Raw genomic sequence first — 57,671 nt, 5'->3', positions numbered from 1 at the left:
TGTGTTGTTTTTCATGATCATTCTCCTTTCAAGTCACTAGACGGATCAGTTATCCCAAAAGTTGCATATTAATGGAACATTCATAAGATATTAACCTAATTCCTGTATATTAAACTACTAAGTTAGGGCATATAATGGAATGAAAAGAATATAGTTTTTTTCCAAAATTCGTTTGGGAAACAGGTAACTTTTTGAAAGGCAGAGCGTCTTATATGGAAATAACTTCTATTGGGAGATGAATGTGTGTGAAAAAGGAGCCTAATCAGAACATATGGGGTTATACTCGCTGCTTTACCTTAACGGGAATAACTGTGCTAGTGCTAACAGGATGTATGATGCCAGATCCCCAAACGGATGTGTCGGGCAGACAGGCTCAGGTTTCAACAACACAGACAACTGACACGAAAGCTCCAATTCAAGTCTCCGATACAATTTTTAACGATTTACAGTTGCCTGGTTCATCAACCTTGCTTTCAGCGCAGCAAATTTCCGCCAAGATCCCCTACAAAAAGGGAGAACGAGTAACGCTCAGAGAGGGATTACCTCTTTTCAATGGGCGGAAGGATAATCGCGTTGCAGTAGATCAGATGAAGATTACATATCTCACTATACCGAAGGAAAAGTATATTTTGACTGGGGTTCAGGGGGAGTGGATGCAAGTCAAGAACCAGCAGCAAGATAGCTACTGGCTTCCTGCCTGGTATGCGCTTAAGCAGAGTAACAACATAACGCAAACTGATCCTCATACATTCACTGTTCAAAAGGATAGCAAATTGTACCTCACTCCTGACAGTACGATAACTTGGCCTTCCGATCAGGCGCTATTGAAGAAGACGCTCATCGTGGCTGAGTGGAAGGAGTGGGTCGGCGTGTCCATTGCTCCCCGTATTTGGAGCAAGGAATGGACAGGTTATCACCATGTGATGCTCTGGATCAAGAAAAAGGATATTACAGGTCAAACTCCTGTCTCCGATGGATGGTTTGTAAGTGAGCCATCGTTATCTATCTCTATGCTCCGCCATCTGGTAGATACCAAACTGGATCAAACGACGACCACCAAGCAGGTTGCCAAGTGGTTAGGGGAGCCGGATTGGAAGGAGCAGTCCAGAAACCTGAATGAACCAGGTGATTCGATGCGAGTTAGACAGACCTGGAGATATGAGCGGCATGATGCACATTTATTGTTAACCTTTAATAACAACGGCAAGCTGACCGAGATTCATTGGAGTATGCCAGCGAGTCAGGATAATGAGGCAGATCTCCGAAGTGATGAGCGTATGGGCACGTTTACTTATTTCACTCAAGTTGCTGTGGGAAAGTCGCTCCCGCCAACGCTGCCCTGGAAACCGGAATGGGTGAATCAGGGAGATCTGAACTATACTTTTTTACAAGCGGGTACAGATGATGTGCTCCTCATGAAGGGAGATGATGGCGGGTTTAGCGGCATGCATTATGATGATTCCTTCTACGCGCTGGATCGACATACAGGGAAATTGCTCTGGAGAGTGCATAACGGATATGGTCCTGCTCAAGCGGTTTTAAATACCAAGCGGGATGCCGTTACACTATATACAAGTTATGACACCGATCGCAAGCAATATCTGGATCGTTTGCGCCATATCAACCTGAAAGACGGAAAGCTTCTATGGGAATATAAACCTGAGGTACAAGATAAGCGGAATAACAGTACAAACAAGAAGAATACAGCTGACGATATGGTATGGTTGAACGGCATCAAAGCTGCCCGAAATGTAGTTATTGTAGATATCCCTGCGGCTGAAGGCTCCAGTAATGGATGGATTCATGTGCTTAATAGTTCAACCGGTAAACGGTTATGGACTAAGAAATTAACGACAGGATATCAATTGCTTAATCGGAATGCCGACGAACCTTATGTTCTATATCAGGAGAAAAATCAGCTTGTTGCCGCAGATCCTCTAACGGGACGAACGGTTTGGCAGGTGAAGGCGGGACCATCCGCGATAGATCATATCGAGAATGATTCCTATTTTGACGGTATCCATCGTTATGATCCGTTTGGCTCAGTGCCTCTTGAGCGCTGGATGCTGATGGAAGATCAATGGGTGTTACTTGATCTGACTTCTGGAAAGAAGCGATCTCAATTTCCTGCCCGTACAGGCCAGCAGTTAGAGGTGCTGAATGACGGTATGGTGCTGATTCGTGAAAATCAAAAAGGAAATATGTACGGTGATTACGGAGATTATACAACCTCCTTATTTGACCCAGATACAGGCAAGGTTCGCTGGACGGTTGATGCGAAGATTGAACGTGGACTTCTAGAGGCGGATCAACTGTATGTCATTAGAAATGGATATCCTGCCGCCGTGGATTACCATACCGGGGAGACACGGTGGGATGCACAGGAATCTGTTGGAACAAACCAGTATTCAACCAATCAGGGCAGTTACCTCATCATTGGAGATCGTTTGTTGCTTCCGCGAAATGAAAACTTGCTTGTGATGGATAAAAAGGATGGAACTCTGCTAGGGCGTGTGCATGATGTAGTCATGGGGACTCCGGAGCATCGGGATCGGGATGCAAAGAATGGCATGATCAACCGAATCGACGATAAAGTGTATGTCGGATCAGCTAACGGACGTTTCCGTGTCTTTCCAGTTGATCAGCTGGAAGGAGATATCTCTTTTTAAAAGCTTGTCTGGGTCGCCATGTTGTTTTATTATAAATGAACAGGATTGCTCGCGCTCCGGTTATCGGCTGTGCGGGCTTTCTTCATGTGTTCTTGAAAGATTCTTGAGAGATACTTGAGGGAACCATACATGATCATTCACGGGAGGAATCTCCATGATTTCATTATATGGTGTGAGCAAACGGTTCAACGAGCGCGGTTCCCGTGCGGATCAGGGATTTGAGGCCTTGCGATCCGTCTCGCTTGAAATAGGTAAAGGTGAGATTCATGGCATTATTGGTTCCAGCGGGGCAGGAAAGTCGACCTTGCTACGGATGCTCAACGGTTTGGAACAGCCTGATGCTGGAGAGGTTACCGTCAATGGTCAGCAACTAACCGGAATGAACGAGCGAGACTTGCGTCAGGCACGTCGGTCCATCGGTATGATCTTCCAGCATTTCAATCTCGTCAGCAATCGCACGGTGCTGAGCAATGTGAGCATGCCCTTGGAACTGGCCGGCAAATCACGTCCACAGCGGCGAGAGCGAGGGTTGGAAGTACTTCGATTCGTAGGACTGGAGGACAAAGCGAACCAGTATCCGGCTCAGCTGAGCGGCGGACAGAAGCAGCGCGTTGCTATTGCCAGAGCGCTTGCCAGCCATCCAGCTGTATTGCTCTGCGATGAACCAACGTCTTCACTTGATCCGCAGACAACAGGGGGAATATTGGATGTGCTTCGTCATGTGAACGAAACGATGGGGGTGACGATTGTCGTTGTTACCCATGAGATGGAGGTCGCTCGTCGATTATGTCACCGTATTACGGTGATGAAAGAGGGTCAGATTGTGCGTACCCTATCGGAATCAGAAGTTCGCAGTATCCCGGTTCCACAGCCGGATATCCTTACTTCACTGCTTGCAGACGACACTTTGGGTGGAACAGGAACGGAAAAGGTAACGGGCACCACTCTCCAGCGTCTGGCGGAACAGGAGGACGGGCAATGATGTTACCTGAGTCAGTGCTTAAATATCAGCATGAAATCTGGCAGGCCATTGGAGAAACATTTGTGATGGTGGGGATATCCATCGCGGCAGCAGTGCTGGTCGGTTTGCCTCTCGGTACGTTATTGTATCTGTTTCGTAAAGGGCAACGATACCAGAATCGAGCCTTGTTCACGGTTCTGGGCAGTCTTGTGAATATTATTCGTTCCTTTCCATTCCTGCTGCTGGTCGTCTTCATGATCCCGTTCACTCGGTTGGTTGTAGGCACATCCATCGGTACGTTAGCTGCAACGGTACCTTTATCGGTCATTGCTATTGCTTATTATGCCCGCCTTGTCGAACAGGCGCTACTCGATGTGCCTAAAGGTGTCATCGAAGCGGCCTCTTCTATGGGAGCCTCAACCGTGCAACTTGTCCTTAAATTCCTGTACGTGGAGGCAAGGTCTGGTCTTGTGCTGGGACTTACCACAGCAACGATCAGTTTTGTTTCCTATTCTACGGTAATGGGGATTGTGGGTGGTGGAGGCGTTGGTGATTTTGCTATTCGTTACGGTTACCAACGCTTCGAAACGGAAATTATGATATTTACAATTGTTATCATGATTGTGCTGGTACAGATGATTCAATTCACGGGTAGCCGACTGTCTCGCTGGTTGGATCGCAGATCCTGAGGAACCCGCTAAAAATGACTACAGAATGTATAGAGAAGGGGTAAACATCCAAATGAAAGCAAAATTAATGCTTACGTTGCTTGCGGTTATGCTCGTTGTATCCGCCTGCGGTAAAAAAGAAGAAACGCCTGCTACTGAGGGGGCGAAGCCAGAATCACAAGCCGGACAGGAAGTTACACTAAAAGTAGCGACATTGATTCCGCCAATGACGGATGTACTGGATATCGTTAAACCGCTTCTTAAAGAAGATGGCGTAAACTTGGAGGTTGTGGTGCTGTCAGATAACGTACAGCCGAATACGGCTCTAGCAAACAAGGAAGTGGATGCGAACTTCTTCCAACACGTGCCGTACATGAAACAGTACAATGAGGCGAATAGTGCAACTCTGGTTCCTGTTCAGCCCATTTACAACGCGATCTATGGTGGATACTCCAAAACCTACAAGTCCATCGATGAACTGCCAGAAGGAGCAACGATTGCGATTGCCAATGATCCTTCAAACATCGGGCGCTCCCTCGTCATGCTGGAACAAAACGGCCTGATTAAACTCAAAGAGGGTGTAGGTTTTAATGCGACACAAGCGGACATCACAGAGAATAAAAAGAACTTCAAGTTCAAAGAAGTAGATTTGCTGATGCTTGCCCGTATGATGGATGATGCAGATCTGGTAGCTATGACTCCTGCCTATGCGAGCCCGCTCGGTCTGACGCCCAAAAAGGATGCTTTGCTGACCGAGAAGGACGATTCCCATTTTGCGATCACGTTGGTAGCCCGTGAGGATAACAAAGACTCCGAAGCCATCCAGAAGCTGGCTAAACGTATGGCTGGCCCTGAAGTGAAAGCCTTTTTCGAAAAAAATTACGCAGATATTGCCATTCCAGCATTCTAAGGTATAGGTGAGTATAGAGATTCGAACATTGAGATCCGAGCAAATATGCTTGGGTCTTTTTGTTTGTGATCTTACTTCTGTTAACAACTATTTAGAAACTTAATAGAACCGGAGTTAAATTCGTTTAATTTAGTTAATAACTTTTTTGTATGTTAGTGAAAATATCAATTTAATATGGAAGAGGTAGAGTGAATTGTCGTTGGAAAACAAAAAAACAGGTTGGTTAGGAAAGATTGTAACCGATTTTAAGGTCAAACTGATCATGTCCTTCATTATCTTTTTGGCGGCCCCTTCCATCACTATAGGTGTATTGTCTTATAACAATGCCAAAGAGGAAGTAACGAAGCAAATTCTACATAGTGCAGAGGAAAATGTGAATTTAGCTAATAGTACGATTGATTTAATAGTCAATGTGAAACGCAAGCAGGTTGAATATTATGCGAAAGTTTTTACTGCAGACACCATGAAAAATTCAGAAGCAAACATGCTGGAGGAAATAAAGGGATTCATCGGGCAGAACCCGGATGTGGTTTTGGTCAGTATAGGAAATGAAAATGGAAAATATTTAAGTTCTTCGGATACAGCTACCCCGCAAGATTATGATCCGCGAACCAGACCTTGGTATACAGAAGCGATGAGTCAACCTGGTCAGGTTATCGTCACAGATCCGTACACCTCCACATCAACGAATTCAGTTACGGTTTCAATTGCAAAGGCATTGGACGATCGCTCTGGTGTAGTCAGTCTTGATCTGGATCTGAACGACATTAGCAATAGTATAAGCAAGATCAAGGTAGGGGAGCAGGGATATATGGTCTTGCTGGATCGTAGCAAAAAGTATATCTATCACCCGAACAGCCCAGCTGGATCAGACGCGAAAGAGTCATTTTGGGCAGAGGTATTTGATAAAGAATCAGGCACATTTGATTATGTCTATAATGATGAGCCCAAGGTTATGTATTATTTAACGAATGGTTCAACCAATTGGAAAATCGCAGGTACGATGTTTACCTCCGAGGTGCATGAGGCGACAGCTCCGATTCTGCATCGTATGATCATTGTGCTGTTATCTTGCCTTGGCGTTGGGGCCGTAATTATCTGGCTTGTCATGCGATCTATTATTAGACCCATCAGAGAATTGAAAAATCAAGCGATACAAGTGAGTGAAGGAGATCTGACACAGACTATTGTAAGTAAAAGTTCCGATGAGCTTGGTGAACTTAGCGACGCTTTTGGCAAAATGCAGACGAATCTGCGCTTGCTGATCCAGAATGTGGAGCATAGCGCAAGTCAGGTAGTTACCTCATCAGAAGAGATGACGCAGAGTGCAGAAGTGACCAGTGCTGCGAGTGAACAGGTGGCCAGGGCCATTCAGGAAATTACGCTGGGAGCCGAGAAACAAATGCATGGTATTGAGCATAATCACGAGGCTATGCGCGAAATTACGTCTGGTGTAACCAATATTGCGGAGAGATCGGTTCATGTGTCCGAATTAGCCAAACAGACCACATTACAAGCAGAAGAAGGCGGCAACACGGTTAAGCAGACGGTAGATCAGATGAGATCAATTCAAGAGACCGTCTTACAGATGAGTCGTATCATTCAGACATTGGATCAACGTTCTGAGCAAATCTCCGCCATCACAGAGCTGATGGGAAATATGGCAAAACAAACGAATCTACTAGCTCTGAATGCGTCGATTGAGGCTGCACGTGCAGGTGCACACGGGAATGGGTTCGCCGTAGTAGCTGGAGAAGTTCGCAAGCTCGCAGAGCAATCCCAGCAGTCTGCTCAAGATATTACTGTCCTGACATCTGCGGTCCAGAAGGATACATTGGAATCGGTTGATATGATGAAGAAAGTGGCATTAGAGGTTGAACAAGGCATGGAGGTTTCCACGGAAGCTATTCAGAAGTTCCAACGTATTCTGGAGAGTATGCGCGAGACTACACCTCAGATTGAAGAGATCGCAGCCATTTCACAGCAGATTACGGCTGGAGTACAGGAGGTTGGGGCTGTGTCTAGCGAACTGGCAGGTATTGCTTCAGCGAATGCTTCAACTTCGGAAGAGGTCGCAGCCTCATCGGAAGAACAGCTGGCTTCGATGGAGGAGATATCAGCTTCTGCAAGAAGTTTGTCAAGTATGGCAGAACATCTGCAAAGTCTGATACAGCAGTTCAAGTACTAGGGAGCCGAGAGGCTCCTTTTTTACATTTAGTCTGGCAATTTCGTGGGAGTTTCTGGAATGTGTATCGAAGGGTAAATGTTAGAAGAAAGGAGGAGGAATTGGGGAGAAATAAGCCAATATCCGCAATTGAATAAGGGGGAGACGCGTAATATGATTTGATTAATGCGGAGATACAATCGGCCAATCTGGCCTGTTTTTTCGTATGTTAAACAACGCTAAAGTCGTAACTTGGATGGTGAACTTTGCTACGCGATCTCGTTTTAAATTTTACATTAATTTTAATTTTCGTCTTCCTTATTCATCACTATCTGAATCAATCAAGTAATCGGAATAAGCCATCATTTACCTCTCGCTTGATCATTGGGATAGCGATGAGCATGTTAGGTACTGCGTTATACTACTTCTCCATTATATTGGATGACGGCTCGATGTTAAACTTTAGATCCATCGTATATCTTCTTGCTGCCTATTATGGGGGAGGCGGAACAGCGTTTATTACCTTTGCGGGATTGTGGATGTTTAGAATTAATGCTGGTTTTTGGCCGTCCATTGAAAATTTTGATTATGCATTGTACGAACTTTTATTTGTTCTATTCGCATCCCTGAATTTCAAGTATATACACCAATTTAATCTCCGGTGGTTCTCCGGATCGCTCCTGTTCATTTCGGTTTACCAGTTCACGATGGTTTTGACATATCCCTCGACACCCTATAGTCACGGGATTATCTTACTGTCTCAAATTGTATGTATGCTGCTGGTTGTATTGTTCGTCTATTTCCTGAATCAGAATCATCAATATAGACAGTTGGTGGTACAAAAAGAGCAGGAAATGCTGGAGATGCTACGCAGACAGCCAGGGTTTACATTTAAACTGCGCAAGCTGAACGGGAAGTTTGAATTTCTTTTGCTCGAAGGGGAAATGTTGTCTCATCTAGGTATGGATATGCGAAGTCTGGAGCAAAGCTTCCAGCTCGGGACTATTAATGCACTACCTCAGGAGAAAATTCAATTTTTGAAAACACAATTCAACCGCGCCTGGAGAGGCGAACACTTTTTTTTCGAGATTGAGCATAAAGGATACTATGCTCTGGTTAAGCTCGGGCCTTTTCTGGAAGGCAAGGTAGTGAAGTATGTTATCGGGTATGGACTTGATATTACAGAACATCGTGCTGTCAGGCGAAGGATTCAGGAAAGTGAGGAGCGCTATCGTTTGCTGGAGCGAGTGTCCTCTAATTGGGTTGCAGGATTGGACAATAGAGGCAACATCGTTTCCGTTAACCATAAATTTCTGGATGTCCTTCAGGCGGATCGGCAACAGGTCATTGGTCGTGCGCTTGCAGACTTGCTTGTGATGGAGAAATCAGATTGCTGGGCTACCGTTTTACGAGAAGTTATCTCGTCTAAAACCAATCATGAGGCGGAGTTGACCTTCCGGATCGGTGAAAGTGATGAATTGCATGTTCGCGTTCATCTTTATCCGATCAAGTCATCCGGTTCAAGTGAGCAAATTAAGGCTGTCTTTCAAGATATGACCGACCAGTATCGACGGGTGAAAGCGGATAAAGCCAGTCAGGCGAAGAGTGAGTTTTTGGCCTTGATGAGCCATGAGTTGCGGACGCCGCTGAACAGTATTACCAGCTTCAGTTCCTTGTTGCAACGAACACCTCTTACGCCTCAGCAACAGGACTATCTAGGCAAGATCACCGTATCCTCGCAATCGTTACTTGCGTTGGTCAATGATATTCTAGATTTTTCGAGAATTGAAGCAGGAATGTTTAATGTGGAGAATGTTCCCTTTTCTCTGGAGGATGTATTTAAACGAGTGGCGGATCAGATCAGTACAGCTATCGGTAACAAGGATATTGAGATCATTTTTCATACCGATCCCGAGCTGCCTTTAACGGTCATTGGTGATCCGTTCCGTTTGGAACAGGTTCTTATTAATCTGCTTAATAACGCCATTAAATTTACGGACGAAGGGTATGTCATATTTCACGCAGAAGTGCTCACACTTGAGGATCAACATGTTGAAGTTCGATTCGAGGTAGAGGATACCGGGATTGGTATCTCCCCTGAACAGATGGAACGTTTATTTGTACCTTTCAGTCAGGCCGAACCATCGACCTATCGAAAGTATGGAGGCTCTGGCTTGGGCTTGGTCATCTGTTATCTCCTGATCACTTCATTAGGCGGCAGTCTGCAAGTGGAAAGTGTACTTGGTGAATATAGCATGTTTACATTTGAGCTAGTGTATGAACTGACAGAAGTAGAGGATCGTTCTTTCCTGCCAACCTATCCATTGTTATATGCAGTGAATGATGTGATGATTGTGGAAAGTGACAGAAGAGTTGCAGAAAATCTGGAACAGATGTTGCGCTCATTTGGTCTTAGACCTAAAATCTATTCTTCTTTTCATGAAGCGCTTGTCAATGATAACTATGATTACGAAAGGGATGAATCGTTTTCACTCCTGATCATGCTCGATATGGATATGAAACATGTACATGATGAACCGGACTGGGAGTATTTAATGAATAGGCTCCGGGGTACACGGATTCAGGTGTTTGGGTATACGCGCGGTATTAGTGAGGATGCTCTTGTAGCTAAGCAGAATTTTATTAATCCGAAGGCAGTCTTGTTTAAGCCGATTACCCGTGTCGGGCTGTTTGAGACTTTGTTGACATTGCAGGATGGAGAAGTGCAGAATTTGAACCAAATTACAAATCAGGATGAGTCCTCAGAACGAATAAATCAAGGAGCCATTCTAGTGGCAGAGGATCATGAGATTAATCAGATCGCCATTCGGGCGCTGCTTCAGCAGTTGGGCTTTGAAGTGAAAGTGGTGAAGGATGGAGAAGAGGTACTGAGCGAGCTGCATGTTCAGCCGTGGAAGCTGATTTTGATGGATTTGTTCATGCCGCGAATGGATGGATTAGAAGCTGTTAAACACATTCGTCAGATGAGGCAGTACGATCACTTACCCGTTATTGCACTTACGGCAAATAGCATGAAGAAAGATCATAAGGAATATATAGAGGCGGGTATGAATGCCGTTCTGACGAAACCGATTGATGAACAACAGCTCCAAGATGTATTGACGGCCTGGATTGATCTGAAGGGTTTGCATGACATCAGGGGGATTGATACGGATAAAGCCCTGAAACAGATGGATAACAAACCGCACATTTTGCAGTACGCGTTGAATAAGTTTGCTCTAGAATATAGCGGGTTTGAGCAAAAAATTCAGACTTATCTTGAGCAAAAGCAAATGAATGAAGTTGTACGGAGTACACATTCTCTCAAAGGTGTTGCAGCCCACCTGCATGCTGCGAAACTGCTGCAGGCCGTTCTGCATCTGGAATCCCTTCTGTCGGTTCCATCCTTCGAAGGGGAATTGACCTCCATTCTGGAACAAGTGCAGCAAGAAATTGATCATATTTCAGAGTCACTACCATGGTAAATATGACTAGCAGAGGTCATGCTAAGGTGTGAATTTATACCCGACCCCCCATATGGTTTGAATATATTGGGGGTTTTTCGGGTTATCTTCAATTTTTTTGCGAAGTTTCGTAATATGTACATCAATGGTCCGATCATTAATATACGCATCTATTCCGCGAATGGCCTCGATTAAAGCGTACCGACTGAACACTTTGCCAGGATTAAGCACAAACAGCTTCATGATCTCAAATTCGGAAAATGTGGTTTCGACTCTGCGATTGTTTAGCAAAATGGTTCTGCGTGCGACATCGAGGCTTAACCCATTTTCGGTTTCGGTCACTACAGAGTTTTCCAATAAAGCATAGCGGCGTAAAACGGCCTCGATGCGAGCCTTCAGTTCCTGCATGCTGAACGGTTTACAGACAAAATCATCTGCGCCGTCGGTTAAGGAGCGAATACGTTCAGACACCTCAGTTAACGAAGAAATGACAATCATCGGAAGGGAAGTGTGTTCACGCATGATTGCGCATGGATTTTTCCCACCTGAATCAGGTAACATCAGGTCTATTAAAATGATATCTGGTCTGGTTTCAAGCTGCAAAAGTGCACACCCGATGGTGTCCACACGATCTACTTCGTAGCCTTCACCTTGTAAATACAGGGATAAAGTGTCGCCCAGCATGTTGTCGTCCTCTATAATAAGCACTTTAGTCATGGTGTTCCTTTCTGAATCCACGTTATATAGGTATGTTAGGTAATGGATGTCGCTCTCCCTGGCAAGTAAGCAATTCAGGATTCATTACTTCGATCAAGCAGTTGCATGAGTTTACGCTCTGTTGCCGTTTCTGGTGCGGGTGTATAAATGCTGCATCGCAAATCGGAATTACCTTGAATTTGTAGTGAGGTCAGATCAAACAACATTTTTCCTGCTTTCGAATGTCTGAATTCAATCCATACGTCAGGAGCACTGCTTACTCTGCTTTGTTTCCACAATGCTTGAAAATCAGGGTGGCGATTCATCATATCATTCAAAAATAAATTATACCATTCATCGTCGACATAACGACCATAATAGCCACGAAAAATAGATAAAAATCCGCTGACGAAGTCCTCCCAGTTCACTGCAAGCCTGCGCAACTCTTTTCGATCAAATACCAGACTAATCATATTCCGCTGCTCTAAGGGGATCTGTTCAAAGTTCATAAAAACTTGTGCTGCAGCTTCATTCCAGCCGACGATGAAACAGCGCCGATCAGAGATAATGGTAGGACAATAGCGCAGTTCCTGCAAGATTTTCTGCAATGACGGGTGAAGCTGAAGCGTGTCTGGTTCCGGCACAGGCAGATCCGAATAATGCTCCGTAGCTAGAGAAAACAAGTATTTACGTTCATCTGCAGTGAGTCTGAGAGCAGAAGAAATGCTGTCCAGTACAGCATGTGAAACCTGAATGCTTCGTCCTTGTTCCAGCCAGGTATACCAGGTCGTGCTGACGTTAGCCAATTGGGCGACTTCTTCCCTTCTTAAACCAGGTGTTCTTCGCCGGCCTCCGGCAGGCAAGCCAACGGATTCTGGAGAGAGTTTCGAACGTTGTGTTTTCAGAAAAGTGGATAACGCTTGTAATCGAATAACATCACTCAATGGATCACCTTCCATCTGTTTATCATGGTAGTCATTATACTATGATAAATGACAACTTGTAATAGGATATACAGAAATGGCACTATGAATGCATAAGCATCAGGAAACTGAATGAAGAACGTTACAAGGAGGACAAACCGGGATGAGTATGGAACGTGTTGTGATTACAGGAATGGGTGTGATCTCTCCACTCGGCAATGATGTAGATACATTCTGGGGCGCTTTGAAGGAAGGCAGATCGGGAATTTCTCCGATTGAACATCTGGACAGCGCATTGTATAAAACAAGAATGGGTGGATTGATTCATGATTTTGATGGTGAAGCCAGATTTGGACGCAAAGAAGCCAGGCGCATGGATCGGTTTGTACAATTTGCTGTTGCAGCGGCAGACCAGGCGTTATCGGATTCAGGTCTAGTGCTGGAATCGCTGGACCGGGAGCGAGTAGGTGTATATATTGGCTCAGGTATAGGCGGGATTCAGACCTTGATGGATCAGGGCAGTGTCTTGTCAGGACGAGGAGCATCGCGGGTCAGTCCAACGCTTGTCCCGATGATGATATCCAATATGGCGGCAGCCACAGTCAGTATGAGGTTTGGCTGCTGGGGGCCAACGCTCTCCCCGGTAACGGCCTGTTCGATTGGAAATACAGCCATTGGTGAAGCCTACCGGCTGATTCGCCACGGAGGAGCAGATGTTATTTTTGCGGGAGGTACAGAAGCGGCAGTCACAGAAATATCGCTTGCGAGTTTCGGCAATGCGACAGCGTTATCTACCAGAAATGAAGCTTGTACAGCGGCAAGCCGACCTTTTGATGCAGGCAGAGATGGATTTGTTATGGCCGAGGGGGCAGGGATTCTGGTCGTGGAAGCTCTGTCTCATGCACAGGCAAGGGGAGCAAATATTCTCGCTGAAGTTATCGGATACGGAGCTACCTCTGACGCATACCACATGGTAGCTACTCATCCTGAAGGCCGTGGAGCTTATCTTGCCATGAGGGCAGCGTTGCGGGATGCGAAGCTGGAGCCTCGAGATATCGGTGTGATCAACGCCCATGCGACCAGCACGGAGGCGGGGGATCTTTCTGAAACGAGGGCAATAAAACAGCTTTTCGGCGAGTTGGCCTATCATATCCCCGTAACAGCGAACAAGTCCATGACGGGGCATATGCTTGGTGCTGCAGGGGGAGCAGAAGCGATATCTCTCGTTCAAACGCTGCGCCAAGGCATCATACCGCCAACCATTAACCAGGAGCAGAGAGATCCTGAATGTGATCTGGATTATGTCCCGAATGTCGCGAGAGAAGCAGTCCTGCAGACAGGGATGTCCAATTCTTTTGGCTTCGGCGGACATAATGCGGTTATTATTCTTCAGAAGTATTCAGCATAAGCAAAATGGATTGAATAATTGATAGGAATAAAACAAACAGCGCCGCCAATATGGCTGCGCTGTTTTCATGTGTAGGCAAGGGATCAAGACGTCAGAGAAGTTGAATCCGCAATGCCTTTGCCACTTCTGCTCAGCCAGCTTACCCGCCAGCGGGATTGCATGAAGAGAACAAGGCACATGGAAGCGGCAGCGATGAGACTGAGAATAACAAATCCTGGCGTGTAAGATTGATAAGAGCTGTACAGTTGACCCAGAATGAGTGGCAACGCGTAACCTCCCAAACCTCCAGCAGCCCCTACGATGCCTGTCATCAGACCAATCTCGTTGCCAAAACGTTGTGGAACCAGCTGGAATACAGAACCATTCCCGGCCCCAAGGCACATCATGCCGAGGAACAACATGACGATGACTACCGGAAGCGGCGGTAGGAAGGATACACCCAGAAGCATGATGCAGGCGCCGGAGTACAAGAAGGTAAGCATCCGGGTTCCGCCAATTTTATCCGCCAGAAAACCACCAACAGGCCGGAAGAAGCTGCCTGCAATGACACAGAACGTCGTAATGTCAGCGGCATGAACGGCAGAAAGTCCATATTGGGTATTAAAGAAAATAGTCAGATAATTACACAGTCCAACGAAACCGCCAAAGGTGACACAATAGAAGGCACAGAAGACCCAGGCATCTTTTTGTTTAAGCAAAGTTCCGTACTGGGATAACTTCTTAGGCTCTGGACGATTCGGACTGTTTTTGGCGAAGATGGAAAAGAGGATAAAGACGATAACAATCGGGATGATCGCGAGTCCGAAAACAACTTCCCAGCTACCAAAATGAGTGGCCAGACGATTGGCAAACAAGGTAGCAAGAACCGTTCCGCTATTACCTGCTCCGGCGATCCCCATGGCAAGACCTTGATGTTCTTTAGGATACCACTGTCCTGCAAGCGGCAGCGCGGCTGCAAATGAGGCGCCCGCTACGCCGAGTAAAAGAGCTACGACATAGAGTTGGCTGAGCGAATCCACCCATAACCAGCCCAGTAACAATGGAACGAGGGTGAATAACATACCGATCTGAGCGGTTACTTTGGGACCAATATAGTCGGACATGAAGCCAAGCACCAGCCGCAGGATGGAACCCCCGAGAATGGGCAGGGCAACCAGATTTGCTTTTTCCAACGGGGTCATCGGATAATCCATGGCAATAATAACAGCGAGCGGACCGAGCATACCCCAGATCATAAAACTGATGTCAAAATACATAAATGCTCCGAACAGTGTGGGCTTATGCCCGCTTTTCCAAAAACTTTTGCTCTCTACCATTCCTCATCGCTCCTCATCCAAGTAGGTTCTTTGTTATGTCTCTATGTTTTTGTTCGGGCAGAAAAAGGCCGCAAGCCGTCCTGAATTAGAACGATTTGCGGCCCCGTTGCCGACAGGCGGTACACTTCTTTGTGCTCCCGCTTCTGAGATGATCACATCGCTGTGATTTTGATTCAAATTATAAAAAGGGAAAAAGGTAATGTCAACAAAAATAACATTAAATTTTAAAATATTTATTTCATGACCCAATTTTCATTATTTCATGTCAATTTAGTTGACATATATTTTAAATTCAATTAATCTGAATTTAATAAGAATCTGCACAATGGCGTGTAGAACTCGGAGGCAATGGTGCCCCTTTTCCCCATAAGGAGAAGGGGTTATTGTGTTTTAAATCAGAAAAGGGGTTGTTCTGTTTTAAATCGAAAAAGGGGTCTTTGCGTTTTAAATCAGAGAGAGGCAATTCGGTTTAGTTTGCAGATGTGAAAGGGATAGGGGGCGGCCCATGAGTAGAAAGAAACTGGTGGTTATCGGCAATGGCATGGCTGGAGTGAAATGTGTAGAAGAGATTATTAACCTGGAGCCGGATCGGTATGAGATTGTCATCTACGGGACGGAACCTCGCCCTAATTACAATCGAATTATGTTATCCAAAGTACTTCAAGGTGAGCATTCCATACAGGACATTATCATCAATGACTGGACCTGGTATGCGGAGCGTAATATCCGGCTGTGCACAGGTGAGACTGTTCATCGGATTGACACCCGTATGAAGTTCATTGAGACGGAAGCTGGCAAAAAGGAAACCTACGACATATTGATCCTCGCGACAGGGTCCTCTCCGTTTATTCCGCCAATTCCAGGCATTGATAAGGAGCGTGTAATGTCTTTTCGGTCCATTGATGACTGTACTCGCATGTCAGATTACTCCAAAGAATACCGCAAAGCGGCTGTCATCGGTGGTGGATTGCTTGGGCTGGAGGCTGCAAGGGGGCTGTTGTATCTAGGGATGGAAGCGGTGGTGGTCCATAATGCACCGTATATTATGAATCGACAACTGGATTACGAAGCTGCAGCGATGCTTCAACGTGAGCTTGAAGATCAGGGCATGTCCTTTCTTTTGAATAAAAATACGCAAAAAGTTACCGGACGTTCACAAGCGCAGGGGCTGCTTTTCACAGATGGATCCAAACTGGAGGCACAACTGGTCATTGTTGCTGTCGGGATTCGCCCGAATGTGGATCTGGCCAGGAGAAGTGGCATTGCCACACAACGTGCTGTTGTGGTTGACGATCATATGCGTACCAGCGTACCTGATATATATGCCGTGGGAGAATGTGCAGAGCATCGGGGGATCAGTTATGGTCTGGTAGCACCGCTGTATGAGCAGGGAAAGGTGCTGGCTCGCACATTGTGCGGACAGGAGGTGCCGGGCTATGCAGGTTCTGTTCCGTATTCACAGCTGAAAGTCTCGGGGGTAGATGTTTTCTCGGCAGGAGACATCAGTGACGAAGGGTTGCAGACGGCCATTCAGCATTTGGATGGTGTTCAGGGCACATACAAAAAAGTGCTGATGCAAGCTGGCAAGGTTAGAGGTGCTATTTTGTTTGGCAACACGGTTGAGGGCACGGCCCTCCTTGGTCTGGTACAACGTGGAGCCGATGTGGCTGAGCTTGCCTCCAAGGAAGATACGCCAGATCCTGCAGTAACAGCAGCAGCTGCGCTTCCAAGCCAGGAAACGGTCTGCGCTTGCAACAATGTAACCAAAGCAGCGATCTTAAAAGCCATCCAGGAGCAAGGGTTGGAAACGGAAGAACAAGTGAAGCAACAAACCAAAGCTTCAGGTTCATGCGGTGGTTGTAAACCTATGGTGGGCGCTCTGCTGAAACTCGCTAAACGTGTGGAGGTTGATGGAGGTATCAGCACAAGTGCTGAATCAGGCGGTACGAAGGAAAAACCTGCCGAGCTCCCTGTATGTCACTGTACGGAGATGAGCCACGCAGAGCTGAAGCATCGGGTGAGCGTTATCTTTGAGTCATATGCAAAAGAAGCTGACATTTCGAACGTTGGATCTGGAGTCCTTCCATTGGAAAACACACAGTTCAATTCACTGTTGAGGGAGCTGAACTGGCATTCGGAACACGGGTGCCCGGTCTGCCTTCCTGCAATTCGCTATTATGTTTGTGTTTCAGGATTAATGCAGTCCTCTACAGAAAATGATGTGAAAACAGAGCTGAAAACAGACCCTTACGGACTGGAAGCAGAAGACTTACATGTGGAACTGGAGAAGGAATATCATCAGAGGATTCATATCTATTCGGAGCAACATGTATCATCACTGGCTTCTAATATTACTGCAAGCGATCTGGAGGCGCGACTTCGTACGGATTGGATAACTGCAGCGATGCCTTCCGAAGTGAACATCGCTATAGCTTGGGGTTCTCGATCCCCGGTGAATGTACTGGTTTCCGATGTAGGCCTGCAGGCTTCTCCGGCCGGATGGGAAATTTACGTCGGAGGTCATGCCGGGTATCCGGTGAAGGAGGGCTCCTTGCTCGGGACATCGGAATCAGAGCAGCAAGCGTTCCTTCTCGCATCGGCCTGTCTGCAATGGTATCGACAAACGGCTTGGTTTGATGAACCTTTATGGATGTGGACGGAACGTCTGGGAGTGATGTCGATTCGGGAAACGCTCTTGGATACACAATTCCAGCGAGAACTTACGTTTAATCGCGCACAGGAGCGCGAGAAGGATGTTGAGCGTGGAACGGAGACACTTTTTGAAAACCTCATTGCTCAGGTGAAAGCTTGAAGGCTTACATGAATAACCCGGAAAGGCAGGAGAGCGTGATGATAGACGCGGTAAATACAGACCAAGCGAAGTCGAGGTTATATGTAAAAGAGACCCAATGTCCTTATTGCAGTGTGCAATGCAAAATGTCCGTAGAAGAGCTTGCCGCTCCCGTTGCAGGTCAGAAAGTGGCTGAGTATACGGTTCAGGGCGTGCCTAATATGGCTTCGCAGGGCCGCCTGTGCGTGAAAGGGATGAATGCTCATCAGCAAGTGTTCAGTTCCGAGCGTCTGATGTATCCGCTCATTCGCCGTCAGGGAGAATTGGAGCCGTGCTCATGGGATGAGGCAATGCAGACGATTGCTAATCGGTTGCAACAGCTTCAAACGACGTATGGTTCTGATACCGTAGGCGTATACGGCGGGGGATCGTTGACCAATGAAACCGCATATCTGCTTGGAAAATTTACCCGCGTAGCACTCGGCAGCAAGTACATCGACTATAACGGCCGCTTCTGCATGTCAGCAGCAGCTTCTGCCGGTAGCAAAGTTTTCGGAATGGATCGTGGATTAACGTTTCCGCTTTCGGACATCCCTAAAGCAGCATGTATCATACTGGCAGGAACGAATGTAGCTGAGTGTCAGCCAACGCTCTTACCGTATTTTAATGAAGCGAAGGAAAATGGAACGTTTATTATTGTGATTGATCCTCGTAAGACAGCAACGGCAGCCATTGCTGATCTTCACCTCCAAGTGAAACCGGGTAAGGATGCACTGCTGGCCGATGCGATGCTGAAGGTAATTATGGATGCGGGCTTGGCTGATTCCAGCTTTGTTCAGAAACGTACGACCGGATATGAACAGCTTGTGCAGGAGATGGAAAGTCTCAATCTTGAGCAAGCCGCAAAAGCATGTGGAGTCGAACTGGACTTGATCCGTCAGGCGGCAATGGCTTATGGCGAAGCACATACTGGCATGATTATGACGGCACGCGGGGTGGAACAACAGACGGATGGACACATGGCTGTCCGGCATTTTCTGAATATGGTGCTGGCAACCGGAAAGATCGGCAGAACAGGTTGCGGATATGGTGCAATTACCGGACAAGGAAATGGACAGGGGGGACGGGAGCACGGACAGAAGGCAGATCAGCTACCAGGATACCGTTCTATTGAAAATGAGGAAGACCGTGCATATATAGCATCTGTCTGGGGAGTAGACCCTACTCTTTTGCCAGGCAAAGGTGTATCAGCTTATGAGATGATGGAACGTATCTATGAGCAGGACATTCGCGCATTGCTTGTGATGGGTTCTAATCCGATCGTTTCAAATCCGAATGTAAGCTTGGTAGAGGAAGGTTTACGAAAGCTTGATTTTCTCGTCGTAGCCGATATGTTTCTGTCTGAAACGGCCAGATTGGCCGATCTTGTACTGCCCGTAACCGCTTATATGGAGAACGAAGGCACACTCACCAATCTCGAAGGGCGTGTTCTCCTGCGGGAACAAGGAAGGTCTGCACCTGGAGAAACGTTAGACGATTGGGACATTTTGTGCCGCATTGCCGAGAAGCTGGGCAAAGGTTCGTTGTTCCAATATGCGAAGGCTGAGGATATCTTTAATGAATTGCGAATTGCGAGTCGTGGCGGAGTAGCGGATTACTATGGAATCACCTATGAACGACTGAGAAATGAACAAGGAGTGTACTGGCCTTGTCCTTCTTTAGATGAGCAGGGCGAGGGAATGTTGTTTCATGAACGATTTGCTCATGTCGACGGAAAAGCTACGTTTACTCCGGGAGCCAGTCTAGGGTGGGATGATGTTTCGGAAGCTTTTCCCTTGATTCTAACGAATGGGCGTATTCTCGCTCATTATCTAACAGGTGTGCAAACACGCAGAAGCCCAGCACTTGCTGCTCGTGAGTTAGAGAACTTTGTGGAACTGCACCCGTCAACGGCAGCTCGCCATCGCATCCGTGACGGAGAGTGGGTAGAGGTCCAGTCGGCCTACGGAAGCTTCACTGTCCGTTCGCGAATCAAGGCATCCATCCGCGAGGATACGCTGTTTGTGCCCATGCACTGGGGCGGAATCCAAAATGTGAACCGGGCAACGAGGCCTGATCTGGATCCCTTCTGCCGAATGCCTGGATTCAAGACAGCTGCCGTGAAAATTCAGCCGTTACGACTGGTCTAATCATTGAATCAATGGATTGTTCCAAGAATAAATAGCTGCCCATCTCATGAAGTTTGCGGGATGGAGCGGCTTTTTGCGTTATATGTGTAACCGCGTGCCGGGGCATGTCAAGGGGAAGTGACGTAACAGGGGGCGAAAAGGGGTAAAACGTGCACTTCAGTGGGTTTCAAGACACGCCCTAGTTCGCTGGTTCGATGGAAACATGAATATTGGCCCATGAAAGAGGTGAGTAATTTCGTTATGATGTTCATTAGGGGTACATATGTACGTATTTGTTCTGTTTTGCAAGATGCCACTACAGGGTATTAACTGTTGATGGATAAGGAATCTATATATTTGTAATAAAATGGTTTTTTTGAGTGGGTTTTAATTGAAGTCATGAAAGGAGGAATGATGCATTGAATGTATGGATTACAGTGAAAAGTCTGGGCAAACGCAAACCGGCTCTTGCGAAACAAGCCGCTGAACTTCCGGAAACAACAAGCACACTGCGATTGCTTATCGAGAACATGGTTGGACAACAGGTGCAAGCATTTCGAGAGAGGAAGGACGCAGCGGGGATGCTTGCTTATCTGATGCCTCAAGACATCGACGCGCAGGGTGCTACGGGAAAAGTGAGTTTTGGCACAATACATGGCGAGGGCGTTCCTGATCTTGGAGAGGCGAAGGAAGCCGCGATACTTGCTTATGAAGACGGAATGTACAAAGTATTTCTGAATGATGAAGAATTGGAAGATTTGGATCAACCACTGAACATAGAGGATGGAGCTCATGTGACCTTTATCCGCTTCACGATGCTAGCCGGACGTCTGTGGTAAGGGGAGCAGAAGTAGTATGACAAGGAGGAGAACAGGATGAATCAGGAAGATCAGGTACAGGCGTATATTGAGGGATTACAGGAGAAAGCAGCTACGCTTACAGGGGCAAAGCTGGACGTAGCGAAATATGTGATAACGTTGGCAGAATCAACTTACTTGCGTGGGGATGAAGAGGACTATTTTAATATAGAAAAACAACTTATCAACCTTGCGATCGAGAAGCAACAGCCATTATTCCAGCCGATCCTTGAGGTGCTTGAGCACTTGGCCTCTGACGGGTTTGTTGCCAGATTCCGCTATATTGCTGAAGGTGCGACGCTGTATCCATATAGTACAAGCTATGAGCGCAGACCTTTCCGGACCGCCGATCCAAGACAACATGTTGTTCATGTGATGCGCAAGTTGCTTGGTCTATTCCGGATGGAGGCAAGAGGGTTTAGTTTGAACGAGTATTTAACCATTCGTGAGCCAAACATGCTTCATCAGCATGAGTTCCGTGCGGTATTGCCGGACTGTATTGCCTATGAACTGGATCATTCGAACCTTGAAGTCAAGCAGGCACTGCACGATATTATCTATGGGGATAATCAGGCTGCGTTACTGACAAACGAGATGATTAAAGGCATTTTTATGAGTGAACAGGCCGAAGCCTATCACATGGTGGGTGAACTCTTGATTGCAGCCAGACTGCAGGAAGGACTTCGCCAGAGCATTGTGGAACGAATGGACGAAGGCACGTTAGAAGCGTATATTTACATATTAAAAATCATTCTGGACAACAATCTGATACGGTTCAGCTCTGTCGTCAGAGCATTGGGCGTGTGGACAGGGATCGGGATTGAAGCGGCCAACCAGCGTGTGGCAACACAATTACTTGAACAGGTCTACGAAGCGCTAGTACATGAGGATATTCGTGAGGCGTGGAGACAGGAGAAAAATGCTAATAAACTATACATCAGCCTGTGGGCCACGGCGGTCATTGAAGAGAATGACTTGCAGCCTAAGGTTACTGAGATCATGGAACAGGGTGAGATGTACCAGAAGATCGTAGCTCAGTACGTTCTGGCTAACAGCCAGTACCTGGGGCTTCGTCTTGCTACGGCACGTAATCATCTGGATGTGAAACATCCGGAATTAATACACTGGGTTGTGAAAAATTATACGGCGGCGTATTCGCACAATTGGAGCTTTGAAGAGGGAGAACACCAACGCAGTGTCTATGTACCTCGCTGGGATGTGCTTGAAGATAAACAGGCACGCCGCTATGATTTTGATCAATTCAAACAGATGCTGGATTTTATTCCTAAGGGCGGTTCAGGCGGGCCTTCAGGGGTGCTGGATTTTGTGCACTATCAGATCGATAGTGATGACGTCATCAAAAAAATGTTGTATTTGGCTGCTTATGATATGGATGCGGACTGGATTGCTGAGATCATTGCTCTCAAGGATCGATTAAGCCCCGAAATGCGCGGAGAGCTACTGTCGCATTTTGTGCAAGAGCCTGATAACGAGGTGCAGCGCCAGTTTGTGTTTGAAAGTTTGTCTGACAAAAGCATGAGTAACCGTGAGAGTGCATTGCAAAAAGTGAAAAAGTTGGTATTAACCGAAGATGAGCTGCAGCAGATGGAAGTACTGTTAAAACTCAAAACGGGATCGCTCCGGCAAAAGGTGATTCAAGCCCTGTTGTTGCAACCTGTTGAGAAGTTGAAAGATTCAGTTCAACGATTACTAAAAACGAAGAATGAGCTGCAACGTCTGGGTGCACTTGAACTGTTAACGGAGATTAAAACGGATACGGCACGTGCAGAGCAACTGGAACAGCTCAAGCCATTCGCAGAGGAACTAGAGAAGCCTACAGCCAAGGAACAGAAGCTGCTAGACAAACTGTTTAATGAAGGAAGTCGTTATACGGCCTCCAATGGCTATGGTTTATTTGACCCGAATCAACGGCAAACGCTGCTCGATGAAGAACGTGACCTTTCTGGTTACAAACCGAAGGATATATTTAATATATCACTGGATAAGATCAGTGCCTTTATGAAAGGATTAAATGAACTGGTTCATGAGCACAGGGATCATGAATATGTGGTGGAGTACTATGCAGGTTACAAAGATACCCTGTTAGTCGGAACCAGCCTTCGTTCCAAGGTTCCTTATGGCGATCGGTCGAAAATGAAACAACTGGATCAGTTTCCGCTGGATGAAGTGTGGAAGCAATATTTCGAGCAAAACGGTCTGAGCAGTATTGAACTGTTACAGCTATATGTCGAACTGCAGTTAGGCAAGCTGAACGGCACATTGGATGAACATTACTCTTTTTATCGAGAGCAGTATGATTACGACAAATTAAGAAAGTTGCCATTACTAGAGGGTTGGCGCAAAACATTTGCTGAACAGACCTATCCATTGAATGAGATGGTGAAGCTGCACGAGATGATGGGCACACTGCCATATAAAGATCAGGTTCATGCATTGATCTCGGCTGCATTTCTGGATCGTGATTCAGCTGAAATCTTCGAGATTGCAGAGAAGGCATGGGGTTCCATTATTTTAAGTATGCCTGCAGAGCATATGGAGAAGGAAATGGGAATGCTTCAGATTCTGACTGAACCGTGGAAATATATTGTCCGGAATACCGTGTATGACGATGCGAGCTTTAAGCGATATTTCCAGACAGCCTATCAATTCTCTCATCTGGTAGAGCCTTACCATCCGTTGTCTCTCCTGTCACTTGACGATTTCCTGCGAGCCTACCAATTAGAGCTGATTGATGATCAGGAGATTTACCGTCAACTGATGGTTGGACCGTTCCGTTATCTGTTCATCCGTGACATGACCTCGGCTCGCACAGAGCGGATCAAAGATGATCCTAAGCTGATTCAACTGCGCGATACGGTGGTCAATCGCATTCTGGAGATTGAACTGACCCGGGGGGAACTATCTACTGAAGTGAGTAATCTGGCTATGAAACTGGAACGCATTGAAGGCATGGAACATTGGGTGCATCTGGTTGCTGCCATGGATCAGGATACGTTTGTTCGTGGGTATATTTATAGTTATGGTGAAGGGAATACAACGCGTAAAGAAATGTTCAGTTATCTGATTAAGCACTGTCATCCAAGGGCTGGGGAAGATGAACAGTTGCTGGCGGAATTGCTGCAGAAGTATCCGGTTAAGGAGAAAAAGCTGCTGGAGGCCGCCATGTATGCACCACAATGGATGGAACTTGTGGCGAAACATCTAGGCTGGAAAGGGCTTCGTAGTGCGGCTTGGTACTTCCATGCTCACATTAATGAACAATTCAGTGCGGAGAAGGAGACGATCGTTGCGCATTACTCCCCAATTACGCCGCAGGACTTTAATGATGGGGCCTTTGATATCGCCTGGTTTGAAGAGGCTTACGCTGAGGTTGGAGAAGAGCGATTCAACCTGTTGTACGATTGTGCGAAGTACATCTCGGGCGGAGCCAACCATCGCAGATCACAATTGTTCGCAGATGCAGCGCTTGGCAAACTCAGTCTGAAGGACATGTATGATTCGGTAGCAGACAAGCGGAATAAGGATCACTTACTGACCTATAGTCTGATTCCGCTGGCAGAGGAACGGGATCGGGATGTAAGAGAGCGTTACGACTTTATCCAGAAGTTTCAGTTGCAGAGCAAGCAGTTCGGGGCGCAGCGGCGCGCGAGTGAAGGATTAGCTTCACAGATTGCGCTTGGTAACCTTGCGCGGAATGCGGGTTATGCTGATGTAACACGTCTCATGTGGGATATGGAAGCGCGTAAGCTGGATGAGGTGAAATCGTATTTCGAACCGCATGCACTGGATGACGAAACGACGGCTCAACTCGTCATTGATGAGGAGGGGCAGGCTGATCTCGTTATTGTTAGTAAAGGCAAAGTGCTGAAGTCCGTTCCTGCTCGTCTCAAAAAGGACGGATATATTGCAGAGTTGAAGGAGCTAAAATCCGATCTGGTCGATCAGTATCGACGGGCTAGACAGGAACTGGAGCGCTCCATGGTCGCAGGCACAGCCTTCACACGTCAGGAGATTGCAAGTCTGATGAACAATCCGGTTATTCGACCGTTGTTGAACACGTTGATTTTCAAGTCAGGTGAACAGCTTGGAAGATTTGATGTTGCATCCGGTGGTTTGCTAGCCCCGGTCGCAGAGGGAGTTGCCTATACCTTGAAGGAAGAAGATCAGTTGCTGATTGCACATCCGCTACATTTGTATGAGAGCGGCAAGTGGAGTGAATTCCAGCGCGATCTCTTTACTCGTCAGGAGCGTCAGCCGTTTAAACAGGTTTTCCGCGAACTTTACCTGCCGAATGAAGATGAACTTGCTCAAGGTACGGTCTCTCGTCGCTACGCAGGATATCAGATTCAGCCGAATAAAACGGTAAGTTTGTTGAAAAACCGTCAATGGACGGTAAGTTATGAAGAGGGATTGCAAAAGGTGAGTTATGAGCATAACTTGATCGCTAATCTCTATGCGATGGCGGACTGGTTCTCTCCAGCAGATACAGAGGCACCTACGCTGGAGACCGTTCAATTCTACGATCGTCGCACGTATAAACCTGTAGAATTGAAGGATGTACCACAGGTGTTCTTCTCAGAGGTCATGCGTGATATTGATCTCGTGGTTAGCATCGCACATGTTGGCGGTGTGGACCCAGAGGCAAGTCTTACGACCATAGAGATGCGACATGTCATTGTGAATGAGTCTTTGCGTTTGCTCAAGCTGGATAATGTGCGTTTGGACGGCAATTATGCACGAATCGAAGGTGAACTGGGTGAATATGCCGTTCATTTGGGAAGCGGTAATGTCTTCAAGCAGGCCACTGGTGCAATGTATATCGTGCCTGTGCATAGCCAGCACCGGGGAAGAATCTTCCTGCCATTCCTGGATGAAGATCCAAGAACCGCCGAGATTTTGTCCAAAATCGTACTGCTGGCTGAGGACAAGAAAATCAAAGATCCGCAGATTCTCGCACAGCTTCAGCAATAAAAATATATGTGTAGCATTAATATACCGGAATGACAATAGACCGTCTCACTTGGGGCGGTCTATTGGTCATACCATTTTTTAATGAGAAAAGAAGCGGTGTAATCTATGGATTGGATTGGCTATATAATGCTGTTGTTTGCAGATGTTGAGGATGACAGAATATGTTAAGATATACGCAGGAATCAAGGTACATACGAATGGTACATGAGTAAGTACGGATGGGATTCTGCGCTACATTATGTTTTCAGCAGAGGAGAGTGCATAAGACATGTTAATGGTACCTTATCGGGAGCAGGATCACGCCAAGTTAGTAGCCATCTGGGAGCGTGCTGTTCGAGCGACACATACATTTCTGGAGGAGCATCACATTCTGTTTTATAAAAAGATGGTCGGTGAAGCTTTGGAATTCAAACAAGTCGAGGTCTGGGAAGTGCTGGATACCGAGCAAGAGCCGATTGGCTTCATCGGTCTGGACAATAGCTTTATTGAGATGTTGTTTGTGGACGAGGATTTTCAGGGACAAGGCGTTGGGCGATTTCTGGTTCATCAAACGATGAAAATGAAGGGCACTGAGCTTAGAGTAGATGTGAATGAGCAGAATGAGGATGCAGCCCGGTTTTACGCGAAGATGGGATTTGTACAGACAGGACGATCCGAACTGGACAGTTCAGGTAATCCTTTTCCGTTGCTTCATCTGGAGATGAAACGAACAGGAGCTTGATTAGGAGAAATCATCTGTCAGGCTTAAGTGAGAACGGTTTAAGATGCTTCTCTAGGTAAAGATAAAAACCCCGGCGGTGACTCCTGTATGGGAGACGCTAACGGGGTTCTATGTTTTCCTTACTGGTGAACCGTGGTCATTAGGCCGGGAAGGAAGGGGGCTATTTTTCAAAAAAATTAATGTGCCTCTTCATCGTCCAGGAAAGGTTTGTTCACCGCATAATACATGAAGCCCATCAGCAACACGCCTCCTACCAGATTACCGAGCGTCACAGGCACCAGGTTGTGAATCACACCACCGAATGAGATCGTGCCCGGGTGGTTTAACACAAGCGCAATCGCAAACGTACACATATTCGCAATGCTGTGCTCATATCCCGAGATGAAGAAACAAAATACAAAAAGCATCATGGCAAACATTTTGGCGCCATTCTCTTTCATGAACATCGGCACAAAGAACGCCAGACACACGAGCCAGTTACAGAGGATTCCGCGGAAAAAGAGCTGCATCGCTGGAGCTTCCATTTTGTGCTCGACTACACTGAGTAGGAAACCGTTCACCTGTGCCGAATCGAATAGTCCCGTAAGATAAATCAACAGGGCAAATACCGCCGCGCCCATCAAGTTTCCACTGTAGCTCGCAATCCACAGTTTAACCACTTCAAACCAGCGCAGTTTTTTGCGTAAAGCCGCATAGGTGTAATAGAACGTATTGCCTGTAAACAAGTCACCGCCGCCATAGGCAATCAGAATAATTGCCGCACCGAACGTAATGGCTGCCATAGGGTATGTGAACGGGGAATTCTCCATATAGAAGAAATTGCCCGTCTTAAAAGCTACGATGACCCCGAAGCCGATGAACATGCTGGCCAGCATGGAGCGTGACAGGTATCGCAACAAACTTTGCTTGTAAATTTTGTGTTTCTTCAGAGCAAGCTGCTCGACGCCCCGTAAACCTTCCGTTTCCATAATTCCCCTCCTGTATGTAATGGATCAACTGGGGCGTGTCTTGAAATCCGCTGAAGTGCATCTTTTACCGCCTTTTAGCCCCCTGCTGCGTCACTTTCCCTTGACGTGCCCCGGCACGCCTGCGATAAACTTCCTGGCTTGGAACAAAAAATCAGCAAAATCTGCTTCCTTCAGCGTTTTCAGACACGCCCTAACTTTTCTACATTATACCTGTAATTTGCTTCAATAGTGGACCGAAATGAAAGAATTTAAACTATACATTATTAGATCGCCCGAGAAAGCCGTGGGCTGGCGTGCCCTTCCGCAGGGGGAGAACTTTAAATTATTTAGGATCAGAATCTTGTTTGTAGGAGGTTGCAGGAAAGGGGAACATGCAACTCTGCCAGATGTCATTCAGCTGCGCTTCTGTCCGTTCATGTGGAACATGCTCTTCGCTATAAGAGCGCTCCAGCTTATCGCGCATAAAGCCTTCTGCATGGGGACTAGGGCGAGAGTGAAACTGTTTGGAAAAATCGCCGTGAATGTCTGCCTCTCTCAGTTTGCTAAGAGCACTATTGATTAAGGGACTGCCTGCATACAACAAAGAGGAGGTCTCTTCACATTCGAACTTGAGAAAAAGAAGTGCCTTCTGAATGGCATGAATCTCGCCTTGAGTAAGATGTACCGCCTGAGTCGTTTCCTCTGTTAAATGTTCACCGGCTTGTTCTGGTGACTGCTGTTTATCGTTCGAACTCATTAATGATCACGTCCCGAGATAGATTGAAGTTCCCGTGCTGCCGAAGTACCGAACTCAGGATGCGTTTGCAGTGATTCCAGCGCCAGCACAGCATGAGGCCGGTGTTTGTTTGCTTTTACAATATCGAAAGCGGCACTCTGCACCAATATGTAGGCATCTGACTGAATGACATCCAGAGCCAGCCCAATTTCAGCCTCGGTAACGGGGAGCAGGGCTAACGCCATTAAAGCATAAATCTGAACATCTTCGTCTTCTTCCGGATTACGTACCAGTTGTCCTGCTGCTTCAAGAATTTCAGTAAGAAGTGGAGAAGTTCCCGCCATACCGAGGGCTCGCCAAGCTTCAATACGCACCAGATCTTCCTCCTGTGTATTCATACCAAGAGCAAGGACTTGCCGAGTTATTTCTGCATCATGTAATTCGATGATCTGACGAAGCGCTTCCTGTTTTTCCTCTGAAGTCGCTGAATCGAAATGATGAGCTCCAATTGCATAATGTATTTCTTTATCTTCATTAGACATGTATATCATTCACCTCCTGAATAAGTTCAAGATTGGGACGGGAGCTGTATTGGGCGAGCTTGAAGTGCTTCTTCTACAATCTGCTCCGCAGTTAACTCACGTTCATCCCAGAAAATCAGATTACTGACCTCCGCATAAGGAAGAGCCTTCTGCACTTCTGTCAGCATATCATCCAATTCTTGCTCCGTTCCTTCCGCGTTCATGATTTTGCGAACTAATAGGACGAGATGTTCTTGATTGGACATTGCTAGTACCTCCTGAATATTGAAATGGATTAAATGCATGAGGTGGTGCAGGCCCGTTTAGTCTAATATAGGCTCACTCCATGGATCATATTTTACGAAAATGGGTAGCATTTTTGGTGCTAATGTGAGATGTAGCGCATCTGACTTTTGAGTCTTATAGGAAATGATATAGTCCCCAAAGTGCGGCTCATATTCAAAGTGTTCAAATGTGATCGTTTGATCTGGATACTTGACAGCTGCGTATAATGTTGTAGCTCCTCTAGCCAGCAATTCCTTCATCACAGGGATCTGAGCAGCAAGCAAAAATACAATCAGCAAAAGGATAGCTCGTTTCATATGACGTTTTAGAAAACGAGTCAAAGACAAATCCCCCTATCTGATGACCATGTCTAAGCATTAGTCTATCATTGATAAGGGGAAAGTTCATGGTAAAAAGGTCGTTGTTTAGTGCATCGTAATCGCGATATTGCCGAACTGCTCGCCTTTTTCCATGCGTTCAAACGCCTGTGCCGTATTTTGCAGTGGATAGATGCTGTCTATTACAGGGCGGATCTTATGTTTATCTACCCAATCCAGCATCTGTACAAACTCCTCACGGCTGCCCATAGAAGTACCGATCAAGCTGATCTGCGGAAAAAAGATCGAACGAATCGGCAGATGTAAGTCATCGCCTGAACTTGCGCCAAACATGACGATTCGTCCGCCAGGTCGGATGACACTTTCGTATTTGGGGAACATCATTTGTCCAATACTGTCCAGAATGATGTCTACAGGCTCATCAGAATTCATCGTGTCATTCCAATCCGCATGACTGTCCAAAGCTTGATGAGCCCCGAGACGTAATGCCTCAGCTCGTTTAACCTCACTTCTAGATGTTACGGTGACCTTTGCTCCCGCAGCTAAAGCCATAAGAAGAGCATACGTTGCGACACCACCTCCGATTCCGGGAATCAGAAGATGTTCGGCTGCTTTCAGCCCCCCGCGAGTGAACAGCGCACGATACGCCGTCAGTGCAGAAAGAGACAATACACCAGCTTCAAGCCAGGAGAGATGTTCAGGTTTGGGCAACACATTGCTGGCAGGCAGTGTAATATATTGCGCTAGTGTTCCATGCGAAGGGCCGCCGACTATACCTGGAACGACAGGTACTTCTGCGGTATGCTCCCAGCCGAGCGTCGGGTGAATGATGACTTCTTGGCCTATGGAGATATGCTTTACGTCTTCGCCAACTTCTACTACAATGCCCGCCCCGTCCGATCCGGGAATAAGCGGAGTGTCTTGAGGCGTACGATCTGACATAATGAAGAGATCCCGGTGATTCAGTCCAGCAGCGCGCAGCTCTACAACGACTTGTCCGAGGCCTGCTTCAGGTGTTGGACAGGTTGAATATTGAAGACCTTCAAGGCCGCGATGACCTGAATGGATGATTGCATTCATCGTTTTGGATACGTTCATGGATGTTACCTCCCTGTATAATATAGTTACTCTGTCATCGTTCTTTGTGCTCTTATAGAGTAGATGGACGACTCATTACGGAGTCATTGTACAGGCGAGATGGAAACACGTAAAATAAACAGAAATGAAGGTCAGTATCAGGAATAATGATAGATAAGAATACGTGAAGAAATGAAGAGCGTTTAGCCTGATGTACGACATCTCAATAGAGCGGAATGCTCTGATATAAAGACAAGCAGGTGAGAAGAAAATGGATGCAGGGGATTTGAAAATATTCCAGGCGGTTGCCCGCGAAGGCAGTATCACTAAAGCCGCCACCGCACTTAATTATGTTCAGTCCAACGTGACCACACGAATCAAACAATTGGAAGATCAGCTTCAAGTGCCGTTGTTTCATCGCTCTAATCGTGGCATGCTGCTCACTCCAGCGGGGGAGAACCTGCTGGGATACGCAGATCGAATACTGGAATTATTAGATGAAGCAGAGCAGGCCGCACAGGAAGGAAGTCCACCGACAGGAAATCTTCGTTTGGGTTCGATTGAGACTGCGGCTTCTCGTTTTCTGACACCGCTTTTGGCCGAGTACTGCGCATGTTATCCGAAGGTACGTTATTCCCTTGTCACTGGTGGTACACACGAGCTGAATCAGAAGGTTATAGCCCATGAATTACATGGCGCTTTGGTGTATGGCCCGGTCAAACATGAGAAGCTGAATTATATAAAAATGTATGACGATGAACTGGTGCTCATCGTTAAACCGGGCGAACATGACATGTCAACACTGCTCAGCAAGCCGATGTTATTTTTTGAGGTTGGATGCACGCACAGAGCTCAGGCGGAGGATTTTTTGAAAACCCAAGGGGTTGATTCATTAAATGTCATGGAATATGGGACACTCGATACCATTATCCATGGGGTTTCTTCCGGCTTAGGCGTATCCTTGTTACCCCGTTCTTCGGTGGTTCAAGCGGCATCGAGAGATGAGGTACACCTCGTATCATTGCCTGACCCGTATTCTCGTCTGGAAGTAGGATTTGTTTATGCTCATGGTGAACATCGTTCTAACGCGCTCCAGGCTCTAGTGGAGATTATGACGATACCGGAACAGTAAAGGAGAGGTTGATTTTGGTTAATAACAAATTAACACTTGCCGACGCATTCGGTCAGGCGGCGTACATTGTAGGCGGGCACGGCAGTCGCAAAGTGAAAGTGCTGCAGGAAGCGCTGGAACAGGTGGATGGAGAAACGTTCAGTGACCACTACGGGAATGGCTCAATCATTGATGAGTTTCAACAGGAGATGGCAGATGTGCTAGGGAAGGAATCGGCGGTGTTTTTCCCAAGCGGCACGATGGCGCAGCAGATTGCACTTCGCATCTGGTGTGACCGGGCAGGTATCAAGCGAGTGGCGTATCATCCGCTGTCTCACCTGGAGATTCATGAAGAAGATGGGCTAAAGGAGCTGCATCAGATCGAAAGCATTTTGCTTGGCAAAGCGGATCGATTGATTACTCTCAGCGATGTGAAAGCAATTAAGGAGAAATACGCCTGTTTGTTACTTGAGTTACCACAGCGAGAGATAGGTGGGCAATTGCCGGCTTATGAGGAACTGGAGGCGATCTCGGCATACTGCCGTGAGCACGGGATCAAGTTACATCTGGACGGAGCGCGCCTGTTTGAGATCACGCCTTATTACGAGAAAACACCAGCGGAGATCTGCGGTTTGTTTGATAGTGTATACATCTCTTTTTACAAAGGTATTGGCGGCATTGCAGGAGCTATTCTTGCTGGGGATACGGACATCATGCAGGAATCCAAGGTGTGGAAACGGCGGCATGGCGGCGATCTGATCGGACTGTATCCGTATATTCTCAGCTCCAAGTATTATTACAACGAACGTGTTGGCAAAATGGGACATTATTACGAGCAGGCCAAGGAACTTGCCTCGCTGTTCAATGCATGCCACGGGATTCACACGATCCCTGAAACTCCTGTATCCAATATGTTTCACGTACACTTTACACTCGCAGCTTCCGAGGTTGAACCCTTGCTCGTGCAGATGGTGCAGAAGTTTGAGATCGCGATTACATCTTATCTGAACAAAACCGGAGGCAACAGCTGCTCATTCGAAATGTCGACAGGGGATCGATACGATACGGTGCCGCAGGAGAAGCTACGAGATGCACTAACTTGGCTGGACGGAGAGTTGCAAAACAGATGAAATTCGTAGAGCTAGACCCGATTCGGGATTTGTTGGTGCAGGCATATGGAACATCGATGGGGAGTGGCAGTAAACCTGAAACCGAGCAGGACATCGAGAATTTTGAGCAAAAGTACCAAGTGAAGCTGCCTGCGGCGTACCGTGCGCTGCTACTAGAATTAGGGGCGTGCAACTTTGGTGACCCCGCTTTGTATTCAGTCAAAGAGCTAGACTGGGCGTATCCCGAGTTTCTGGATGCATATCGAGAGTACGAGAAGGAATACGACCTGCCTGGCGGGCTGAAGCTTTTTCCAATCGGCGGATTTGGTGAGGGTAGCATAGCCGTTCTGGATGAATCCTCTGGCAAAGTGCTAATGCTCGTACATGATTGTGGAGACGATATTCCTTTAGTAGAGATCGAGTCTGATTTTTGTGCACTCATGACGATGCATGCCGAGTCTGCCATCTGGGTGGAGGAGCAGATGAAGTAACGGGGAGAGGGGAGGTGTATCAGGTGTAATGGATATTCGAAAGTTACACTACTTTATCGCCGTGGCGGAGGAACTTCATTTCCATCGTGCGGCCGAAAGATTAAATATGACTCAGCCGCCGCTGAGTCAACAGATCCAAAATCTAGAAGAAGAACTAGGTGTTAAGCTGTTGGAACGTACGAAAAAGATGGTTAGGCTAACACCTGCGGGAGCCGTATTTCTAGATCAGGCAAGACTAATTTTGGCTCAGCTTGAACGATCTATCTATCTCACACAGAAGGTTGACCAAGGCATCGTTGGTCATATAACGGTAGCTTTTGTGGATTCGGCTTCAGGCAGTATGATGGTCGATATGCTAAGGCGATTTCGAGCAGCGTACCCACAGATCGAAATTACACTGCGTGAGATGACATCTTCTGAACAGCTGCAGGCACTGCAAGATGGACAGATCCATATTGGATTTTTACGATATCAGGAGCATACGCCAAATGTGTCTTTCCGGATCTTCCAGGAAGAAACGTTAATGGTGGTGGTTCCAGACGATCACCCTTTGGCAGAGCAGATTCAAGTGTCGATTACTGACTTGGCGGAAGAGGATTTTATTTTGTTCCCTAGCCATTTGGGCTCACCATTTCATCGTCTCGTTCGGGAGTATTGCAGGGAGCATGGGGTAGAACCGCGAATTACGCAGGAAGCAATCCAGATGTATACGATTGTGAACCTCGTTGCTGCAGGCATGGGAGTTTCCATTGTTCCTTCTTCGGTGGAGGTGTTTCAGCGCAGAGGTGTGGTATTTTTACCTTTAATAGAAAAACCGCCCTCCGTGCCCTTATACATGGCATGGCGGACGGACATGAATCAGGGTGTGGTCACCCGTTTTATACACATGGACAAGAGCGACTAAACTATATTAACCCGTCAGGACAGGATTTCTCTCAATCCATTTTCCTAATATTTCATCAATTCGAGTGAGGATATCCTGATCCAGTTTCACACCGGAAGCTTTCACATTTTCCAGTACTTGTTCTGGCCCGGATGCCCCAATAATCACTGAGCTGACGTAGGGATGATGAAGAACCCAGGCAACAGCGAGTTGAGGAAGAGTCAGACCTAGTTCCTTCGCTAGAGGAAGAAGCTGTTGTACAGCAGTCAGCACATCATCGTGTAACCAACGACCGGCGAGCTTGTTGAAGAAGGGTTTCCCTGCTTGGGCTGCTGCTCGTGATCCGGGTGGCACTGCTTCATACGGAAGGTATTTACCCGATAGTATGCCTTGAGCGAGTGGAGACCATGTAATCTGTCCCAGACCTGCCTGTACACTTGCGGGCACAACTTCTTGCTCAATTACACGCCATAACATCGAATACTGCGGCTGACTTGCGATGAAAGGTACACGCAACTCTTTAGCTAGTGCGGAGCCTTGCTCAATCTGAGCAGCTGTCCATTCACTAACCCCAATATAATGAACCTTGCCTTGACGAACAAGATCAGCAAACGCAAGGAATGTCTCTTCCAGTGGAGTGTGTGTATCATAGCGGTGAGCGTAATAGACATCGATATAATCTGTTTGCAATCGTTGTAATGAAGCACTGCAGGCTTCCATAATATGTTTGCGGGAAAGTCCTCTGTTATTGTGACCTGGGCCGGTTGGATGACAGACTTTGGTGCATAGTTCAATACTCTCTCTTGGTACTCCCTTGAGAGCCTGTCCCAACACAGTTTCCGCCTTGGTATCCGAATATACGTCTGCCGTATCAAATGTCGTAATACCTGCCTCCAATGCAGCTTGGACACAAGCTTGTGCTGTTGGATCATCAACTTGTGATCCATGTGTAATCCAGTTGCCCAGCGAAATCTCACTGACGGTTAAACCGCTGTTTCCCAATTTGCGATATTCCATTTGTCATGCCTCCTTACTCATCTGGACTCCATTGTAGCAAGTGCAGATAATTAGGTGAAATATCTATTAAGCGCATGATTGATATGAAAAACATATCACAGGTTAATCAGCTCTCCTGAATATATTTACGATAGAGGGCAGGTGTGATTTCCTCGAACTTTTTAAATATTTTAATAAAATACCCCGATTCATTAAATCCCAGCTCATCGCTGATCTGTGAAACGGGCATGTCTGTGACCTCCAGCAGTTGCTTGGCCCACTTGATTTTGAGCTTGGCGAGATAGGTGGTGAAGTTTTCACCCGTCTCCTTGGCAAACAGTCTACTGAAATAACTTGGACTCAGGTGGCACAGATCGGCTGCTTGTTTAAGAGACACTTGTTCGCTCTTGTGGCTATGGATATATTCAAAAGCAGGCTGGATTACCGGATTGAGACTCTCCGTATCACTTGGACTATTTTTGAGATAAGCGTCCGCAATGGCATTGGTCATTTCCTTTTTGATCGACTCGATGTTACGGATCGAGTAACCCGGCAGGATGGTGGACAAGTTGACGGACTCCTGATTGCCTGAAGCTTTCTCAAACATCTCCACCAGCAAGTTTTTGTTTAAGGCTTCCTCTACAATATAGTTGCAGAGCAGGGATAACATATTGGAAATCTTCACGATCTCCTCATACGTCATGACGGGTAATTGATCGTAATCTGCCTGCAACTCCTTCATTTTCGCATCATGCATCGGTACGTTTTTGGACGTCACGATCTGCTCCAGATCGCTTCCCTTCTCGGGGTCAGCCAGTTTGACTTGTCCGGCCATGACCGCGCCAATATATTTTCCGTCAATCGTAATCGGAATCGCAATATCAATGATATTGAAATGACATAGATAAACGTAAGGTTCGTTAAGGCGGACAGCTTCCAAACCGCCGCGAGAATCACATTTTTGGCAGTAGGGAAGAAGCTCAGGATCTTTGCGAACGTTCTGGCAGAATGCTTGACAGCTGCTGTGGCTGGTCACGGGTATGCCTTTATAATCAACGGTGAGAATGGCAAGTTTGGTAACGGTGGCAAGGGAATCCTGAAGGCGCTTCCACTTGTCCAGATCCAGTATTTTATTGATGTGCAGATATTCTTTAATCATGTGAAAAACCTCCGTGGCAGACCGAATTCATCGATTGGAGAGTCGTTAAAAAGTTGAAAGTTGTACATATTAAGACGTGAACAGGACGGGTAATGGAACATGGGAGGTCAAAATTCAACCATCTCATGACAATAACATACCACGATTATGCGAAAAAGCAAAAAATTACGATTGCAAATTATAATAATTTGTTATCAAAGTCCACTGTAAACCTCTTGTTTCTGCGTTATATTTAGGTCAATTGCAACAATTAAAATTTGATGTAACACGGAGCGAGGCACCTTAACCTCTGAATTCAAGTCAAGAAGGACAAGCGTTGCTGCGCAAAACATTCTATCGAATCTACTTTTAGGAGGCATATCATATTATGAGAAAAGCATTTATCAGCCCAACCAAGTACGTGCAAGGCGAAGACGAATTGTTGAACCTGGGTTATTTCGTAAAATCCTTCGGAGATTCTGCATTGCTGATCGCACACCCGGACGATGTACAGCGTGTTAAAGCCAAGCTGGATGCAACAGCAGAAAAATTCAATATCACGTTTGTTGAAAGCGGTTTTAGAGGCGAATGTTCACGTGAGGAAGTTGCTCGTTTGCAAGAAATTGCGAAAGAAAAAGGCTGTACGTGCACGATCGGTCTCGGTGGTGGTAAAGCCATTGATGCCGCAAAATGTGTTGCTGAAGGTGATGCATTAATCATCTGCCCAACGATTGCAGCAACAGACGCACCGACAAGCCACTCGGCAGTATTGTACACACCAGAAGGTTCTTTTGACGATTATGCATACTTCAAACAAAGCCCAAGCGTGGTGCTGGTAGATACAACGGTTATTGCGAATGCACCAACACGTTTCCTCGTATCCGGTATGGGAGATGCGTTGTCAACTTATTTCGAGGCAAGAGCAACAGCAAAATCTTACTCCCGTGTGAATGCAAGTCTGCCAATGGGTTCCCGTGAAGGGTACACACCTTCTGCTGTAGGAACGAATGCAGCACTGGCACTTGCTAAATTGTGTTACGAAATGTTGCTGACGGACGGCGCTAAAGCAAAAGTAGCGAGTGACAGCAATGTGGTAACTCAAGCCCTGGAAAACATCGTAGAAACGAACATCTTGCTGTCCGGTCTTGGATTCGAAAGCGGCGGTTTGGCTGCAGCTCACGCGATCCACAATGGTCTGACGGTTCTGGAAGGCACACACCACTATTTCCACGGTGAAAAAGTGTCCTTCGGTACGATTGCACAGCTCGTTCTTGAAAATGCACCGACCGAAGAATTACACCAAGTGATGGATTTCTGTCTTTCCGTGGGATTGCCTGTAAGTCTGGCAGATATCGGCGTAGAAACCATTACACAAGAAGAATTGTTGAAAGTAGCAGAGATTGCGTGCATTCCAGAGGAATCTATCCACGCGATGCCATTCCCGATTACTGTTCCTGAAGTAGCCGCAGCGATTGCAGCAGCTGACCGAATCGGACGGGAGTACAAAGCACGCCAGGAGGCAAAATAAATGAAAAAAATCATCAACCAAGCTGAACATGTTGTCATGGAAATGTGCAACGGGATTGCGCTTGCGCACCCGGAGCTAGAGTTCCTGAAAAAATATAAAGTGATTAAACGCAGAGAGATTCAGGCGGATAAAGTCAGCCTGATTAGCGGCGGCGGTAGCGGTCACGAGCCAGCACATGCTGGTTATGTCGGTAAAGGTATGCTGGATGCAGCGGTGTGCGGAGATGTATTCGCATCCCCTTCCCAAATCCAGGTATATCAAGCGATCAAAGCAACGGCAAGCAATAAAGGTACACTGCTTATCATCAAAAACTACAGCGGCGACATGATGAACTTCAAAAACGCAGCACATCTGGCTGAAGAAGATGGCATCAACGTGCAATATGTACGTGTGGAAGATGACATTGCTGTGCAAGACAGCTTGTATACGGTAGGACGCCGCGGTGTGGCTGGAACGGTTCTGGTTCATAAAATTGCCGGCGCAGCAGCAGAAGAAGGACGTAGCCTGGAAGAAGTGAAGGCTGTTGCCGAGAAAGCGGCGCAGAACGTGCGCAGTATCGGTTTTGGATTCACGTCTTGTACGGTTCCTGCCAAGGGAACACCAACTTTCGAAATCGCGGAAGACGAGATGGAGTTCGGGGTAGGTATCCATGGTGAGCCGGGTATTCGTCGTGAAAAAATTGTTTCTGCAGATGAGCTTGCAGGACGTATGGTGTCCGCATTGCTCAAAGATATGAAGCTGGATCAGGATGCGTCTGCCGAGATCGCTGTGCTTGTGAACGGTTTTGGTGCAACACCTCTGCAAGAGCTGTACCTGCTCAACAACTCGGTGCAACGTGAGCTTGCAGGACATGCAGGTCTTAACGTAGCGACGACATTTGTAGGCAACTACATGACCAGTATTGACATGGCGGGTGCATCGGTGACGCTTCTGAAGCTGGATGATGAGCTGAAAACGTTGTTGTTCAAGGAAAGCGACACGCCTGCATTTAAAGTATCCGGCCCTCCAGTGGCGCAAGTTTCTTATTCTGAAGCGCTCGAAGCAGTTGTGACTGAGGATGTTCAGGTATCCTATGAAGTGCAGACGGATGCATCAGCAGCTGTTGTTGAAAATAATCAGTTTTCACTGGATAACATGGTTTACCTGATCGATAAAATGGGTGAGATCATCATCAAGAACGAAGTGCCGTTCTGTGAACTGGATTCCCATGCCGGTGACGGTGATTTCGGAATGAGTGTAGCCAAAGGTTTCCGTCAATTGAAGCGCGAGTGGAACCACATCGTTAACGAAGAGAAAAAAGATATCGGTTCATTCCTCGATGCATGCTCTCTCGTCATCATGGAGTATTGCGGCGGAGCATCCGGCCCAATCTGGGGTTCGGCATTCCGTGCAGCGGGCAAAGCGGTAGGTGAGAAGCAACATTTGAATGTCGCTGATTTTGCTGAAATGATGCAGGCAGCGGTACAAGGCATTCAATCAACAGGTGAGCGTTCCTTCGGACGTGGAGCGGTTGTAGGGGATAAAACATTGATCGACGCACTCGTACCATGCGCAGATGCCTGGACGCAAAGTGCAGAGTCTGGCGATGACTTCAAAGCTGTGTTTGCCAAAGGTGCAGCCGCAGCGGTTGAAGGTGCGAAGAAAACCGAAGATATCGTAGCACGTATGGGACGCGCAGGTACGGTCGGTGACCGCAGTCTGGGATATCCGGATGCTGGCGCGTATGCGCTGGGTGTTATTTTCACCGAACTGTCCGAGTCTTTGAAGTAAGATAGAATTCATTAAAATAGCTTGAATGACGATATAGATTATACAGAACTATACAGAACCGAATTGACACAGGTGACGGCGCCGGAGTCCGGCGTCGTTATGTGTGCCTTTTTTAGGCCATAGTGAGTCAATATTTACATGTACTCATTTACATCGAATTTGAATTATTAAATTTATGTTTATTGTTGGCTTGTATTGTTAACTGCATTATGACATGCTGTTTCGCTCATTTCCTTGAGGGAAGCGTATGCATAGTGATATCTATTTATCTATATAATTTGAACTATTAAATTACACAATAACGGAGAGGACAGAAAAAACCTGAAGAAGCGAAGCTAAAAGCTTTCTGAAAGAAAGCTACATCGGAAGCATAGGCTTCGCCTTTATCACCGGATTTTCCCTTTTTAGAAGGGAATCAAAAAATCTGGGGATAACAGCGATCGGAAGGTTATTCTGTCATCGAAGTGCATGTGTAAATATATGGAGTTCAAGTTATATCGCATTTTATATTACTTAAAGGAGCCAACCAATGAGAACAGTCACATCATTCTTGAAAAAACCGCAGGGGTTGCTGGTTTTATCACTCGTTCTGGTTATTTTCGGCAGCTTGTTTGCCGGCATGTTCAACACATCCTTCTATTCCGTCAAGGTTAAAGAGATCAAATTCCAGGCCGATCACGGAACGTTATCGGGTCTGCTGTACATGCCAAAAGGTGCGGGTGCTGATGACAAAAGACCGGTTATCATTACAACGCATGGTTATTTGAACACAAAAGAAATGCAGGATGCACCTGCCATTGAGATGTCGAGACGTGGTTACATCGTGCTCGCACTCGATATGTATGATCATGGGGATTCCCGCTGGAGTGCACCTATTCCGGTGAAAGATATGTTCGGCACGTTCTGGATTTATTCTCAATTCGATGCGGCTAAATATATCTATGATCAGGATTTCACCAAAAAAGATGATAAAGGTAACGCATATGTTGCTGTGAGCGGTCACTCCATGGGCGGATTCTCGACATTGCTCTCCATGTACATGGACGAGATGACTTCATTGCAAACAGGACACCGCATGATCTATACAGGGATTTCTGTAGGCGCAGATTATTCGTATGCTGCTGCCGTAGCTCCGCAGGATCAGCTGCAAGCTGCTTTTGGTAGCCGTACAGTGGGTATGATTGCGGGTAAGTATGACGAGTTTTTCTTCAATAAATCCGACGAAGAGAAGACAGCCGCTGAAAAAGAAATCAAAGGTACTGTAATGCGTAAGGATTTTGCCGCAACCATCTCGGGTAAAGCATTCCTCGGACTCGCGGCAGATGCACCTAGAGCGGAAACGGACAAATTCACGGAAGTTAATTCCGGTGACTTGATGGTTGATGGCAAAGTGGTTCGGCCTTCGCAAACGGGCGAACACATCATGTTCACACCGAATCAGACTCACCCGTGGAACCATTTCTCGCCAACAACGACGGGACATCTGATCGACTTTTACGCGCATGCTTTCAATGGGGTAACGTCACCGAACCAGACCAATGTGAATCTGGGATCGGGAAATCAGATCTGGTGGGCGAAAGAAGCTTTTAACTTTGTAGCCTTGATTGGCTTCTTCCTGATGATTGTACCGTTGATTACGTTGTTACTCAGACTGCCATTGCTTCGTAAAGCGGTTAGCAACGAGATCGCAACAGTTTCCGCTGCCGTAAGTGGCAAGCAAAAAACGATCTACTGGCTCGCGATTGCGTTCAGCACGCTGATCCCGGCCATTCTTTTCCCAACGCTAATGGATAAATCGGCAGACGGATTGAATGTATTGCGTGTCATTGCTCTGATCTTGTTGATCGTAAGTGTGCTTGGTGCAGTCATTGGATTTATCTTGGCTGGAAGCAAAAAGAATGATTATGCGGCAAGCCGCCGGATGAAAAATATCGGCGTAGGCAGCGTGCTGCTGGCCATTGTATCTCTGGTCATGTGGGTTGTGTTTAACTATGCGAGCAAAATTGTCGTTACAGGCACATACTTCAATGAACCAACGACGAACCAGATCGTATACTGGGCGTTGGTATCGGCGTTGATTATGATTCTGGTGACCTTTGCATTCCACTATTTCTCCAAAAAGGATGCAGGCACTCGTTTCAGTGATTACGGAATTAGCTTGAATATCGGAACCATCATTGCCAGCCTTGTAACAGCTGTACTGGCTATTGTAATCGGCTATGCACTACTGTTCGCGGTACAGGCGATCTTCGGAACGGACTTCCGGATCTGGACATTTGCGGTACGTACGTTTGAACAGGCACATTTCGTTACTGCACTGCGTTATGCACCACTGTTCCTGATCTATTACTTTGTGAGTGCCGTTGCACTGAACGCCAATACGCGCGGCAAACGCGGTGGTATGTTCCTTGCGATTGTACTGAATGTTGGCGGATTGGTATTGTGGATGCTGGCACAGTATGGAAAAGACTTTATGACAGGTGTGGCGCTGTATCCAACTCAAGCACTGAACGGCATTCTGTTGTTCGCACTGGTGCCATGTCTGATCATCGCTGCCGTATACGCACGCAAATTGTTTGAGAAAACGAACAATGTATGGCTCGCGGCATTTGTGAATACGTTGCTGTTTACGATGGTGACTGTGGCGAATACCGTTCTCTTCTGGAATTTGGTTTAATGTGAAAAAAGATATGGCGTGGCCTTAGATTACACTTGACCACTCCGATGACTGACTATGCTTTCGATCGCTGTTATCCCCCGATTTTATTGAAGTTTTTCCTTAGGGGAAAATCGGGTTATAAAGGCGAACGCTCCGCTTCTCCAGCATTAGTCTGTCATCTCCGTTCCGGTGTAATCAAAGGGCTACATATCCAACATTTTCAGATGAAACGTTGGATAGAATATAGACCGCTCTGTAGGCTATGGCTTACAGAGCGGTCTTTTTTGTGATACTACAAGTGATTAGAGTTAACCGAAATTGGCTTTAGCTATGGGAAATAGTGTAATCTGAGAGTATTGTAACTTACTTGAACGAGAAGGGAACGAATCCATTCAATGACTCAAAAAATTTACTATGACGCTGCGTACACGCGCGAGTGGCATACACATATTACCAATCGGGTGACGAAAGAAGATAGCGTATACGTTACGCTCGCCGAGACGGCATTTTATCCGCATGGAGGCGGACAATCGTGTGATCTGGGACAGATTGGCGGCATTGCGGTTCTGGATGTGAACTTGGAAGACGGTGAAGTGTGGCATAAGCTGGAACGTTTCCCGGAGCAGGATGAAGTGCACTGTGAACTGGATTGGGAGCGAAGATTTGACCACATGCAGCAGCATACGGGCCAGCATTTGTTATCGGCAATTACACTAAAACTGACAGATGCGATGACACTCAGTTTTCACCTGGGTACGGACTATGCAACGATTGATGTAGCTACAGAGACGCTTGACCTGGAACAGCTGGCTGAAGTCGAGCAAGAGGTGAATCGGCAGATTGTTCGTAATGCTCCGGTTCGCTCATCTTGGGTTACCGCGGAAGAGGCGGCGCGACTGCCTTTAGTGAAGCAACCAACGGTGACGGAGGACATTCGCATCGTGGAGATTGAGGGTGTGGAATACAATGCTTGCGGTGGTACACATGTGGCGGCAACGGGCGAGATTGGCATCATTAAGTTGTTGAAAACGGAGAAGATCAAGAGTAACACACGAATTTATTTCAAATGCGGTACGAGAGCTGTGAACGAATTCGCGGCAATTCAGCAGGTGTTGAACGGCATTACGACCAAATTAAAGACAAGTCGGGACGAGCTTCTGGAGCGTATTGAGAAAATGGAACAGGAGCAGAAACATCTGCAAAGCGAGCTGAACACGTTAAAAGCAACGAATGATGCCTATTACGCCGAAGAACTGCTTGCGGCACGTGAAGGGCTGGTTATTGCCCAGATTTTCGAGGACAAATCACTCAAGGACATGCAAAGCCTGGCTACCAAACTTACGGAAGAGCATGAAGGTTTGGTGCTGTTTGCCAGCATCTCGGAGGCGAAGGTTGTGCTGGCACAGAACGGACAGCCGCCGGAATGGGCGTGCGGGCCGTTTTTCAAAGGAAATCTCGGGGCGTACCAAGGCAAAGGAGGCGGCAGTGAGAAAATAGCTCAGGCCGGATTTGCGAGCAGTGAGGATGCGCTTGCGTTTTACGAGTTCACCAAGGAGCAGCTAGGACACCATTCCTAAAGGTTGAAGGAGGCAGAAGCATGGCAGAACGTATTCCATGTATACGCGAAGGATGCGACCATATGATTTTGCCAGCAACAGCGGCTAAAACAGGTGGGTATTGTATGCCTTGTAAGCAGGAGATGGAACGGGAGGCACACCAGCGTTATATTGAAGCGAATCGGCGTGACGTCGATCTGTATGAGGGCATTACGGATGTAGCGCAGATTCTGAAAATCATGCATGAACCCCGGACATATAACGAACTTATTCGATATGTACCGTATATGTACTCCATGGAACAAGTGTATCTGTCCCTTACAGCAGAGCAGCAACATGAGATGAAGCGTTACGCAATGGAGTTGATCCGCTCAGATGACGAGGACGGCGGTAAGGATATTTTGCAGTATCTTGTTTGTTATCATGATCTGCCCTTGACGTCGGAAATTCCTGAACTTTTGGAGCGGGAGATTGTTTATCCAGCGGTTTTGTTCAAAAGCGCCTCTGGCGAGACGCGAGATCATCTGATTCAGCAGGTGAACAACGATGGGGAGAATCGTAACCACTTTCTGATCATGCTGGCTTATATCGGTGACGAAGTGGTTGTACAACAGTTCTTGCAGTGGAGGCAGGCTCCGCCCCTGTGGGCCAGCGAGCTGTATGTCGCACCTGAGCGTTACACGTTGCAGGCGGGTTGGGAGTTAACCGAAGAAGGTCAACGCAGAGAATTGTTCATCACTCCGAGTTATTCATTGTATGAAGCAGAACACAGTGATGTAGAGGCAGGCGAGAGTGAGAACCTGAATGGTTCTCCGATTTCTTTACTTGTGCCAAGTTCCAAGCTTTGTCCATGGTGTGGTAGTTCATTTATCAGCTTAATGAATTTACATGTGAAACATCCATCGCTTCGGTCTGTTCACTGGAACTCTCCACAACTTGATGTGCAGACCTGCTTGGTATGCAGCAGTTACAGCGTGGTGTACATGGAAATGGATGCAGAAGGGAATCCGATCTGGAGTAAGTATAATGTGAAGCCCGACGGATTTGATGAAATTGATGTAGAAGAGATGAGCGTAGATGTTTCGGGAGTTAGCTCAAGTAGCTTAGATGTAGGTAGCCTTGCTGGCGAGGGAGAATGGTCAGGAGGGGCGCAGGAGCAGGTACAGCGACGTTGGTTCCGTATCGCGTCGGAACCACGTCAGCCTTATCATGGCAGTGAGTGGGCAATGGAAACTTCTATATCACAGGTTGGGGGTCACCCCGGCTGGGTGCAAGATGCAGATTATCCAGTATGTCCAGCCTGCTCTGCTACGATGAAAGCTATCGGACAGTTGGACGGTGAGATGATTCAGGAGAATGGGGAAGGTGTGTATTACATGTTTGCGTGTGAGCCATGCCAGATGACAGCAGTATCGTATCAGCAATCATAATATAATCCACCCACTTTCTTATCGTTTTCCAGCATGAAGTGACTGTTGTCACGAAACCTGACATCGTTGTAATATATAATCATTGATCAGCTTCGTGGAGAGAGATAAATTACAAAATGTCGGCAGGAGTGGGAACGATGGAAATAAGAGTGGATGATTTGAATGGAGATCAGGTAAAAGCGCTAATCGCGGAACATTTGATGGGCATGGCAGCGGATTCGCCGCCGGAAAGTATACATGCACTGAATCTGGATGGACTGAAGAAACCCGAGATTACGTTCTGGTGTGCATGGGACGGAGAGGAACTGCTCGGCTGCGGGGCGATCAAGGAACTGAACGCGGAGCATGCTGAACTGAAATCGATGCGTACGGCTGCCGCCCACTTGCGTAAAGGGGTAGCTCGCCGAATCTTGGCTCACATTATTGAAGAGGCTACGTCTCGCGGATATCAGCGTATCAGTCTGGAGACAGGTTCAATGGATTCTTTTATCCCGGCACGCAAGCTGTATGAAGACTTTGGTTTTGCATATTGCGAGCCGTTTGCGGACTATATTTTAGACCCGAATAGTACATTTATGACCAAAGTTATTGGATAACCTTATAGATGATGAATCTAAACGGAAACAGCCAGTCTCTCTAGTATAGGGAGGCTGGCTTTTGACGTTTATTTATGTGTTGAAGTGTTTATGGATTTGAAGAAAAAATGAAACATTTGATACAGTTCATACAGCGTAAAAAGTGATAAACTAAAATTCGGGGTTTGAACGCTGTGACGCACCAAAGAATGGAGAGTGCAGGAGAATGCTCTACTGGTGGTTTGAAGGAATGAACCCATTGTTCGTTGGATTCGTATTGTGTCCCATATTGGCTGTGATTCTGGGTGTGTGCTGGTATGCTTCGAAATGGTGCAGTAGGACAATTGCTTTGGGTATATCTCTTTTGCTGCCTTTGCTGTATATCACCAGTGATTGGGGGACGTTTACCGCCAATCTGGATGCATGGCTACTTTATGGAATAGGGTATAGTTTGATAACATGGGCAACTTACCGATTACTTTGTACACTTAAAGGGTATAAATCATAGGCATGTCATAAGTTTGGGATGAATTGGCCATACAGATTGGGTGGGCTGTTTCATCATGGATAGGGTATACTGGACTTTATATTGCTCAAAAATAGACAAGGATTACAGACGTTTTTGTACCTCAGGAGGATTTCAATTGGCTCAGACTCAGACGGAAGAATCATTACAGAAAAAATTAAAACCCAGACATATTACCTTTATGGCGATGGGTGGTGTTATTGGGACAGGCATTTTTAAAGGCAGTGCAGGTACGATTGGACTTGCAGGCCCAGGTGTTATTGTAACGTACATTTTTGCCGGACTGTTGTTGCTTGTGGTTATGGCTGCGATGGCAGAGATGGCTACGGTGTACAAGAACAGAAATATGAAAGATTTTGTACAGGAAGCGTTCGGTAGCCGAGTTTCGTTTATTATGGGATGGATGTACTGCTTCTTGTGGTTATCGGTATGTGTCATCGAGGTTATTGCTGCGGGCAGTTTCCTGCAATATTGGTTCGCGGACGTACCACTATGGATGCTAAGTCTGGCGTGTGCGGCATTTATTATATTGGTGAATTTGCTCAGCGTGGGTGTGTTCGGTGAGTTTGAGTTTTGGCTGGCCGGGATCAAAATTGCGATGATTATTATTTTTATCGTGCTCGGGGCAGGGCTAATCTTTGGTATTATTCCAAGTGACAACACACCATATTTACAAAACTACACGCAGGCGGGTGGGTTCTTCCCGAACGGATTGACATCGATCTTCTCTGCACTGCTTGTGGTTATGTTCTCGTATGGAGGATCGGAGCTGATCGGCCTGACCTTGACGGAAACGGAAAATGCGGAGAAAGTGATGCCCAAGATCGTGGGCAATTTCATGTTCAGAATCATTTTGTTCTTCACGTTGCCGATTCTGATTATCTGTGGTCTGATTCCTTGGAACGAGATTGGGCCGGAAAGCAGCCCGTTTGTACAGGTACTGGCATCAACTGGCCTGCCGGGTGCTGCACATATTATGAACTTTATATTGGTGACGGCGGTGCTGTCCGCAGCGAACTCGGGTATCTACGGGGCATCCCGCATGATGCATTCTATGGCCGTCGGCGGGGAGGCGCCTAAAGCACTCGCCAAAACCAACCGCAACGGTAGCCCGATTAATACGTTGCTGGTGTGTACCGTTGTTCTGCTGGCAGGTTCCTTGTTAGGACTGTTTGCCCAAGATCAGCTGTTTAGAGTGTTGCTTGCTGTTCCGGGATTTGTCGTGATTCTGGTCTGGATCTGCATCGCTGCTTCTCAGCTGAAATTACGTAAAAAGTATCCGGTTCAGCCTACATTCAAGGTATGGGGATTCCCTTATATCACCGGGGCGGTTGTCTTGATCCTGAGCGTCATTGCTCTGATGTTTGTGTTTGATGAAGGCAACCGGTTCAGTATTAGCATCTGTCTCGGTGTACTTGCATTGCTGACGATCTGGTCTTTGATTCGATTCCGCAAGATGAATAACAAATCAGCTTAAAGAGGCTAAGTAAAAACAAGGTACAGATGATCTCACATTGTTGAGATGTCTGTACCTTTTTTGATAAGCATATCTATGTTGTTTCTTAGAAAAGATGATTTTGATTATACTGCTGACTTTAACAGATTAAATTATTTTCCTACATACTTATCCATAAAACGGTCCACTCTTGCAAAATACTCCGTTGGATAATGATTGATAGAATCAATGTGTTCGGTATTTGCTGGATACCATACCTCTGCATTCGGGTTATCCTTCAAGTTCTCAAAGATCTTTTCTGAATTTGTATAACTGATCTGTTGATCTCCAGTACCGTGAATGAGCATAACCGGTTTATTTTGCATCTTCTTCACTGCATCCATAGGCGACACAGAATCAAGATCAACGTCGAAGGCCCAATTAGCCATCCATGTGGAGGTATAACCGAATGGGAATGCTGGTAAACCGGAGAATACAGGCAGACCCTCTCTTAAAAATAAACCGGCATTACGAAACGGACTATCCGCCACGACAGCCTCAATATCATCACTTTCACTTGTAGCTAGCAGGGATGTCGCAGCACCCATAGAGAAGCCAATGACCCCAATATGCTCGCCTGCCTCGCCTCTGGATTTCAAATAATCAACAGCTGCAAGCAGGTCATATTTCTCACGCAGACCGAGTGTGATCATCTCGCCATCGGATTTACCTTGTGCACTGAGATCAAAGGCCAATATATTATAACCTTTCGGGATAAAATGCTCTGCCAATTTTGGCGTACGTCCCTTGACGAGACGATTACTTGTATATCCATGCACGACAATAAGCGTTTTGTTACTTGCTTTGCCTGAAGAAATGTTCGCCGGGAAGAAGGTACCTCTTATCGTATTATCACTTTTTAAACTTTTGAACTCAACGACCTCATAGGGCGTTCTATCCATGTTCAATTCATAGCTGACATTCGTATCTCTTGGATGGTGTAAGAGGATGTCTACGACTTTATAAGATATGAAGAACACAACACTTAAGATAAGTACGAGTGCAATCGCCAGGCTCCATAATAGTTTCTTATGTTTTTTAATGCGATCTTTAAATGTCGAATCGAGTTCGATCGACGGTTGTTGTTGATTCATTTTATTTCCTCCAGTGTTAGTTCTTGCTGTGTTGCACGGGGGCAAACAAATAATAGGCGTGTGCCTTCAGGTTTTCCCATTCCGGATGATGAACAATATCTTCTCCGAGAGTTAACGCCACTCCATTTAAGAAGGAGATGTAGCTCCGTGAGATCATGGCCGGTGAGAAACCTGGGTTGAATTCTCTCATGGATTGTCCTTCTGCATAAACGGATTCAATCTTGTCTGTCATTACTTTTATACTATCCAGAACCTTCTGAGTAAGCTCCGGGAACCTTATTCGTTGTCCCAATACAGACTGAACAAGTCGTAACTCATTGGTGTAGAAGTAAATATGATCGAATTGGTCTTTGACCATATTTTTAAGTAATTCGGCTGGCGTTCCGTTTTGTTGCAGCAGAGCAAGTGATTTCTTCTGGATATCTTCAAGCGGTTCCAGGACAGCTGCATGAAACAAAGCTTCTTTGTTTGGAAAGTACTGAAATATGGTTCCAGAAGTCACACCGATATTTTTAGCAATAAGAGCCGTTGTGGTGTTTGAATATCCATTTTCAGCAAACAAGATGACAGCTTCCTCCAAGATGCGCTTACGTCGCTCAAGCCGTTTCTCTTCATTAACTGTTCTAGCCACAAAAATTCTCCTTTCTTTTATCTGAACATTAATTAATTAACTGATCAATTAATTAATAATATAGCCGAATCTATCTTATATGACAATAGTAAGTTTTGAATCGGTTCAGTGGGGGGGCATCTAGGTCACAAAGACTGTTACAAATAGGGCGTACTGGGGGTAATAGGAACTAAAGGATTAAGTCAGGAGTCTCTACGAAAAGAATTTCAATCCAGTTATACTGAATCCCATGTGCTGGTGGATGAACTGGCATATATGAAACACAGAATCTTCGTGTAACAACGAAATACATAATTAGAACGATATCGATAACGAGGTACACCATGACAACGATTAAAGTAACCCCGGAACAGCTATTGTCCGTTTCAAAACAGTTCGCCACAGCCCAAAGTCAGATTGCTCAGATGAATCACATCTTGAAACAACAGCTGTTCGAAATTGAAAGGCAGTGGAACGGGAGCACCAAGGAACGATTTTATGCTGATTTCATCGCGGCGCAACGAGTGATGGACAACTTCTGTTCACTCTCCCTCTCGATTGCCAAAACGCTTGAAGGACATGCGGAGAAATTCAGACTGGCGGATCAGCAGACTACGCAATCCTACGATGCCAATTGCGCGCCGCCTCCACCGGATGAATGCCGGGCTCCCACTGTAGACAATCGTAATGCTTTTCAAAAATCGGTGGATAGTTTGAAAGAACTGGGTACTGGTTTTATGCAGGCTGCAGATGACCGCTACCAGAAGCGTTACGACAGTGTCGGCGGATTTCTGGACTATTGGACGTTTGGTATCCCAAGTGGTCTGGTGGAAGGTTACATGGATAGAGCGGATAAAGCCTTTAATTCTGCCAATGATACAGCCAATTGGCTGACATTTGGCATCCATGGTACAATCCGTGAAGCGATATTCCCCACGAATGCCTGGTCCAGCGAACATTGGGCCAATATGATGGGCATGGGAGGCATGATGGTCGGCGGTGGCCTCACCGCTAAGATGATCAAACCGCATAATTTACTGACCTCGTCAGGAGGCGGTACCAATGTTAGTGCGCTTAATCGTTCGATGGAGGCGGGGGAAAAGGTGGAAGTTCATCGTCAAATTTCTTCAGATGGATTGAGGAATGAAATTGAACTTACTAAGGCGCAGAAAATAGAATTGGTTGATTATGCAAAAAAATTGGATTTTCCTGAGGATAATATTGTATTTAGGGATAATTGGAATACAGGTATGATGTATGACAGATTGTATATAAATACGGATGTTTTACCTGGTGCTTCCCCTGGAATAGGAACTACAAGTGCTAATAGCCGTGTCTCAGGTAAGGCAACTCTAGCTCACGAGATTGTGGGACACTATGAAGCATATTTAAATGGGAAAGCATTTAAACTTTATGATGTCGATCCTGCAACATATTCCAGAAATTTTGCTCTAGATGAAGCTCAGGCTAGTATTAGAGCGGCTAGATTTGCTCCTGATTTGACATCAATTGAAAGAGTGACATTACTGCGAGATGCAATTACAAGACTTAGAAACAGTGGACTTCGTATTAGAGAAGTTAAGGATGAACTATTTATACAAAGTAGATAATTGGAGGAGAGTCTTGAATGGAAAAGTTAATGGAGGTTGGCGATGTTTTTGAATCCAATGGAAACGGAACCGTTATTGTTGGAAATGAACCTGTCCTTACAGCTATAGAGAAGATTGGTGACGATATTGTGTTGCAAATTTCTGAGCATGAAATGCTGAATCTGAGAGTTGTTTCGGTTCAAATATCCAACTCACCAAATGATAAAAAAATGGTGGGCATATGTTTAGGTAACTCGATCAATCCTGCAGATATACCAATAGGTTCAACAGTATATGTTTTTTAATCGTTCCAAGTAACTACAGGCCTCCAACTACCATGTTGGAGTTTTTCTTTGCCTGAAATCCTCTAAAAACCTCGTTAAATAACTCTTTTTAAAGTCCCTAATACCAAAGCGAATACGGAAATGATAACGTTTTTATGTAAATCCAATATTTTCTTGCGTAATTCGACATATTCGTATACTATTTTCCCATACTTAGTGCTTCAAACATATGTTTTTTGGGTACGGCCTAGTCAAAAAGGCTTGGGTTCGTGGGGAGGAAGAGGGAGCAAATGATCGGTTTTTTCAGGAAACGTCTGGTTGTGCGCATTGCGGCTATTGTTACACTGGTCATTACGATTATAGCTGCGGGAAGTATGCTGACGCAGATCGCTAATGTGAAACTTGCTGCGCAGGGGGCTATCACAAGCTACAATATTCAGATTGCCGAGAGTTATGTGAAGCAATTGGATACAGCATCATATGTGGACTTTGCCAAGGACCCCAAGGAAAATGAGGAGTATCTTCGTATTCGGGATGAATTGGATGATTTTCGAGTGCGTATTGGTGCTATGTATGTGTATTTCGTTAAAATTGATGATAAAGGAACGCCGCTGATCATGGTGGATGGCATGAAGGATGCGGATAAAGCTTCAGCAATTAACGAAGTAACGGACATTCCTGCAGATGCGGTGCAGAAGTTGCTACAAGGGGAAACAGCAAGTTCGCCGATCATTAACAATCCAGAGTACGGTAATTATATTTCTTCCTACGCTCCAATTCTGAATAGCAACGGTACTCTTGCGGGTGTAATTGGTATCGATACAGGGATTTCTGTTATCGGAGGTATCGAAACCGATATTTTGAGATCAAGTCTGCCGTTGTATGTGATCCTACTGCTCGCTACTCTTGCAGGTATTGCTATAGTGATGTGGTTTATCGTTAGAGGACTGCGCCCTCTACATCCGCTGAAATCAAGTGTGGAAAAGATGGCACAAGGTGAGCTTGCCGAAGCTAATCGCATTTTGACAGCCTATCGTTTGAAGAGCAGAGATGAGATCGGAACAACGTATCAGGCGATGATACATATGTCTGGGAATTTAAATAAAATAGTAAGTGACATGGTTGGAGGAGTAGCTTTAACAACCGAATTGTTATCCGAATCCACGAAAGAGTTTAATCGGAGTACCGAAGAGATGCTCGCGATGAGTAAAACAGTGGATCGTGCCGTTGAGGAAATAAGACAAGGTGCGCATACACAGAAGCAGAGTGCAAGTGACAGTGCGCATGCTATGGAAGAGATTGCAAAAGGCATCAACGATATATCTGAATCCTCCAATGTGGTATCGGATGCGGCAACAATGGCGCTGACTACGGCGGAATCGGGGCAGCAACGCATGACGATTATGAAGAAACAGATGGAAAACATCTCTGCAGTATTTGGAGAGGTTACCACGATGGTGCAGGTGTTAAACAACTATTCTACTGAAATTGGTGGTGCACTGCATACGGTACGTGACTTCGCAAGTCAAACCAAACTGCTCGCGCTTAATGCCTCCATTGAGGCTGCACATGCGGGTGAGCATGGAAAGGGTTTTGCGGTTGTGGCAGAAGAAGTGAGGAAACTTGCCGAAGCCTCCAGTTCGTCTATGGAACGAATCTCGGACTTATTACTTCGTATTGAACAGGAGTCACAGCAGATAGGTTCCCGAATGGGGGTTACTGCCCAGGAGATTGGTCAGGGGGTCGTATTTACAACTGAAGCAGAGCAAGCCTTCTCACAAGTCGTGGATGCGTTCCAACTAGTTACCCAGCGTATACAGGAGGTCTCTGCTGCGGCTGAAGAAATTACGGCCGGATCGGAAGAGGCGGCAGCTTCGGTCAACACGATTTCACAGATTTCCGCAGGCGTGTCGGATCACTCGGATGAGATATACCGTTTGATGCAGGATCAATCGGTGATGTTCCGTAAGGTGGCCGAAACGTCTACGATGCTGGAACAGCAGACGCATGAGATGAGTGAAGCGGTGAAAAAGGTGAAGGTGTAAGTGAAGCGGCAACTAAATTTAGAGGAAATAAGTAAAGTGCTCCGCCACATGGCGAAGCGCTTTTTTTTTGCTAGGGGCATATAACCTATATACATGAACAGCAGATCATAGATGACCGAGTTCTATCGCTTGCTTGAAGCGCCGGGCAAATTGTTCTGCCGCAGCCGCTGCCTCCCTGAATTCCGTCTGCACGAAGCCGATCTGCATTTTGGGCTGCTGGATCTCGGTAATTTCGACCATCTTAATTAACCCCTCTTTCCAAAGCGGGTGTTGGTGAAAGGAAAAATCATGCCCAATAGTCGCGGCAATATTATTGGTTAACACGGTGCTGATAGCCTCCGAATTATTGGTCTTAAATAAGATGGATAAAGGCCCATATTCGTAGGTGAACTCCTGCAGAAAATCTTCAATGAAACCGTCCCGATATAACGCTAGATTATAGTCTTTTAGTTGCTCTGGAGTCACGCGTGCGTGCTTAGCCAGTTCAGACAGTTGATGGGTGCATACAACAAGCTTGCTCGAATACATCGGTGTAAAATGTAACCCATCCAATTCGCGCAGTTGTTTCGCGTAAATGGCGATAAAGCCCAGATGGGTTTTATTATTGCGGATGTCCTCAATGATCTCCATGGAACCTTTCTCTTCAATCGATAATCTCAGTTGTGAATGATCTCGTTTCATATCTGCTGCCGACTGCACCAAGTAAGGCATAACACTCGGGAAAGTAGCCACATGAAGATCACCGGTCAATGTAGATGTCGTTGCATTTAGTGATTTCAATTCATCAATTCGCTGCAAAATGTCCAGCGCTTTGGCGATAAATTGTTTACCCTCCGGCGTGGGATGAGTGCCTTGTCTGGATCGCTCGAATAGAACCAGCCCCAGCTCTTTTTCCAGGCGATGAACCGATTGACTGATCGCAGATTGCGTGACATGAAGATGCTCCGATGCGGCGGAGAACGATTGCGTTTTGGCGATTTCGACAACGTATTCGAGTTGTTCCAGATTCATGCGATCATCCCTTGTTAGCATTAGTATAAGTAATGTTAACATAAGTATCTATAAATATGAATAATGGTTGAATAGCGATATAATATATAGACAAGCAGAACATTCTTGTATTAATAGTTTAGATAAAAGGGGATGTACAGAATGAAGGCAGCAGTATGGTATGGTCATAAAGACGTGCGTGTGGAAGATCGTGAGGTTCCGGTTGCAAAGTCTGGCCAGGTGCAGATCAAAGTCGAGTATGCCGGAATCTGCGGTAGTGACTTACACGCGTATCATCATGGTGTAGGTATTCAAGAGGGAGAGAATCATCCGCTTTCAGGACAAAAAGCACCACTGACACTGGGACATGAGTTTGCAGGAACGGTAAGCGCTCTAGGTGATCATGTAAACGGTGTCAACATTGGCGATCGCGTAGTGGTGGAACCTCTCTACCATTGTGGAACGTGTGAGTACTGTATTCAAGGTAGATACAATCAGTGTACTCAATTTGGTTTTGTCGGATTGAACGGGGATGGCGGTTTTGCCGAATATGTAGTAGTCGAGGCTTATATGGTACACCCGATTCCAGATCAAGTATCCTTTGAAGAAGGGGCGCTTGTTGAACCGACTGCTGTTGCTTTTCATGCCGTACGTCACAGTAAGCTGAAAGTGGGAAATAAGGTTGCTGTATACGGAGCTGGGCCGATTGGTTTGCTGACCATCTTGTCAGCCAAAGCAGCTGGGGCATCTGAAGTGTACGCTGTCGATGTATTCGAAGATCGTCTGGAACTGGCGGCTAAACTTGGCGCAATTCCGGTAAATAGCAGTAAGGTGGATGCAACACAGGTCATTACGCAGCAATCCGGTGGAATCGATGTTGCGTATGAAGCGGCTGGAGTTCAACCGACGATGGACAGTGCTGTATCCGTGATTAAAAAAGGTGGGGAAGTTGTGGTGATCGCCGCAATTCCGAACCCACTTCACGTAAACTTTTTCGACATGCTGGTAAAAGAAGCGAATCTGACAGCTACACTGGCCTACCGACATATCTTCCCTGAGGTCATCTCACTCATTGCTGAAGGCGCACTCGATGTGAAGCAGGTAATCACCAAGAAAATTAAGCTGCATGATGTTGTGCAGGACGGACTTGAGCTGTTGATGAGCGACAAGAGTCATGCTAAGATTCTGATTGAGATTGGTGGTTAAGCTCGGGATCAACATGATAATCATGTAACTAATCATGTAACGCTAAGATATCAGGTTTAAACGAGAGGGCTGTTCCTCTTGTCATCTACAGATGGCAGGAGAACAGCCCTATGTTTTATGGTATAAAGAGACATAATATTCTCCAGAATGCAAGAATACTTTTAATAAACCTTGTAAATCCGCACGTCTATGTTGTCCGTTAAGGCCCTATCTTATCTTATTTTATCTCGTAACGATAGCAGATTGCCTGCCCTCCGCCCTCCACGGGACTGAACTCCGGATCTTCAATAAAGCCAAAACGTTCATATAACCGGATGGCATTAACCATCTGACTACCCGTATAGAGATAAACTGCATTTTTGCCCAGCTCCTTCGTGGAATCCACACACCGCTGAAGCAGCTCACGCGCAATGCCATGTCCTCTCCACTCGGGATCAACGCCGAGTAGACGAATAAATGGATAATCAATCGGCAGATCAAAATTCGGGTAGGCTTTATGTGCCGTTTCAAATAACTGAACGGTACCGACAATCCGATCTTCGATCTTGGCTACCCATAATTCAGTCAAGTATGGATTGTCCACGGATTCGCGGATATCTTTCAGGTAGGCTTCCCAACGATCCGATTGCTCAAACGAGCTCTGGTATTCCGCGTAACTGGCAACCAGAATGTCAACAATCTCAGCATGGTCAGCTGGGGAAGCGGGATGAATCGTAATGGCAGCCGTCGTCATATCTAAATTCTCCTTTTCTTATGAGTAAAGTAGGGAATAGTATTTCCTTGCATTATAACACAAGGGATTCAATCCTCTATATTAGAATCTTCTATAAGCGATTTCAACATTTCTATATCTTTTTTACAACCGATTCAGCTGTGTACTGTATAGATGATTGCGATATTCGGTTGGCGTACTTGCCTCGTGTTGCTTGAAGGTACGCAGAAACAGCTTGTAATCACGAAAGCCGCATTGGGCTGCAATCTCTTTCACACTGGCATTGGTATTGAGCAACAGTCGTTTGGCACGGCGCATGCGTTCGGTGAGAATATACGTTTTGAGTCCGATCCCCTTTTCCCGCTTCACCATTTTGGAAATGTAGTCCTTGTTGAAATTAAAATTCTCCGCAATCTCACTCACCGTAATATTCAGATGCAGATGGATATCGACCCACTTACAGATATGATCCACCACGGCGTTATGCTGGCGATAGTCTGAGCGCAGGTTACGTTCCATTTCTTTGAGAAGTAATAGCGCAGCAGCATCCGCCTCTTCAGACGAGAAGGAAGATACATGCAATAACTGCTTGAACAGTTGATTTGCCATAGAAGGAATCTGAATGGTTGAATGGGTTGGGAAATCACCAAATGAGCCTGGTGCTGTCCCGTAATGTATCCAGTAGAAGCTCACAGGTGCGTCACTAATCTGGTAACCATAATGCGTTCGGCCCGCCTTTAAAAATAAAAGATCATCTGCACGAACAACGTATCGTTTGTCCTCCTCCGCAATATACATCTCACCTTCCAGCATCAAAATGATCTCATGTACCGGCATGCTTCGACGCATATGGCTCCAGTTGCCCTCTGATATGAATTTTCCACATAAATAGTGCTCCACTGGTTTTGACATAGGACAGATTTATCCACCTTTTCTTGGATTCTGAGTCTGCTGTAACTGTAGTTTATTTGATAATATGAGGACATTCAAGGGTGAAAGCTAGATGGCAGAGATAAGTTCTAGCCGGAGTGGAACACGGATTTTATCCTTTATCTCTAAACACAGCCCTACTTAAAAGAAAAGAAACCATATGAAGTTATTTCATATGCCAAAGGAGCGAGCCACATGATCGATACGAGAAAAGGATTTCTGGGCCCCTCACAGGTTAACTTGCTGAAAGGTCCATTTCAAACGTCACAACATATCGGTGAACGTTACTTGTTATCACTGGAGATTGACCGCTTTCTGGCTCCATGTTATGA

The 57,671-nt window shown here is 46.3% G+C and carries 45 protein-coding genes (2 of these 45 running past the window's edge); 28 read left to right on the top strand and 17 right to left on the bottom strand.

All coding sequences use genetic code 11. The features are described 5' to 3' along the window. Positions 1 to 15, bottom strand: partial view of a copper amine oxidase N-terminal domain-containing protein gene (locus H7T88_RS16210; protein WP_221789335.1) — the beginning only. The gene continues 948 nt to the left of window position 1, outside the view; the window shows 15 of its 963 coding nt (coding positions 1-15); its start codon is at positions 13 to 15; its stop codon lies beyond the left edge, outside the window. A 317-nt stretch (positions 16 to 332) separates the two neighbouring features. Here H7T88_RS16210 and H7T88_RS16205 point away from each other — a divergent pair, with 317 nt between their 5' ends. The 6 genes from H7T88_RS16205 (at position 333) to H7T88_RS16180 (ending at position 10,857) form a co-directional block, all read left to right on the top strand. Continuing rightward, entirely contained in the window at positions 333 to 2,669 is a 2,337-nt protein-coding gene (locus tag H7T88_RS16205) for a BamB-related PQQ repeat family beta-propellar protein (protein ID WP_221789333.1), read from the top strand. A gap of 154 nt (positions 2,670 to 2,823) precedes the next feature. Next, a complete protein-coding gene (locus H7T88_RS16200) occupies positions 2,824 to 3,651 on the top strand; it encodes a methionine ABC transporter ATP-binding protein (RefSeq protein WP_221789331.1) in 828 nt (275 codons plus the stop codon). After that, positions 3,648 to 4,319, top strand: a complete 672-nt coding sequence (locus tag H7T88_RS16195) for a methionine ABC transporter permease (protein WP_090917387.1) — start codon at positions 3,648 to 3,650, stop codon at positions 4,317 to 4,319. The genes H7T88_RS16200 and H7T88_RS16195 overlap by 4 nt, the downstream gene beginning before the upstream one ends. Positions 4,320 to 4,371: 52 nt before the next feature. Then, the gene (locus H7T88_RS16190) at positions 4,372 to 5,208 is read left to right on the top strand and encodes a MetQ/NlpA family ABC transporter substrate-binding protein (RefSeq protein WP_423246142.1); all 837 of its coding nucleotides are present in this window, start codon (positions 4,372 to 4,374) and stop codon (positions 5,206 to 5,208) included. Between the two features lie 199 nt (positions 5,209 to 5,407). Next, positions 5,408 to 7,396, top strand: coding sequence for a methyl-accepting chemotaxis protein (locus H7T88_RS16185; protein ID WP_260510951.1), 1,989 nt, complete (start codon positions 5,408 to 5,410; stop codon positions 7,394 to 7,396). 242 nt (positions 7,397 to 7,638) lie between these two features. Further along, complete coding sequence (locus H7T88_RS16180; RefSeq protein ID WP_260510950.1) at positions 7,639 to 10,857, top strand: response regulator; 3,219 nt, start codon at positions 7,639 to 7,641, stop codon at positions 10,855 to 10,857. Positions 10,858 to 10,878: 21 nt separating this feature from the next. Here H7T88_RS16180 and H7T88_RS16175 read toward each other — a convergent pair whose 3' ends face one another. Together H7T88_RS16175 and H7T88_RS16170 are read right to left on the bottom strand one after the other, a co-directional pair. Beyond that, positions 10,879 to 11,553, bottom strand: coding sequence for a response regulator transcription factor (locus H7T88_RS16175; RefSeq protein ID WP_090917395.1), 675 nt, complete (start codon positions 11,551 to 11,553; stop codon positions 10,879 to 10,881). Between the two features lie 74 nt (positions 11,554 to 11,627). Beyond that, the gene (locus tag H7T88_RS16170; protein ID WP_221789324.1) at positions 11,628 to 12,476 is read right to left on the bottom strand and encodes a helix-turn-helix transcriptional regulator; all 849 of its coding nucleotides are present in this window, start codon (positions 12,474 to 12,476) and stop codon (positions 11,628 to 11,630) included. Between the two features lie 148 nt (positions 12,477 to 12,624). Between H7T88_RS16170 and fabF the strand changes: the two genes are divergently transcribed. Next, positions 12,625 to 13,863: a beta-ketoacyl-ACP synthase II gene (gene fabF, locus H7T88_RS16165; protein WP_221789359.1), complete on the top strand. Its 1,239-nt coding sequence runs from the start codon at positions 12,625 to 12,627 to the stop codon at positions 13,861 to 13,863. A gap of 83 nt (positions 13,864 to 13,946) precedes the next feature. Here the strand turns inward: fabF and H7T88_RS16160 are convergent, their stop codons facing one another. Further along, positions 13,947 to 15,179, bottom strand: coding sequence for a nitrate/nitrite transporter (locus tag H7T88_RS16160; RefSeq protein ID WP_154891132.1), 1,233 nt, complete (start codon positions 15,177 to 15,179; stop codon positions 13,947 to 13,949). Between the two features lie 505 nt (positions 15,180 to 15,684). Here H7T88_RS16160 and H7T88_RS16155 point away from each other — a divergent pair. From H7T88_RS16155 to H7T88_RS16135, 5 genes are all read left to right on the top strand, one after another. Then, the gene (locus H7T88_RS16155) at positions 15,685 to 17,991 is read left to right on the top strand and encodes an FAD-dependent oxidoreductase (RefSeq protein WP_221789323.1); all 2,307 of its coding nucleotides are present in this window, start codon (positions 15,685 to 15,687) and stop codon (positions 17,989 to 17,991) included. A 38-nt stretch (positions 17,992 to 18,029) separates the two neighbouring features. Continuing rightward, the gene (nasC, locus tag H7T88_RS16150) at positions 18,030 to 20,159 is read left to right on the top strand and encodes an assimilatory nitrate reductase catalytic subunit NasC (protein WP_221789357.1); all 2,130 of its coding nucleotides are present in this window, start codon (positions 18,030 to 18,032) and stop codon (positions 20,157 to 20,159) included. Positions 20,160 to 20,557: 398 nt separating this feature from the next. After that, the gene (locus H7T88_RS16145; protein WP_221789322.1) at positions 20,558 to 20,977 is read left to right on the top strand and encodes a hypothetical protein; all 420 of its coding nucleotides are present in this window, start codon (positions 20,558 to 20,560) and stop codon (positions 20,975 to 20,977) included. Positions 20,978 to 21,013: 36 nt separating this feature from the next. Continuing rightward, positions 21,014 to 25,987, top strand: a complete 4,974-nt coding sequence (locus H7T88_RS16140; protein WP_221789321.1) for a DUF4132 domain-containing protein — start codon at positions 21,014 to 21,016, stop codon at positions 25,985 to 25,987. Positions 25,988 to 26,255: 268 nt separating this feature from the next. Then, on the top strand, positions 26,256 to 26,708 hold the full coding sequence (locus tag H7T88_RS16135; protein ID WP_221789320.1) for an acetyltransferase: 453 nt from the start codon (positions 26,256 to 26,258) through the stop codon (positions 26,706 to 26,708). Positions 26,709 to 26,884: 176 nt separating this feature from the next. Here H7T88_RS16135 and H7T88_RS16130 read toward each other — a convergent pair whose 3' ends face one another. From H7T88_RS16130 to H7T88_RS16105, 6 genes are all read right to left on the bottom strand, one after another. Further along, on the bottom strand, positions 26,885 to 27,676 hold the full coding sequence (locus tag H7T88_RS16130) for a formate/nitrite transporter family protein (RefSeq protein ID WP_090917411.1): 792 nt from the start codon (positions 27,674 to 27,676) through the stop codon (positions 26,885 to 26,887). Between the two features lie 322 nt (positions 27,677 to 27,998). Continuing rightward, positions 27,999 to 28,412, bottom strand: coding sequence for a hypothetical protein (locus H7T88_RS16125; protein WP_154985555.1), 414 nt, complete (start codon positions 28,410 to 28,412; stop codon positions 27,999 to 28,001). Continuing rightward, complete coding sequence (locus tag H7T88_RS16120; protein ID WP_221789319.1) at positions 28,412 to 28,933, bottom strand: hypothetical protein; 522 nt, start codon at positions 28,931 to 28,933, stop codon at positions 28,412 to 28,414. Before H7T88_RS16120 ends, H7T88_RS16125 begins: the two co-directional genes overlap by 1 nt. A 26-nt stretch (positions 28,934 to 28,959) precedes the next feature. Then, complete coding sequence (locus tag H7T88_RS16115) at positions 28,960 to 29,178, bottom strand: bacteriocin immunity protein (RefSeq protein ID WP_221789318.1); 219 nt, start codon at positions 29,176 to 29,178, stop codon at positions 28,960 to 28,962. Positions 29,179 to 29,235: 57 nt separating this feature from the next. Beyond that, positions 29,236 to 29,538: a hypothetical protein gene (locus H7T88_RS16110; RefSeq protein ID WP_221789317.1), complete on the bottom strand. Its 303-nt coding sequence runs from the start codon at positions 29,536 to 29,538 to the stop codon at positions 29,236 to 29,238. An 84-nt stretch (positions 29,539 to 29,622) separates the two neighbouring features. Continuing rightward, on the bottom strand, positions 29,623 to 30,615 hold the full coding sequence (locus H7T88_RS16105) for a zinc-binding dehydrogenase (RefSeq protein WP_221789355.1): 993 nt from the start codon (positions 30,613 to 30,615) through the stop codon (positions 29,623 to 29,625). A 268-nt stretch (positions 30,616 to 30,883) separates the two neighbouring features. On the opposite strand from H7T88_RS16105, the gene H7T88_RS16100 reads away from it, so the two are divergent. The 4 genes from H7T88_RS16100 to H7T88_RS16085 are packed head-to-tail and all read left to right on the top strand — an operon-like array spanning position 30,884 to position 34,227. Further along, the gene (locus tag H7T88_RS16100; protein WP_221789316.1) at positions 30,884 to 31,744 is read left to right on the top strand and encodes a LysR family transcriptional regulator; all 861 of its coding nucleotides are present in this window, start codon (positions 30,884 to 30,886) and stop codon (positions 31,742 to 31,744) included. 14 nt (positions 31,745 to 31,758) lie between these two features. After that, entirely contained in the window at positions 31,759 to 32,853 is a 1,095-nt protein-coding gene (locus H7T88_RS16095) for a threonine aldolase family protein (protein ID WP_154891142.1), read from the top strand. After that, on the top strand, positions 32,850 to 33,323 hold the full coding sequence (locus H7T88_RS16090; protein WP_221789315.1) for an SMI1/KNR4 family protein: 474 nt from the start codon (positions 32,850 to 32,852) through the stop codon (positions 33,321 to 33,323). Before H7T88_RS16095 ends, H7T88_RS16090 begins: the two co-directional genes overlap by 4 nt. 28 nt (positions 33,324 to 33,351) lie before the next feature. After that, on the top strand, positions 33,352 to 34,227 hold the full coding sequence (locus tag H7T88_RS16085) for a LysR family transcriptional regulator (RefSeq protein ID WP_221789313.1): 876 nt from the start codon (positions 33,352 to 33,354) through the stop codon (positions 34,225 to 34,227). Between the two features lie 6 nt (positions 34,228 to 34,233). On the opposite strand, the gene H7T88_RS16080 is transcribed toward H7T88_RS16085, so the two are convergent. Both H7T88_RS16080 and H7T88_RS16075 read right to left on the bottom strand, forming a co-directional pair. Further along, positions 34,234 to 35,223 (bottom strand): aldo/keto reductase family protein, encoded by a 990-nt coding sequence (locus H7T88_RS16080; RefSeq protein ID WP_154891145.1) that lies wholly within the window; start codon positions 35,221 to 35,223, stop codon positions 34,234 to 34,236. 106 nt (positions 35,224 to 35,329) lie between these two features. After that, entirely contained in the window at positions 35,330 to 36,361 is a 1,032-nt protein-coding gene (locus H7T88_RS16075; protein ID WP_154985564.1) for a PocR ligand-binding domain-containing protein, read from the bottom strand. Between the two features lie 367 nt (positions 36,362 to 36,728). On the opposite strand from H7T88_RS16075, the gene H7T88_RS16070 reads away from it, so the two are divergent. The 7 genes from H7T88_RS16070 to H7T88_RS16040 all read left to right on the top strand — a co-directional run bounded on the left by H7T88_RS16070 (position 36,729) and on the right by H7T88_RS16040 (position 47,861). After that, positions 36,729 to 37,868, top strand: coding sequence for a glycerol dehydrogenase (locus tag H7T88_RS16070; RefSeq protein WP_090917434.1), 1,140 nt, complete (start codon positions 36,729 to 36,731; stop codon positions 37,866 to 37,868). Continuing rightward, complete coding sequence (gene dhaK / locus H7T88_RS16065) at positions 37,869 to 39,638, top strand: dihydroxyacetone kinase subunit DhaK (protein WP_221789311.1); 1,770 nt, start codon at positions 37,869 to 37,871, stop codon at positions 39,636 to 39,638. It abuts the gene before it with no gap. A gap of 529 nt (positions 39,639 to 40,167) precedes the next feature. Continuing rightward, positions 40,168 to 42,315: an alpha/beta hydrolase family protein gene (locus H7T88_RS16060; protein WP_221789309.1), complete on the top strand. Its 2,148-nt coding sequence runs from the start codon at positions 40,168 to 40,170 to the stop codon at positions 42,313 to 42,315. Between the two features lie 377 nt (positions 42,316 to 42,692). Beyond that, entirely contained in the window at positions 42,693 to 43,874 is a 1,182-nt protein-coding gene (locus H7T88_RS16055) for an alanyl-tRNA editing protein (RefSeq protein ID WP_221789307.1), read from the top strand. 20 nt (positions 43,875 to 43,894) lie between these two features. Continuing rightward, positions 43,895 to 45,283, top strand: coding sequence for a DUF1963 domain-containing protein (locus H7T88_RS16050; RefSeq protein WP_221789305.1), 1,389 nt, complete (start codon positions 43,895 to 43,897; stop codon positions 45,281 to 45,283). Between the two features lie 137 nt (positions 45,284 to 45,420). After that, positions 45,421 to 45,879, top strand: coding sequence for a GNAT family N-acetyltransferase (locus H7T88_RS16045; protein WP_090917446.1), 459 nt, complete (start codon positions 45,421 to 45,423; stop codon positions 45,877 to 45,879). Between the two features lie 623 nt (positions 45,880 to 46,502). Then, positions 46,503 to 47,861, top strand: a complete 1,359-nt coding sequence (locus H7T88_RS16040) for an amino acid permease (protein ID WP_260510949.1) — start codon at positions 46,503 to 46,505, stop codon at positions 47,859 to 47,861. 131 nt (positions 47,862 to 47,992) lie between these two features. Here the strand turns inward: H7T88_RS16040 and H7T88_RS16035 are convergent, their stop codons facing one another. Both H7T88_RS16035 and H7T88_RS16030 read right to left on the bottom strand, forming a co-directional pair. After that, a complete protein-coding gene (locus H7T88_RS16035) occupies positions 47,993 to 48,973 on the bottom strand; it encodes an alpha/beta hydrolase (protein WP_221789303.1) in 981 nt (326 codons plus the stop codon). A gap of 16 nt (positions 48,974 to 48,989) precedes the next feature. Beyond that, positions 48,990 to 49,604: a TetR/AcrR family transcriptional regulator gene (locus H7T88_RS16030; protein ID WP_221789301.1), complete on the bottom strand. Its 615-nt coding sequence runs from the start codon at positions 49,602 to 49,604 to the stop codon at positions 48,990 to 48,992. 323 nt (positions 49,605 to 49,927) lie between these two features. Here H7T88_RS16030 and H7T88_RS16025 point away from each other — a divergent pair, with 323 nt between their 5' ends. The 3 genes from H7T88_RS16025 (at position 49,928) to H7T88_RS16015 (ending at position 53,501) form a co-directional block, all read left to right on the top strand. Beyond that, positions 49,928 to 51,193 carry a WXG100 family type VII secretion target gene (locus H7T88_RS16025; RefSeq protein WP_221789299.1) on the top strand — a complete coding sequence of 422 codons (1,266 nt, stop codon included), beginning with the start codon at positions 49,928 to 49,930 and terminating at the stop codon, positions 51,191 to 51,193. 17 nt (positions 51,194 to 51,210) lie between these two features. Beyond that, positions 51,211 to 51,477 carry a hypothetical protein gene (locus H7T88_RS16020; protein WP_221789298.1) on the top strand — a complete coding sequence of 89 codons (267 nt, stop codon included), beginning with the start codon at positions 51,211 to 51,213 and terminating at the stop codon, positions 51,475 to 51,477. A 269-nt stretch (positions 51,478 to 51,746) separates the two neighbouring features. Continuing rightward, entirely contained in the window at positions 51,747 to 53,501 is a 1,755-nt protein-coding gene (locus H7T88_RS16015) for a methyl-accepting chemotaxis protein (protein ID WP_221789296.1), read from the top strand. A gap of 105 nt (positions 53,502 to 53,606) precedes the next feature. On the opposite strand, the gene H7T88_RS16010 is transcribed toward H7T88_RS16015, so the two are convergent. Continuing rightward, positions 53,607 to 54,512 (bottom strand): LysR family transcriptional regulator, encoded by a 906-nt coding sequence (locus H7T88_RS16010; RefSeq protein ID WP_221789295.1) that lies wholly within the window; start codon positions 54,510 to 54,512, stop codon positions 53,607 to 53,609. 141 nt (positions 54,513 to 54,653) lie between these two features. On the opposite strand from H7T88_RS16010, the gene H7T88_RS16005 reads away from it, so the two are divergent. Continuing rightward, a complete protein-coding gene (locus H7T88_RS16005) occupies positions 54,654 to 55,697 on the top strand; it encodes a 2,3-butanediol dehydrogenase (RefSeq protein ID WP_221789294.1) in 1,044 nt (347 codons plus the stop codon). Positions 55,698 to 55,914: 217 nt separating this feature from the next. Here the strand turns inward: H7T88_RS16005 and H7T88_RS16000 are convergent, their stop codons facing one another. Both H7T88_RS16000 and H7T88_RS15995 read right to left on the bottom strand, forming a co-directional pair. Beyond that, the gene (locus H7T88_RS16000; protein WP_154960217.1) at positions 55,915 to 56,430 is read right to left on the bottom strand and encodes a GNAT family N-acetyltransferase; all 516 of its coding nucleotides are present in this window, start codon (positions 56,428 to 56,430) and stop codon (positions 55,915 to 55,917) included. 123 nt (positions 56,431 to 56,553) lie between these two features. After that, complete coding sequence (locus tag H7T88_RS15995; RefSeq protein WP_221789293.1) at positions 56,554 to 57,321, bottom strand: helix-turn-helix transcriptional regulator; 768 nt, start codon at positions 57,319 to 57,321, stop codon at positions 56,554 to 56,556. 213 nt (positions 57,322 to 57,534) lie between these two features. Between H7T88_RS15995 and H7T88_RS15990 the strand changes: the two genes are divergently transcribed. Further along, positions 57,535 to 57,671: the 5' end (the start) of a beta-L-arabinofuranosidase domain-containing protein gene (locus H7T88_RS15990; RefSeq protein ID WP_221789291.1), read on the top strand. 2,182 nt of this gene lie beyond the right edge of the window; the window shows 137 of its 2,319 coding nt (coding positions 1-137); its start codon is at positions 57,535 to 57,537; the stop codon falls past the right edge of the window.

The organism is Paenibacillus cucumis (ex Kampfer et al. 2016) (assembly GCF_019748695.1).
Lineage (GTDB): Bacteria > Bacillota > Bacilli > Paenibacillales > Paenibacillaceae > Paenibacillus > Paenibacillus polysaccharolyticus.
This window is presented reverse-complemented; position numbering and strand designations above follow the sequence as displayed.

Excerpts from the sequence above, each read along its gene's own strand:
- dhaK (WP_221789311.1), top strand. The coding sequence starts at position 37,869 with ATGAAAAAAATCATCAACCAAGCTGAACATGTTGTCATGGAAATGTGC.
- H7T88_RS16075 (WP_154985564.1), bottom strand. The coding sequence starts at position 36,361 with ATGATTAAAGAATATCTGCACATCAATAAAATACTGGATCTGGACAAG.
- H7T88_RS16080 (WP_154891145.1), bottom strand. The coding sequence starts at position 35,223 with ATGGAATATCGCAAATTGGGAAACAGCGGTTTAACCGTCAGTGAGATT.
- H7T88_RS16105 (WP_221789355.1), bottom strand. The coding sequence starts at position 30,615 with ATGAATGCAATCATCCATTCAGGTCATCGCGGCCTTGAAGGTCTTCAA.
- H7T88_RS16175 (WP_090917395.1), bottom strand. The coding sequence starts at position 11,553 with ATGACTAAAGTGCTTATTATAGAGGACGACAACATGCTGGGCGACACT.
- H7T88_RS16135 (WP_221789320.1), top strand. The coding sequence starts at position 26,256 with ATGTTAATGGTACCTTATCGGGAGCAGGATCACGCCAAGTTAGTAGCC.
- H7T88_RS16055 (WP_221789307.1), top strand. The coding sequence starts at position 42,693 with ATGACTCAAAAAATTTACTATGACGCTGCGTACACGCGCGAGTGGCAT.
- H7T88_RS16130 (WP_090917411.1), bottom strand. The coding sequence starts at position 27,676 with ATGGAAACGGAAGGTTTACGGGGCGTCGAGCAGCTTGCTCTGAAGAAA.
- H7T88_RS16020 (WP_221789298.1), top strand. The coding sequence starts at position 51,211 with ATGGAAAAGTTAATGGAGGTTGGCGATGTTTTTGAATCCAATGGAAAC.
- H7T88_RS16140 (WP_221789321.1), top strand. The coding sequence starts at position 21,014 with ATGAATCAGGAAGATCAGGTACAGGCGTATATTGAGGGATTACAGGAG.
- H7T88_RS16205 (WP_221789333.1), top strand. The coding sequence starts at position 333 with ATGATGCCAGATCCCCAAACGGATGTGTCGGGCAGACAGGCTCAGGTT.
- H7T88_RS16120 (WP_221789319.1), bottom strand. The coding sequence starts at position 28,933 with ATGTCTAATGAAGATAAAGAAATACATTATGCAATTGGAGCTCATCAT.
- H7T88_RS16090 (WP_221789315.1), top strand. The coding sequence starts at position 32,850 with ATGAAATTCGTAGAGCTAGACCCGATTCGGGATTTGTTGGTGCAGGCA.
- H7T88_RS16160 (WP_154891132.1), bottom strand. The coding sequence starts at position 15,179 with ATGGTAGAGAGCAAAAGTTTTTGGAAAAGCGGGCATAAGCCCACACTG.
- H7T88_RS16025 (WP_221789299.1), top strand. The coding sequence starts at position 49,928 with ATGACAACGATTAAAGTAACCCCGGAACAGCTATTGTCCGTTTCAAAA.
- H7T88_RS16005 (WP_221789294.1), top strand. The coding sequence starts at position 54,654 with ATGAAGGCAGCAGTATGGTATGGTCATAAAGACGTGCGTGTGGAAGAT.
- H7T88_RS16200 (WP_221789331.1), top strand. The coding sequence starts at position 2,824 with ATGATTTCATTATATGGTGTGAGCAAACGGTTCAACGAGCGCGGTTCC.
- H7T88_RS16195 (WP_090917387.1), top strand. The coding sequence starts at position 3,648 with ATGATGTTACCTGAGTCAGTGCTTAAATATCAGCATGAAATCTGGCAG.
- H7T88_RS16000 (WP_154960217.1), bottom strand. The coding sequence starts at position 56,430 with ATGACGACGGCTGCCATTACGATTCATCCCGCTTCCCCAGCTGACCAT.
- H7T88_RS16085 (WP_221789313.1), top strand. The coding sequence starts at position 33,352 with ATGGATATTCGAAAGTTACACTACTTTATCGCCGTGGCGGAGGAACTT.
- H7T88_RS16015 (WP_221789296.1), top strand. The coding sequence starts at position 51,747 with ATGATCGGTTTTTTCAGGAAACGTCTGGTTGTGCGCATTGCGGCTATT.
- H7T88_RS16125 (WP_154985555.1), bottom strand. The coding sequence starts at position 28,412 with ATGAGTTCGAACGATAAACAGCAGTCACCAGAACAAGCCGGTGAACAT.
- H7T88_RS16035 (WP_221789303.1), bottom strand. The coding sequence starts at position 48,973 with ATGAATCAACAACAACCGTCGATCGAACTCGATTCGACATTTAAAGAT.
- H7T88_RS16155 (WP_221789323.1), top strand. The coding sequence starts at position 15,685 with ATGAGTAGAAAGAAACTGGTGGTTATCGGCAATGGCATGGCTGGAGTG.
- H7T88_RS16050 (WP_221789305.1), top strand. The coding sequence starts at position 43,895 with ATGGCAGAACGTATTCCATGTATACGCGAAGGATGCGACCATATGATT.
- H7T88_RS16045 (WP_090917446.1), top strand. The coding sequence starts at position 45,421 with ATGGAAATAAGAGTGGATGATTTGAATGGAGATCAGGTAAAAGCGCTA.
- nasC (WP_221789357.1), top strand. The coding sequence starts at position 18,030 with ATGATAGACGCGGTAAATACAGACCAAGCGAAGTCGAGGTTATATGTA.
- H7T88_RS16115 (WP_221789318.1), bottom strand. The coding sequence starts at position 29,178 with ATGTCCAATCAAGAACATCTCGTCCTATTAGTTCGCAAAATCATGAAC.
- H7T88_RS16060 (WP_221789309.1), top strand. The coding sequence starts at position 40,168 with ATGAGAACAGTCACATCATTCTTGAAAAAACCGCAGGGGTTGCTGGTT.
- H7T88_RS16100 (WP_221789316.1), top strand. The coding sequence starts at position 30,884 with ATGGATGCAGGGGATTTGAAAATATTCCAGGCGGTTGCCCGCGAAGGC.
- H7T88_RS15995 (WP_221789293.1), bottom strand. The coding sequence starts at position 57,321 with ATGTCAAAACCAGTGGAGCACTATTTATGTGGAAAATTCATATCAGAG.
- H7T88_RS16010 (WP_221789295.1), bottom strand. The coding sequence starts at position 54,512 with ATGAATCTGGAACAACTCGAATACGTTGTCGAAATCGCCAAAACGCAA.
- H7T88_RS16190 (WP_423246142.1), top strand. The coding sequence starts at position 4,372 with ATGAAAGCAAAATTAATGCTTACGTTGCTTGCGGTTATGCTCGTTGTA.
- fabF (WP_221789359.1), top strand. The coding sequence starts at position 12,625 with ATGGAACGTGTTGTGATTACAGGAATGGGTGTGATCTCTCCACTCGGC.
- H7T88_RS16070 (WP_090917434.1), top strand. The coding sequence starts at position 36,729 with ATGAGAAAAGCATTTATCAGCCCAACCAAGTACGTGCAAGGCGAAGAC.